At 71.1% G+C, this 56,965-nt stretch carries 55 protein-coding genes (1 of these 55 cut by a window edge); 18 read left to right on the top strand and 37 right to left on the bottom strand.

Translation table 11 applies throughout. The features are described 5' to 3' along the window. Together VFZ39_RS05155 and VFZ39_RS05150 are read left to right on the top strand one after the other, a co-directional pair. Window positions 1-892: the 3' portion of a winged helix-turn-helix domain-containing protein gene (locus VFZ39_RS05155; protein ID WP_330864655.1), read on the top strand. The gene continues 95 nt to the left of window position 1, outside the view; only the last 892 of its 987 coding nucleotides appear in the window; its start codon lies beyond the left edge, outside the window; the stop codon is at window positions 890-892. 54 nt (window positions 893-946) lie between these two features. Beyond that, window positions 947-1,954, top strand: a complete 1,008-nt coding sequence (locus VFZ39_RS05150; RefSeq protein WP_330864654.1) for a hypothetical protein — start codon at window positions 947-949, stop codon at window positions 1,952-1,954. Window positions 1,955-1,973: 19 nt separating this feature from the next. Here the strand turns inward: VFZ39_RS05150 and VFZ39_RS05145 are convergent, their stop codons facing one another. The 7 genes from VFZ39_RS05145 to VFZ39_RS05115 form a co-directional block, all read right to left on the bottom strand. After that, window positions 1,974-2,315 carry a fumarate reductase subunit D gene (locus VFZ39_RS05145; RefSeq protein WP_330864653.1) on the bottom strand — a complete coding sequence of 114 codons (342 nt, stop codon included), beginning with the start codon at window positions 2,313-2,315 and terminating at the stop codon, window positions 1,974-1,976. Continuing rightward, entirely contained in the window at window positions 2,312-2,701 is a 390-nt protein-coding gene (locus tag VFZ39_RS05140; RefSeq protein WP_330864652.1) for a fumarate reductase subunit C, read from the bottom strand. The genes VFZ39_RS05145 and VFZ39_RS05140 overlap by 4 nt, the downstream gene beginning before the upstream one ends. Before the next feature lie 4 nt (window positions 2,702-2,705). Then, window positions 2,706-3,497 (bottom strand): succinate dehydrogenase/fumarate reductase iron-sulfur subunit, encoded by a 792-nt coding sequence (locus tag VFZ39_RS05135; protein WP_330864651.1) that lies wholly within the window; start codon window positions 3,495-3,497, stop codon window positions 2,706-2,708. An 8-nt stretch (window positions 3,498-3,505) separates the two neighbouring features. After that, window positions 3,506-5,260 (bottom strand): fumarate reductase (quinol) flavoprotein subunit, encoded by a 1,755-nt coding sequence (frdA, locus tag VFZ39_RS05130; RefSeq protein ID WP_330864650.1) that lies wholly within the window; start codon window positions 5,258-5,260, stop codon window positions 3,506-3,508. After that, entirely contained in the window at window positions 5,253-5,408 is a 156-nt protein-coding gene (locus tag VFZ39_RS05125) for a hypothetical protein (protein WP_330864649.1), read from the bottom strand. The genes frdA and VFZ39_RS05125 overlap by 8 nt, the downstream gene beginning before the upstream one ends. Before the next feature lie 153 nt (window positions 5,409-5,561). Continuing rightward, on the bottom strand, window positions 5,562-7,304 hold the full coding sequence (gene leuA / locus VFZ39_RS05120) for a 2-isopropylmalate synthase (protein WP_330864648.1): 1,743 nt from the start codon (window positions 7,302-7,304) through the stop codon (window positions 5,562-5,564). A gap of 160 nt (window positions 7,305-7,464) precedes the next feature. After that, on the bottom strand, window positions 7,465-8,274 hold the full coding sequence (locus tag VFZ39_RS05115; protein WP_330864647.1) for a helix-turn-helix domain-containing protein: 810 nt from the start codon (window positions 8,272-8,274) through the stop codon (window positions 7,465-7,467). Between the two features lie 112 nt (window positions 8,275-8,386). Between VFZ39_RS05115 and VFZ39_RS05110 the strand changes: the two genes are divergently transcribed. Then, entirely contained in the window at window positions 8,387-8,764 is a 378-nt protein-coding gene (locus VFZ39_RS05110) for a VOC family protein (RefSeq protein WP_330864646.1), read from the top strand. Between the two features lie 32 nt (window positions 8,765-8,796). On the opposite strand, the gene VFZ39_RS05105 is transcribed toward VFZ39_RS05110, so the two are convergent. After that, on the bottom strand, window positions 8,797-9,300 hold the full coding sequence (locus VFZ39_RS05105; protein WP_330864645.1) for a hypothetical protein: 504 nt from the start codon (window positions 9,298-9,300) through the stop codon (window positions 8,797-8,799). A gap of 138 nt (window positions 9,301-9,438) precedes the next feature. Between VFZ39_RS05105 and VFZ39_RS05100 the strand changes: the two genes are divergently transcribed. From VFZ39_RS05100 to VFZ39_RS05090, 3 genes are read left to right on the top strand one after another with little or no spacing between them, the layout of a single operon-like run. Beyond that, the gene (locus VFZ39_RS05100; RefSeq protein WP_330864644.1) at window positions 9,439-9,924 is read left to right on the top strand and encodes a flavodoxin family protein; all 486 of its coding nucleotides are present in this window, start codon (window positions 9,439-9,441) and stop codon (window positions 9,922-9,924) included. 24 nt (window positions 9,925-9,948) lie between these two features. After that, window positions 9,949-10,743 carry a septum formation family protein gene (locus tag VFZ39_RS05095; RefSeq protein WP_330864661.1) on the top strand — a complete coding sequence of 265 codons (795 nt, stop codon included), beginning with the start codon at window positions 9,949-9,951 and terminating at the stop codon, window positions 10,741-10,743. Between the two features lie 10 nt (window positions 10,744-10,753). Then, window positions 10,754-11,629: a septum formation family protein gene (locus tag VFZ39_RS05090; RefSeq protein WP_330864643.1), complete on the top strand. Its 876-nt coding sequence runs from the start codon at window positions 10,754-10,756 to the stop codon at window positions 11,627-11,629. Window positions 11,630-11,643: 14 nt separating this feature from the next. Here the strand turns inward: VFZ39_RS05090 and era are convergent, their stop codons facing one another. Genes era through VFZ39_RS05070 form a run of 4 tightly spaced genes read right to left on the bottom strand, consistent with a single transcriptional unit; the run spans window position 11,644 to window position 15,997 of the window. Then, window positions 11,644-12,597: a GTPase Era gene (gene era, locus VFZ39_RS05085; protein ID WP_330864642.1), complete on the bottom strand. Its 954-nt coding sequence runs from the start codon at window positions 12,595-12,597 to the stop codon at window positions 11,644-11,646. Beyond that, window positions 12,587-13,354 (bottom strand): siderophore-interacting protein, encoded by a 768-nt coding sequence (locus VFZ39_RS05080; protein ID WP_330864641.1) that lies wholly within the window; start codon window positions 13,352-13,354, stop codon window positions 12,587-12,589. Before VFZ39_RS05080 ends, era begins: the two co-directional genes overlap by 11 nt. A 13-nt stretch (window positions 13,355-13,367) precedes the next feature. Then, entirely contained in the window at window positions 13,368-14,651 is a 1,284-nt protein-coding gene (locus tag VFZ39_RS05075) for a class I SAM-dependent methyltransferase (RefSeq protein WP_330864640.1), read from the bottom strand. Beyond that, complete coding sequence (locus VFZ39_RS05070; protein ID WP_330864639.1) at window positions 14,648-15,997, bottom strand: FAD-binding oxidoreductase; 1,350 nt, start codon at window positions 15,995-15,997, stop codon at window positions 14,648-14,650. The genes VFZ39_RS05075 and VFZ39_RS05070 overlap by 4 nt, the downstream gene beginning before the upstream one ends. A gap of 481 nt (window positions 15,998-16,478) precedes the next feature. On the opposite strand from VFZ39_RS05070, the gene VFZ39_RS05065 reads away from it, so the two are divergent. Further along, window positions 16,479-16,607 (top strand): hypothetical protein, encoded by a 129-nt coding sequence (locus VFZ39_RS05065; protein ID WP_330864638.1) that lies wholly within the window; start codon window positions 16,479-16,481, stop codon window positions 16,605-16,607. Between the two features lie 231 nt (window positions 16,608-16,838). Here VFZ39_RS05065 and VFZ39_RS05060 read toward each other — a convergent pair whose 3' ends face one another. The 8 genes from VFZ39_RS05060 to VFZ39_RS05025 all read right to left on the bottom strand — a co-directional run bounded on the left by VFZ39_RS05060 (window position 16,839) and on the right by VFZ39_RS05025 (window position 24,537). After that, the gene (locus VFZ39_RS05060) at window positions 16,839-18,194 is read right to left on the bottom strand and encodes a helix-turn-helix domain-containing protein (RefSeq protein ID WP_330864637.1); all 1,356 of its coding nucleotides are present in this window, start codon (window positions 18,192-18,194) and stop codon (window positions 16,839-16,841) included. A gap of 246 nt (window positions 18,195-18,440) precedes the next feature. Further along, window positions 18,441-18,779, bottom strand: coding sequence for a cytidine deaminase (locus tag VFZ39_RS05055; RefSeq protein ID WP_330864636.1), 339 nt, complete (start codon window positions 18,777-18,779; stop codon window positions 18,441-18,443). Further along, the gene (locus VFZ39_RS05050) at window positions 18,772-20,067 is read right to left on the bottom strand and encodes a hemolysin family protein (protein ID WP_330864635.1); all 1,296 of its coding nucleotides are present in this window, start codon (window positions 20,065-20,067) and stop codon (window positions 18,772-18,774) included. The genes VFZ39_RS05055 and VFZ39_RS05050 overlap by 8 nt, the downstream gene beginning before the upstream one ends. Next, window positions 20,064-20,513 carry an rRNA maturation RNase YbeY gene (gene ybeY / locus VFZ39_RS05045; protein WP_330864634.1) on the bottom strand — a complete coding sequence of 150 codons (450 nt, stop codon included), beginning with the start codon at window positions 20,511-20,513 and terminating at the stop codon, window positions 20,064-20,066. The genes VFZ39_RS05050 and ybeY overlap by 4 nt, the downstream gene beginning before the upstream one ends. Next, on the bottom strand, window positions 20,510-21,532 hold the full coding sequence (locus tag VFZ39_RS05040; RefSeq protein ID WP_330864633.1) for a PhoH family protein: 1,023 nt from the start codon (window positions 21,530-21,532) through the stop codon (window positions 20,510-20,512). The genes ybeY and VFZ39_RS05040 overlap by 4 nt, the downstream gene beginning before the upstream one ends. Before the next feature lie 73 nt (window positions 21,533-21,605). Beyond that, window positions 21,606-22,841, bottom strand: a complete 1,236-nt coding sequence (locus tag VFZ39_RS05035; RefSeq protein ID WP_330864632.1) for a hypothetical protein — start codon at window positions 22,839-22,841, stop codon at window positions 21,606-21,608. Further along, a complete protein-coding gene (locus VFZ39_RS05030; RefSeq protein ID WP_330864631.1) occupies window positions 22,826-23,182 on the bottom strand; it encodes an HIT domain-containing protein in 357 nt (118 codons plus the stop codon). Before VFZ39_RS05030 ends, VFZ39_RS05035 begins: the two co-directional genes overlap by 16 nt. Beyond that, the gene (locus VFZ39_RS05025) at window positions 23,179-24,537 is read right to left on the bottom strand and encodes a sensor histidine kinase (protein WP_330864630.1); all 1,359 of its coding nucleotides are present in this window, start codon (window positions 24,535-24,537) and stop codon (window positions 23,179-23,181) included. Before VFZ39_RS05025 ends, VFZ39_RS05030 begins: the two co-directional genes overlap by 4 nt. Window positions 24,538-24,763: 226 nt before the next feature. Here VFZ39_RS05025 and VFZ39_RS05020 point away from each other — a divergent pair, with 226 nt between their 5' ends. From VFZ39_RS05020 to VFZ39_RS05010, 3 genes are read left to right on the top strand one after another with little or no spacing between them, the layout of a single operon-like run. After that, the gene (locus tag VFZ39_RS05020) at window positions 24,764-25,306 is read left to right on the top strand and encodes an RNA polymerase sigma factor (RefSeq protein ID WP_330864629.1); all 543 of its coding nucleotides are present in this window, start codon (window positions 24,764-24,766) and stop codon (window positions 25,304-25,306) included. Next, window positions 25,303-26,241 (top strand): Gmad2 immunoglobulin-like domain-containing protein, encoded by a 939-nt coding sequence (locus tag VFZ39_RS05015; RefSeq protein ID WP_330864628.1) that lies wholly within the window; start codon window positions 25,303-25,305, stop codon window positions 26,239-26,241. Before VFZ39_RS05020 ends, VFZ39_RS05015 begins: the two co-directional genes overlap by 4 nt. Before the next feature lie 20 nt (window positions 26,242-26,261). After that, entirely contained in the window at window positions 26,262-27,194 is a 933-nt protein-coding gene (locus VFZ39_RS05010; RefSeq protein WP_330864627.1) for a Gmad2 immunoglobulin-like domain-containing protein, read from the top strand. Between the two features lie 9 nt (window positions 27,195-27,203). Here VFZ39_RS05010 and VFZ39_RS05005 read toward each other — a convergent pair whose 3' ends face one another. From VFZ39_RS05005 to VFZ39_RS04990, 4 genes are read right to left on the bottom strand one after another with little or no spacing between them, the layout of a single operon-like run. Further along, entirely contained in the window at window positions 27,204-27,944 is a 741-nt protein-coding gene (locus VFZ39_RS05005; protein ID WP_330864626.1) for a 16S rRNA (uracil(1498)-N(3))-methyltransferase, read from the bottom strand. Window positions 27,945-27,959: 15 nt separating this feature from the next. Further along, window positions 27,960-29,126, bottom strand: a complete 1,167-nt coding sequence (dnaJ, locus tag VFZ39_RS05000; protein WP_330864625.1) for a molecular chaperone DnaJ — start codon at window positions 29,124-29,126, stop codon at window positions 27,960-27,962. Window positions 29,127-29,167: 41 nt separating this feature from the next. Next, window positions 29,168-30,175: a heat-inducible transcriptional repressor HrcA gene (gene hrcA / locus VFZ39_RS04995; protein WP_330864660.1), complete on the bottom strand. Its 1,008-nt coding sequence runs from the start codon at window positions 30,173-30,175 to the stop codon at window positions 29,168-29,170. 55 nt (window positions 30,176-30,230) lie between these two features. Beyond that, window positions 30,231-31,055 (bottom strand): alpha/beta fold hydrolase, encoded by an 825-nt coding sequence (locus VFZ39_RS04990; protein ID WP_330864624.1) that lies wholly within the window; start codon window positions 31,053-31,055, stop codon window positions 30,231-30,233. 56 nt (window positions 31,056-31,111) lie between these two features. Here VFZ39_RS04990 and VFZ39_RS04985 point away from each other — a divergent pair, with 56 nt between their 5' ends. The 4 genes from VFZ39_RS04985 to VFZ39_RS04970 all read left to right on the top strand — a co-directional run bounded on the left by VFZ39_RS04985 (window position 31,112) and on the right by VFZ39_RS04970 (window position 33,617). Further along, window positions 31,112-31,966 carry an MBL fold metallo-hydrolase gene (locus tag VFZ39_RS04985; RefSeq protein WP_330864623.1) on the top strand — a complete coding sequence of 285 codons (855 nt, stop codon included), beginning with the start codon at window positions 31,112-31,114 and terminating at the stop codon, window positions 31,964-31,966. Window positions 31,967-32,093: 127 nt separating this feature from the next. Then, entirely contained in the window at window positions 32,094-32,288 is a 195-nt protein-coding gene (locus VFZ39_RS04980; protein WP_330864622.1) for a hypothetical protein, read from the top strand. Between the two features lie 22 nt (window positions 32,289-32,310). Beyond that, complete coding sequence (locus tag VFZ39_RS04975; RefSeq protein WP_330864621.1) at window positions 32,311-33,201, top strand: DUF3097 domain-containing protein; 891 nt, start codon at window positions 32,311-32,313, stop codon at window positions 33,199-33,201. Continuing rightward, window positions 33,198-33,617 (top strand): DUF4870 domain-containing protein, encoded by a 420-nt coding sequence (locus tag VFZ39_RS04970; protein ID WP_330864620.1) that lies wholly within the window; start codon window positions 33,198-33,200, stop codon window positions 33,615-33,617. Before VFZ39_RS04975 ends, VFZ39_RS04970 begins: the two co-directional genes overlap by 4 nt. 335 nt (window positions 33,618-33,952) lie before the next feature. Here the strand turns inward: VFZ39_RS04970 and VFZ39_RS04965 are convergent, their stop codons facing one another. The 9 genes from VFZ39_RS04965 to lepA all read right to left on the bottom strand — a co-directional run bounded on the left by VFZ39_RS04965 (window position 33,953) and on the right by lepA (window position 48,385). After that, the gene (locus tag VFZ39_RS04965; protein ID WP_330864619.1) at window positions 33,953-37,477 is read right to left on the bottom strand and encodes an adenylate/guanylate cyclase domain-containing protein; all 3,525 of its coding nucleotides are present in this window, start codon (window positions 37,475-37,477) and stop codon (window positions 33,953-33,955) included. Between the two features lie 4 nt (window positions 37,478-37,481). After that, window positions 37,482-39,098, bottom strand: a complete 1,617-nt coding sequence (locus VFZ39_RS04960) for an MFS transporter (RefSeq protein WP_330864618.1) — start codon at window positions 39,096-39,098, stop codon at window positions 37,482-37,484. A gap of 194 nt (window positions 39,099-39,292) precedes the next feature. Continuing rightward, on the bottom strand, window positions 39,293-40,504 hold the full coding sequence (hemW, locus tag VFZ39_RS04955; protein WP_330864617.1) for a radical SAM family heme chaperone HemW: 1,212 nt from the start codon (window positions 40,502-40,504) through the stop codon (window positions 39,293-39,295). Between the two features lie 59 nt (window positions 40,505-40,563). After that, window positions 40,564-42,381: an AMP-dependent synthetase/ligase gene (locus VFZ39_RS04950; RefSeq protein ID WP_330864616.1), complete on the bottom strand. Its 1,818-nt coding sequence runs from the start codon at window positions 42,379-42,381 to the stop codon at window positions 40,564-40,566. A gap of 138 nt (window positions 42,382-42,519) precedes the next feature. Next, window positions 42,520-43,164, bottom strand: coding sequence for an MOSC domain-containing protein (locus tag VFZ39_RS04945; protein ID WP_330864615.1), 645 nt, complete (start codon window positions 43,162-43,164; stop codon window positions 42,520-42,522). Window positions 43,165-43,198: 34 nt separating this feature from the next. Next, window positions 43,199-44,107: an aminoglycoside phosphotransferase family protein gene (locus VFZ39_RS04940; RefSeq protein WP_330864614.1), complete on the bottom strand. Its 909-nt coding sequence runs from the start codon at window positions 44,105-44,107 to the stop codon at window positions 43,199-43,201. Between the two features lie 318 nt (window positions 44,108-44,425). Continuing rightward, a complete protein-coding gene (locus tag VFZ39_RS04935) occupies window positions 44,426-45,850 on the bottom strand; it encodes an HNH endonuclease signature motif containing protein (RefSeq protein WP_330864613.1) in 1,425 nt (474 codons plus the stop codon). Window positions 45,851-46,178: 328 nt separating this feature from the next. Beyond that, on the bottom strand, window positions 46,179-46,508 hold the full coding sequence (locus VFZ39_RS04930; protein ID WP_330864612.1) for a hypothetical protein: 330 nt from the start codon (window positions 46,506-46,508) through the stop codon (window positions 46,179-46,181). Between the two features lie 2 nt (window positions 46,509-46,510). Then, window positions 46,511-48,385, bottom strand: a complete 1,875-nt coding sequence (gene lepA, locus VFZ39_RS04925; protein ID WP_330864611.1) for a translation elongation factor 4 — start codon at window positions 48,383-48,385, stop codon at window positions 46,511-46,513. A gap of 105 nt (window positions 48,386-48,490) precedes the next feature. Between lepA and VFZ39_RS04920 the strand changes: the two genes are divergently transcribed. Together VFZ39_RS04920 and rpsT are read left to right on the top strand one after the other, a co-directional pair. Then, window positions 48,491-49,459 (top strand): phosphotransferase, encoded by a 969-nt coding sequence (locus tag VFZ39_RS04920; RefSeq protein WP_330864610.1) that lies wholly within the window; start codon window positions 48,491-48,493, stop codon window positions 49,457-49,459. A 133-nt stretch (window positions 49,460-49,592) separates the two neighbouring features. Next, window positions 49,593-49,853, top strand: coding sequence for a 30S ribosomal protein S20 (gene rpsT / locus VFZ39_RS04915; RefSeq protein WP_330864609.1), 261 nt, complete (start codon window positions 49,593-49,595; stop codon window positions 49,851-49,853). Between the two features lie 65 nt (window positions 49,854-49,918). Here rpsT and holA read toward each other — a convergent pair whose 3' ends face one another. Genes holA through VFZ39_RS04900 form a run of 3 tightly spaced genes read right to left on the bottom strand, consistent with a single transcriptional unit; the run spans window position 49,919 to window position 53,998 of the window. Continuing rightward, window positions 49,919-50,902: a DNA polymerase III subunit delta gene (gene holA, locus VFZ39_RS04910; RefSeq protein ID WP_330864608.1), complete on the bottom strand. Its 984-nt coding sequence runs from the start codon at window positions 50,900-50,902 to the stop codon at window positions 49,919-49,921. A 9-nt stretch (window positions 50,903-50,911) separates the two neighbouring features. Beyond that, window positions 50,912-53,122, bottom strand: coding sequence for a ComEC/Rec2 family competence protein (locus VFZ39_RS04905; protein ID WP_330864607.1), 2,211 nt, complete (start codon window positions 53,120-53,122; stop codon window positions 50,912-50,914). 15 nt (window positions 53,123-53,137) lie between these two features. Beyond that, the gene (locus VFZ39_RS04900; RefSeq protein WP_330864606.1) at window positions 53,138-53,998 is read right to left on the bottom strand and encodes a ComEA family DNA-binding protein; all 861 of its coding nucleotides are present in this window, start codon (window positions 53,996-53,998) and stop codon (window positions 53,138-53,140) included. 305 nt (window positions 53,999-54,303) lie between these two features. Here VFZ39_RS04900 and VFZ39_RS04895 point away from each other — a divergent pair, with 305 nt between their 5' ends. Next, on the top strand, window positions 54,304-54,882 hold the full coding sequence (locus VFZ39_RS04895) for a hypothetical protein (protein WP_330864605.1): 579 nt from the start codon (window positions 54,304-54,306) through the stop codon (window positions 54,880-54,882). A 12-nt stretch (window positions 54,883-54,894) separates the two neighbouring features. Here the strand turns inward: VFZ39_RS04895 and VFZ39_RS04890 are convergent, their stop codons facing one another. Continuing rightward, complete coding sequence (locus VFZ39_RS04890; RefSeq protein ID WP_330864604.1) at window positions 54,895-55,755, bottom strand: DegV family protein; 861 nt, start codon at window positions 55,753-55,755, stop codon at window positions 54,895-54,897. A 158-nt stretch (window positions 55,756-55,913) separates the two neighbouring features. Here VFZ39_RS04890 and VFZ39_RS04885 point away from each other — a divergent pair. After that, window positions 55,914-56,965, top strand: a 1,052-nt coding sequence (locus VFZ39_RS04885) for an AAA family ATPase (protein ID WP_330864603.1), incomplete at its 3' end; no start/stop codon positions are given.

Here is a 56,965-nt window from a genome sequence, read left to right as displayed (position 1 = left end):
CCACGGCCGTGAGGCGTACGCGGAGGTCCGTCGGGCCGACCCCGGGCTCGTGCCTGCCGTGCGGCGGTTCGGCCGGTTCGGCTGGATCAACCTGGCCGGGCCGCTCGCGGCGTCGCCGCAGCCGTGGACCCGGCTCCGGCTGCTGAGACTCGTGGCCGGCACCGCGCCGGACGACCTCGTCACTACGCTCGTCGGCGGTCGACGTCAGCAGCTCCTGTCCCGCCTCGACGGGGCGACCGTGCGCTCGGCGGTCGCCGGCGACGCCGCCGCGGTACGCCGGCTCCGCGCGACGGTCGCCGACACGCTTCTGCAGGTCAGCCCGTGGCTGCTGCGGACCGATCCGCGGGAGGTGAAGGACGTCCTCGTGCAGCTGCTCGAGTCGCTGCCGGTGCTGGACTCCCGGGCTCCGTCCACCGCCGACATCGATCGAGCCTTCGACGAGCAGGGCGGCGCCACCCTGCTGGAACGGGTCGCCCCGGGGATCCAGTACGCGCCCGGGTACCTGGAGCGCGTCACACTCGTCACCAGCGTGCGCGCCGCGCCGATCCTCGTGTCGGTGGACGAGGTCGGCCACACCGTGATCCTGCACCCGCCCCTGACCGAGGCGGGCGCGTCCGATGCCTCCGCCCAGCTGCGCGACCTGGGGCGCGCGCTCGGCGACGACACCAGGATCCGGATCCTGCAGGAGCTCCGAACCGACGACCGAACGCTGGCCGAGCTGTGCGCTGCCCTGCGCAGCCCGCGCACGACGTTGCTGCACCACCTGGCCCTGCTCCGTTCCGCCGGACTCGTCGACCTGAGCGTCAAGGCGGGCGACCCGAACGTCTACTCGTTGGACGACCGCGGGTTCGAGACCCTGGCCGCCGCGGCCAAGGGTTTCACAACTCGGTAACGGTGTGTCGAAAAATCTCGACACCTGCGCCTCGGGAGCCCCTAGTCTCCCGTCATGAGGACGTCGCCGCGCGTGCGGTCACTCGCCCTGGCCACCGCGTCCCTGCTCGCACTGTCCGCGTGCAGCGACGAACCGGCCGCGTCACCGTCGCCGGCCGCGACCAGTACGCCGAGCGAGTCCTCGGAGCCCACGGTCGAGCCGGTCGACGCCGAGTACGTCGACGTGGCAGCCGGGCCGGTCGGAGTCGCTGCCGGCGAAGGCTCGGTCTGGGTCGTCAGTACCGGGGACGAGGCCGTGTCGAGGATCCCCGTCGGCGCCCGCCGACCCGACCTCGAAGTCGCCGTGCCCGGCGTGCCCCTGCGCGTCGCGGTCGCGGATGGCGCCGTGTGGGTCACCGCCTTCGAGCAGGGGCAGCTGGTGCGGATCGACGCGACAACCGGGAAAGTCACCGACCGGATCGTCACCGGGGCCGGTCCCGAAGGCGTGACGGCGGGGTTCGGCTCGATCTGGGTGGTGGCGCAGGACGCAGGCAAGCTGCTGCGGGTCGACCCCGCCTCCCGCCGAGTCACAGAATGGATCGACATCGGGGTCGGCGCGCGGCTGGTCGCCACGGGAGCAGGCGCGGTCTGGGTGTCGCACTTCGCGGACAACGCCGTGCTCCGGATCGATCCCCGGTCGGGCGCGGTCACGAGCTCGGGAGAGATCTGCAACGGGCCCCAGGGCCTGGCGGTGGTGGGTGACCTGGTGTGGACCGCCTGCACGTTCTCGGACCAGGTCCTGGGGCTCGACCCGCAGACGCTCGAGGTCACTACCGACATCGCCGTCGAGGGCTACCCCGATCCGCTCTCGGTGACACCGGAGGGCACCCTGCTCGCCGTCGCCGAGGAGGGCCCGGCGCTGGTAGCGATCGACCCAGTGGACGGCGTCGTCCTCGAGGAGCGGGTCCTCGCCGAGCTCGCGGCCCTCGGGGACCGCGCCAACCTCGACGTGGCCGTCATCGACGGCGAGGCCTGGGTCACCTCTCACACCACCGACCGGGTCTACCACCTGCCGGCCCACTGAGGCCTCGGGCGTGCCGGTCCTACGTCGTGAGCACGTCCACCGCGAAGATCATCATCACCAGGGCCGCGCCGTAGCATGTCACCGCGACGAGCAGCCGGGCCTTGATCTGCAGCCCGTCGTACAGGGTGAACCGGAACCGGTGGGCCGCGTGCACGAGCATCGCAGCGAACAGGGCGAGCAGCGCCAGCCGCGTGAGCGGGTGCTCGAAGACGGTGAGCAGGTCGTCGTGGGACGGCGGCCCGACCCAGCCGAGCGGGAACGCGAGGGCGCACAGGAACGCCAGCATCGGCAGGAAGATCGCGGCCGCGACACCACCGCCGCTGAACCCGAGCCACATCAGGGGCTCGACCCGCCGCTTCACCGCGCCACCAGCCAGAACACGAAGCCGGACACGACCACGAGTGCGACGTACTGCGCGCCGAGGATCGCGCCCTTCGGCACCTTCTGGCCGCGGACCCGGAGGTCCATCGCCTGTGGCGTGACTCCGAACCAGGTGACGGTGTGGAGCAGCAGGAATCCGAACGCGAGCACGTTGAGCACGAGCAACGGCCCGGACGAGGCACGGTCGAGGAAGTCGCGGTACGCCTCCTCCCCCTCGAACACCGCGCGCACGAACAGCAGCAGGTACAGCACCAGCCACGCTACGAAGATGCTGCTGAGCTCACGCATCACGAAGAGGAAGTACGAGCGTTTGCGCAGCCACCACCACGTCGAGATCGGCCGCCGGTAGGTGAGGTCCTCGCTCACGGGTTCACCGACCTCCCCGCAGCCGTTTGGGCAGCGCCGGCAGCAGGAACGCCTTGACCGACTCCTGGGCGGCCTTGAGCTTGTACCGCTGGATGGCCCCGGCCGGGTCCACGTGCTTGGGGCACACCCGGGTGCACTCCCCCACGAACGTGCAGCCGTAGACCCCCTCGTGCTCGATCAGCACGTCGAGCCGCTCTCGGGCTCCCTGGTCGCGGGAGTCGAGGTCGTAGCGCTCGGCGAGGGCGATCGCAGCGGGTCCGACGAAGTCGGGGTCCAGCCCGTACACCGGGCAGGCCGCGTAGCACAGCATGCAGTTGATGCACATGCTGAACTGCTTGTAGGCGTCGAGCTCCTCCGGCGTCTGGAGATACTCGCCGTCGATCTCCCCGTCCTGATCGGGCAGGGCGTCGTCGTCGCGGATGATCCACGGCTTGACCGTCGGGAGCTTCTCCATGAAGTCGGTGAGGTCGACGACCAGGTCACGCACCACCGGGAAGTTCGCCAGTGGCTCCACCCGCACCGGGCCGGGTGCGTAGTCGGAGAGGAACGTCGCGCACGTCAGCCGCGGCTCGCCGTTGACGTTCATGCCACAGCTGCCGCAGATGCCCATCCGGCACGACCACCGGAATGCAAGGGTCGTGTCCACCTTGTCCTTGAGGTGGTTCAGGCCGTCGAGCACCGTCCACTCCTCGCGCAGCGGGACGTCGTACTCCTGCCAGCCGGGCTCTCGGTCCTTGTCGGGTCGGTAGCGGGCCACGCGCAGCTCGATCCGCGCCTCGGTCGTCTTCTGCGTCATCTCGTCGCTCACCTCCCGTAGATCCGTTCGCCCGGCGGCAGAGCGGTGATCTTCACGGGCACCTGGTCGACGGTCGGTGCGCCGTCGTCACCGCGTCGCACCAGCTGGTGCACCAGGAACCGCTCGTCGTCCCGCTGGGGGTGGTCGGTGCGCTGGTGGGCGCCGCGCGACTCCTCGCGGCGCAGCGCGGCCGCCAGGATGCACTCCGCCACGTCCATCATGTTGGCCAGCTCCAGGGTCGCCGTGAGCTCGGTGTTGAAGGCGCGTGCGGTGTCTCGGACGCCGACCGTGGCGACCTTCTCCTGCAGCGCGCGCAGCACGTCGATCCCGTCGCTCATGTCCTGCTCGTCGCGATAGATGCCGGCCGCCTCCTCCATCGTCACCTGCATCTCCGTCCGGATCGCCGACAGCTCGTCCGCTGCCCGAGTCGTGTGACCCATCACGTCCTGCTCGAGCCGTCGGACCTCGTCGGCGGCCTGGGCCGCGACGACCGGCGGTGGGTCGGTCGCGTCGGCGGCGTACTCGGCGGCGGCGCGCCCCGCCCTGGCACCGAACACCAGGCACTCCGGAAGCGAGTTCGAGCCGAGCCGGTTGGCACCGTTGATGCTGACGCAGGCCGTCTCGCCGGCGGCGTACAGCCCGGCGAGCGGGGTGGCGCCGTCGTTGTCGGTGCTGACGCCACCCATCATGTAGTGGATCACCGGCCGGACCGGGATCAGCTCGTGCACCGGGTCGATCCGTTCGTACTTCTGGCACAGCTCACGCACGAACGGGAGCTTGGTGTCGATCAGCTCCTCGCCCAGGTGCCGGAGGTCGAGGTGGACGACGTGGCCGTACGGCGTCTCGACGGCCCGGTCGCGTTCGATCTCGTGGAAGATCGCCTGTGAGATCCGGTCGCGGGGTCCCAGCTCCATGCTGCGCAGTTCCGGGGTCGGCGAGGGCGTGCCGAGGTCGTAGTCCTGCAGGAAGCGGTAGCCGTCCTTGTTGAGCAGCCAGCCGCCCTCTGCCCGGGCGGCCTCGGTGATCAGGATGCCGGTGAACGGCAGCCCGGTCGGGTGGTACTGGACGAACTCCATGTCCTTGAGGGGGGCACCCGCCCGGTAGGCGAGCGCCATGCCGTCACCGGTGTTGATGTTGGCGTTGGTCGTGAACGGGAAGACCTTGCCGCAGCCCCCGGTCGCCAGCACTACCGCCTTCGCGGTGATCGCGCGGATCCGGCCCGTGGCGAGCTCGACCGCCACCACCCCGTGCACCCGCCCGTCGTCGACCAGCAGCCGGGTCACGAACCACTCGTCGTACCGGTGCACCGCGCGGTACTTCAGGGAGGTCTGGAACAGCGCGTGCAGCATGTGGAACCCGGTCTTGTCCGCGGCGAACCAGGTGCGCATCCGCTGCATCCCGCCGAACGCGCGCACGGCGACCCGCCCGTCGGGTCGCCGGCTCCAGGGGCACCCCCAGTGCTCAAGCTGGAGCAGCTCCTGGGGCGCCTCGTCGACGAACAGCTCGACAGCGTCCTGGTCGGCGAGCCAGTCACTGCCCGAGATCGTGTCGTAGACGTGCTCGGTGGCGGTGTCGTCCTCCGCGATCACCCCCGCAGCGCCACCCTCGGCCGAGACCGTGTGGCTGCGCATCGGGTAGACCTTGGACACGATTGCCACGTCGAGGTCCGGGTTCGTCTCGGCGATGGCGATCGTGGCACGCAGGCCAGCAGCACCCCCGCCGATCAGGAGCACGTCGTGCGGTCCGAGCGCCTCCTCACTCACCCCGGAACTCCTCGTCGACCAGCACGTGGCCGCGATGATCCCTGACGAGGTGGTGCAGGCTGCCGTCGTGGAACTCCTCGCGATGCGTGTTGCAGCCGCACGTGAAGAGCACGTCCTCGGTGACGAGGCCCTGCTGGTCCTCGGTCACTGTCCGTTCGCCGCCGCGCTGACTACCGCACGGCGCCGGGCCCGCGTCGAAACCGGCTGACGGTCACGCTCACGAGGTCACCTCCTGGCAGTCGGTCCGGAGACCCACGTTCCCGCATCCGCCGCCCGATGTGAAGGGGTCGGACGTGACGGCTCAGCCGGCGCGGTTCACCGCGCTGATCACGGCCTTGAGGCTGGCGGTCACGATGTTCGCGTCGATCCCGACGCCCCAGAACACCTGGTCGCCGACCAGGCACTCGACGTACGCCGCCGCGACCGCGTCGCCACCAGCCGACAGCGCGTGCTCGGCGTAGTCGAGCACTCGCACGTCCCAGCTGTCGCCGGAGTCGGTCCGAGGCAGCCGGTTGAGGGCGTCGACGAACGCGGCGATCGGTCCGTTGCCGGTCCCCTCCAGCGTCTGCAGCTCGCCGTCGACGTACACGTTGACGCTGAGGGCGTCCCGTTCGCCAGCCGCGCTCGAGGTGTGCACGGAGTCGAGCCGCAGCGGCGTCTCCCGATCGAGGTACTCGCGCGAGAAGGCCTCCCAGATCTGCTCGGCCGTCATCTCGCCGCCGTCGGTGTCGGTGCGCTCCTGCACCACCCTGCTGAACTCGATCTGCGCGCGTCGGGGCAGGTCGAGCTTGTGCTCGGCCTTGAGGATGTAGGCGATGCCGCCCTTCCCGGACTGGCTGTTGACGCGGATGACGGCCTCGTAGGTCCGGCCCACGTCCTTCGGGTCGATCGGCAGGTACGGCGCCTCCCAGGCGACCTCCTCGACGGGCACGCCCCGGTCGGCCGCCTGCCGCTCGAGGTCCTCCAGTCCCTTCTTGATCGCGTCCTGGTGTGACCCGGAGAAGGCTGTGTAGACCAGGTCGCCCGCGTACGGATGGCGCGGATGGACCGGCAGCTGGGTGCAGTACTCCACGGTGCGCCGGATCTCGTCGATGTCGGAGAAGTCGATCTGCGGGTCGATGCCCTGGCTGAACAGGTTCATGCCGAGCGTGACCAGGCAGACGTTCCCGGTCCGCTCGCCGTGCCCGAACAGGCAACCCTCGACCCGGTCGGCGCCGGCCATCATCGCCAGCTCCGTCGCGGCCACAGCGGTCCCCCGGTCGTTGTGCGGGTGCAGGCTGATGGTCGTGAACTCACGACGGGTCAGCTGTCGCGAGAACCACTCGATCTGGTCGGCGTACACGTTGGGCGTGGACATCTCGACCGTCGCCGGCAGGTTGAGGATGATCTCGCGCCCGTCGTCGGGCTGCCACACCTCGGAGACCGCCTCGCAGACCTCCACGCTGAACGGCAGCTCGGTGCCGGTGAAGATCTCCGGGCTGTACTCGTAGCCGATCACGGTCTTGTCGAGGATGTTCTCGCTGTGCTTCATGACCAGCTCGGTGCCGCGGACGGCGATGTCCTTGATCTCGTCGTTGCTGGCCCGGAACACCACGCGCCGGAACAGCGGAGCCAGTGCGTTGTAGAGGTGGATGTTGGCGTGGTGCACTCCCACGAGGCTCTGGACCGACCGCTCGATCAGGTCCTCGCGAGCCTGGGTGAGGACCGAGATCGTCACGTCCTCGGGGACCCGGTCCTGCTCGATCAGCTGGCGCACGAAGTCGAAGTCGGTCTGGCTCGCCGCCGGGAACCCGACCTCGATCTCCTTGTAGCCCATCCGGACGAGCAGCTCGAACATCTTCATCTTGCGAGCCGGCGTCATGGGGTCGATGAGCGCCTGGTTGCCGTCCCGGAGATCGGTGGAGAGCCAGCGGGGTGCCCGGGTCACCTGGGCGTCCGGCCAGGTGCGGTCGGGCAGGTCGACCGGTTCGAACGCGCGGTAGCGGTGGATCGGCATGCCCGAGGCACGCTGGGTGTGGGTGAAACCTTCGAACTGGAGAGTCATGGATCAGCCTTCGCTGCGGTGCGGGAGCCGGGCAGCACAAGCACTCCGCGGCGAGGGATCCGGCGGACTCAGCCCTCGCGGCGGCAGCAAAGAAGGAGGCTGCGGCTCGTCATGACGGACTCAGCATAGCCATCCGGGACGGTGACCGGGACCAGCACGCTCACATGCCGGATCGGGAGCGTGCCGCGTACGACCCGGGCGACTGGCCGACCAGCCGCCGGAAGTCCCGGGTGAAGTGGGCCTGGTCGTACCAGCCGTGCTCTGCGGCGAGGTCGGCCAACGACCCGTCGTACCCCTCGTCGAGCCGGGAGACCGCGTCGTGCATCCGGTACCGCGCGAGGACCCACTTCGGGGTGGCGCCGACGTACCGCGCGAACAGCCGCTGGAGACGGCGAGCCGTGATGCCGTGGCGCTCCTCGACCTGGGCCACTGCGAGCAGGGTGCGGTCGGCGAGCATGTCGGCGACCACGTCGAGGAGCTGTTGGTACGCCGGGTCCGGCGCGTCGGGCACCAGCGGCTCGAGGGCCGCGTCGAGCACGGCGCGGCACCGGTCGACAGGCACGGCCGGCCCCAGCGCCCGCAGCGGCTCGACGACGGCAGCGGGCAGCAGGTCGGCGGCGGGGAGCGTCCGGTCGCGCCACTCCCGCGCCGTACCGCCGGTGAGTGCGGCGAGCCCGCCTGGTCGGAACTTGGCCGCGAACACCCATCCGGAGTCGCGGACGTCGACGTCGAACCGCTTCGTGACGACCCCGGTGACGACGACCGGGTCGTCACCGACGTCGGGCCGAAGGGCGCCCCGCTCGACGCTCAGCGTGCACGCCGGGTGGGGCAACGTGGAGCTCCGGTGTGCGACCCCGTCCGGCAGCTGCCAGCGCAGCGACCAGAAGTTCTCCACGTAGTCGTTCAGCTCCGGCGCGCAGGGGATGCGCTCGAGCCGGATCAGCCGGGCGAAGTCCTCGGGCCGCAGCACTCCGGCGGAGGTACTGGTTCGCCGGCGGGTCGCGTTTGTCCTAGCCGCCACCGTCGCCTCCGAGCGAACGTGGCGTGGTCAGCACCCGAGACCCTTCGAGAGAGGACGCTTGATGACGGAGACCGCAGTCGCGCACCTGGCCATGATCACCCTCGACTGTCGAGACGCTGAGGCGTCGAGCCGGTTCTGGTCCGCCGTGCTCGGCTGGGAGGTCACCGCCTCGGGCGACGGCTACGCGATGCTGAAGGGCCCCTCGCACGCGCTCGGGTTCGGCTCCGTGCCCGACCACGAGCCACCGGAGTGGCCCAACGAGCACGGCACGAAGCAGTTCCACTTCGACCTCGCCGTCGACGACCTGGCGGAAGCCGAGCGCCGGTGCGTCGAGCTGGGTGCGAGCATCCCCGAGGAGCAGCCCGGCGAGACGTGGCGGGTGCTGGTCGACCCGGGCGGCCACCCGTTCTGCCTCACGAAGGCGGAGAACTGGGGCTGACCGCTCGAGCCGATCGCGCAAAGAAGCTGGCGTCAGCCGCCCATGCCGGCTGTCACACACTCCTGCACCGCCGTGCTGAGCTCCTCCGCCTCAGGTGAGTTCTCGTCGCCACTGAACGTGGCTGTGAGGAAGGCCTTGAGACGCTCGTCGGTGAGCTCGTCCTCGAGGCAGGTCCGCGCCTCCTCGGGCATCCCCTCCATCATGCCGGTGAAGGCCTCCCGGAAGTCGGCGCACTCGAGCACCACGTCGGCAGCCGACCCGGCGTCGCCCTCCGACATCTTGACGTTGTCGACACCCTCGTTGACCGTGAGGTCCTCGTTGAGGACCTTGTACTCGACCAGCTGGTCGGCGCCGATCTCCGCCACGAAGCCGTCGCCGATGCAGTCGGCCTGCTTCTGGGTGAGCGCCATGTCCTGCGTGCCGCTGTCGCGGATCGCCTTCGAGATGGACTCCGATGCCTTCGCGTCGTCTCCCCCGCCGCACGCGGTGAGCGCCAGGGCGAGGACGCCGATGGCGCCGATGGTGCGGAACTTCATGGGTGGACCTCCGTTGCTGGGGCGAGTCCTCTGACCCTAGCCCCGGCACCGGAGTTCGCGGTGATCGAGCCCTACGCCGCTCTCGGACCTGAGATGCCGATCGCCGGGTGGGCGGGAGGGCCGGACTAGCCTGACCCAGTGGCCCGGCTGCTGATCGTCCACCACTCCCCTACGCGAACCCTGCAGCGGATCACCGACCAGGTGGTGGCCGGTGCCCGCGACGACGCGATCTCGGGCGTCGAGGTGGAGGTCGCCGAGGCCCTGACGGTCGAGCTTGCAAGCATCGAGACCGCGGACGGGTTCCTGCTCGGGACGAGCGCCAACTTCGGGTACATGTCGGGAGCACTGAAGCACTGCTTCGACCGGCACTTCCTCGCCATGGGAGGCGAGCTCTCCGCCGACGGTTCCGGAGCGCCGGTGACCGGCGGGAAGCGGCCGTTCGGACTGTGGGTCCACGGCCGGTACGACACCACGGGCGCGGTCCGCTCGGTGCTCTCGATCACCGGCGCCCTGCCGTGGCGGCAGGCAGCGGAGGTGCTGACCGTGCTCGGCGACCCGACCGAGGAGCAGCTCGCGGCGGCGTACGACCTGGGCGGTACCATCGCGGCACTGTTGGGCGACTGACCCGACGATCGACCCGTGAGGAGGATGGACGTGCGCACGCTGGCCGTCCTCCTGACCACGCTCCTGCTGCTCACCGGGTGCACCGAGAAGCAGGGCACGAACGTCGATCCCGACCAGGTCGACGCCGTGGCCGCCCCCGGCAACGGGGTCTGCCGGGTTCTGACGCCGGCCGACCTGGAGATGCCGAGCAACGCCACGCGCACGGTGGCGTGCTCCGAGCCGCACACCGCGCAGACCTTCGCGGTCGGCGAGCTGCCCGAGGACTTCACCGACACGTCGTACGACGACCCGGAGCTGGGTGCCTTCGCCTACCGGACCTGTGGGACGCGGTTCCAGGAGTACCTCGGCGGTGACGAGAGCCTGGTGATGCGCAGCATCGCGAGCTGGGCCTGGTTCCGGCCCTCGGAGAAGGCCTGGGACGACGGTGCCCGCTGGTACAGGTGCGATGTCGTCGGGGGCGGTGCGGACAGCGAGGAGCTCCGCGATCTCCCGACCGACGCGGAGGGCCTGCTCACCGGCCGGCTCGACGACGACTGGATGGTGTGCGCTGACGGCCCGACGGTGGCCGGGGCACAGCGAGTGGCCTGTTCGGAGCCGCACACGTGGCGCGCGGTGACGACCATCAAGCTGGGCGAGCCGGAGGATCCCTATCCCGGCGACCGGCAGGTCGAGGTCCGCAGCCGTGACTTCTGCGACAAGTCCGTCGCAGCGGTGCTGGACTACCCCGTGACCTATGACTTCGCCTACACCTGGTTCCACGAGGCAGAGTGGGAGGTCGGGAACCGGCGGTCGATCTGCTGGGCGAAGACCCGACGGTGAGGATCGAGCGATGACCGGGCTCCTGACGACGGCGACCCGCAACCCGCTCGCGTGCCTCGTGACGGCGCTGCTGGTGACGACCACCGTCCTGGCTGCGTGCACGGCGGAGGGCGGCGGCCCCGATCCGGCACCCTCCCCGAGCCCGCCGGAGACCAGCAGCGCGGGGCCCAGCGAGGGCGGCCTACCCGCGCCCGCTCCGGAGGTCGGCGACTGCCACCAGCTGTCCTATGACGCGGCCGTGGCGCCGACCGCGCGCAACCGGTCCGTCGCCTGCGACCGGACCCACACCGCCGAGACGTTCCACGTCGGTCGGTTCGACAACGTGGTCGACGGCCGCCTGCTCGCCGTGGACTCCGACCGGGTGCAGCGGCAGATCGCCACCGCCTGCCCGCCGCGGCTCGCAGCCTTCGTCGGCGGGACCGAGGAGCAGCGCCGGCTGAGCATGCTGCGCGCGGTGTGGTTCACGCCGACCGTCGCCCAGTCGGACGCGGGTGCGCTGTGGTTCCGCTGCGACGCGGTCGCGCTCGCGGAGGATTCCCGGCTGCTCGCGTTCGAGGGCTCGTTGGCGGGTGTCCTGGAGACCGCGCCGGGTCGGCAGCGGTTCGGCCTCTGCGCGACCGCGGAGCCGGGCACCTCGGGTTTCCGCCGAGTCGCCTGCGGGGAGCCGCACCGGTGGCGGGCGCTGCGGACGGTCGCCCTCGAGGGGCGCGACTACCCCGGGGAGCAGGCGGTCGCACGGACCGGCGAGACACCGTGCCGGGACGCCGCGCTGGCTCAGGCGGCCGACCCGCTCGACTTCCAGTGGGGTTACGAGTGGCCGACGGCGGAGCAGTGGGAGGCCGGTCAGACCTGGGGCGTCTGCTGGGTCCCGGCCCCGGCCACCTGACCGGGCACGTCCGGTCAGAAGCCGAGCTTGCGCAGCTGCCGCGGATCGCGCTGCCAGTCCTTGGCGATCTTGACGTGCAGGTCGAGGTAGACCGGGGTCCCGAGGAACGCCTCGATCTGCTGGCGCGCGCGCTGGCCCACGTCACGCAGCCGCTGCCCCCGGTGTCCGATCACGATCCCCTTCTGGGAGGAGCGCTCGACGTACAGGTTGGCGTGGACGTCGAGCAGCGGCTTGTCGTCCGGCCGACCCTCGCGCAGGCCCATCTCCTCGACCACCACGGCGATCGAGTGGGGCAGCTCGTCGCGGACGCCGTCGAGGGCGGCCTCGCGGATCAGCTCCGCGACGATCTGTTCCTCCGGCGCGTCGGTGAGGTCGCCGTCCGGGTAGAGAGGTGGACCCTCGGGCAGCAGCCCGACGAGCAGGTCGGCGAGCAGTGACATCTGGTCGCCCGACTGCGCCGACACCGGCACGACCTCCGCCCACTCGGTGCCGGTCTCCCGCCCGAGCTCGGCGATGTCGACCAGGTGCTCGGCGATCCGGTCGGGAGAGGCCACATCGGTCTTGGTGGCGATCGCGACCTTCGTCGTACGGCGCGCCTTGGCCAGCTCGCCGACGAGGAACCGGTCGCCGGGACCGATCTTCTCGTTGCTCGGGAAGCAGACGCCCACGACGTCCACCTCGGCCCAGGTCGTCTTCACCAGGTCGTTGAGCCGCTCGCCGAGCAGCGTCCGCGGCCGGTGCAGGCCGGGGGTGTCGACCAGGATCAGTTGGGCGTCGGGGCGGTGCACGATGCCGCGGACCACGGTGCGCGTGGTCTGCGGCTTGTCAGAGGTGATCACGACCTTGTGACCGACCAGCGCGTTGGTCAGCGTGGACTTGCCGACGTTCGGGCGCCCGACGAAGCAGGCGAACCCGCTGCGGTAGTCGCTGGGATAGCTCGGGAACCCGCTCCCCGGGTCACTGTGCATCGTGCGCCCTGTCGTAGTCGGCCCAGATCTCCTCGTCGGACTTGCCCGCCGCCTTGCCCGCGCGCCAGATCGGGCCGGGTTCGACCGCCCTCGGCTGCCGCTCCCGGACACCGCGCCAGTAGCCCATGACGTCGTACGCGCGGCTCGGCAGCCGGATCTCACGCATCAGGTGCTTGCGGATCGCCCGCATCTGCGCCGACTCGCCTGCCATCCAGAAGTACCCCTCTCCCGCCGGCCACTCCAGACCCTCGACCACGTCGGCGAGCCGGCTGCGACCCTCGGCCGGCGGCTCCAGCCACGTCACGTCGGCCCGGGCCGGGAGGTAGCCGGTGAGATCGTCGGGCACCTCCGCCCAGATCCGGGTCGGCAGCCCGGTCTCCTCGGCGATCCGGGCCATGGCGGGCATGGCGGTGAGGTCGCCGACGAGCATCAACCAGCCGGCGTCCACCGGCGGCGACCAGGAGCCCTTCGGCTCGGTGATCGTGACCCGGTCGCCGACGCAACCGCCGACCACCCACTCCGTGACCAGCCCGACCTCGTGCACGACGACGTCCAGCACCAGCCCGCCCGGCGGGCAGGCGCGCACCGTGTAGTAGCGCGACTGGTACTGACCCGGGACGACCAAGCCCACCCACTCGTCCGGTATCCCGGTCGACGTGAACCCCTCGAGCCCGGACAGCGTGAGCCGGACCAGGTGCGGCGAGATCTGCTCGCGCGCGGCGACGACGGCGTCGTACGTCTGCGCGCGGGAGGTCACGAGCCGAGCGTAGTCACCAGCTCGGGCGCAACGGGAATCCGTCCTCGCCGTCGACGGTCCTGGCCGCGAGCACGTGGTGGAGCTGGATCTCGTTGCGCTCGAAGGCCAGCCGGGACCCGGCCATGTAGAGCCCCCACACCCGGGCAGTGCCCTCGCCGACCTCCTCGACGCACTCGTCCCAGTGCGCGCGCAGGTTGCGACACCAGCCCGCCAGGGTCAGGGCGTAGTGACGGCGGAAGTTCTCCTCGTGCATGACCTCGAGCCCGACGTCCTGCGCCTCGCTGATGATCCGACCGGAGCCGGTGAGCTCCCCGTCGGGGAACACGTACCGGTCGAGGAACGCGCCGATCTGCTGCCGCCGGTTGTGCTGCCGGGTGATGCAGTGGTTGAGCAACCGGCCCTCGGGGCGCAGCCGGTCGCGCAGGTGTGAGAAGTACGCCGGGTAGTTGCGGATCCCGACGTGCTCGGTGAGCCCGATCGAGCTCACGGCGTCGAACCCGGACTCCATGACGTCGCGGTAGTCGAGGTGCCGGACCTCGGCCAGGTCCCCCAGACCGTCGCGGTCGATCGCCTCCTTCGCCCACGAGGCCTGCTGCATGGACAGGGTGACCCCGAGCGCGCGCACGCCGTACTCGCGGGCGGCGTGGCGGACCATCCCACCCCAGCCGCACCCGACGTCCAGAAGCCGCTGACCCGGCTTGAGGTCGAGCTTGCGGCACACCAGGTCGTACTTCTCCGCCTGCGCCTCCTCGAGCGTCGCGTCCGCAGTCGGGAAGACGGCGCAGGTGTAGGTCATCGACGGCCCGAGCACGAGCTCGTAGAACCGGTTGGACACGTCGTAGTGGTGCGAGATCGCCTCGGCGTCCCGGCTCTTGCTGTGCCGCAGCCCCTCCACGGTTCGGCGCCACCTCGGGAGGGTCTCCTGCGGCGGCGGCTCGGGCATCCGGAGCGACGCCAGGCCCAGGGACCGGAGGATCGTCACCGCCTCCGACGGCGACGGCGCCCGGAACCGCAGATGGTTCTGGAGGTAGACCAGAGCGTCGTACGGGTCACCGGGGTGGACGCCGTGCAGGACCAGGTCACCGGCGATGTAGGCCCGGGCCATGCCGAGGTCGCCGGGGGCGGTGACCAGGTAGGAGAGGCCGCGCGGACTGGTCAGCTCCAGACCGAGGTCGGCGTCGGCAGGACCGCTCGCGCTGCCGTCGTACGCCGTGAATCGAACCGGCATCCCGTCCTGGAGAAGCGAGTCGACCGCCTCCGCGATCGACATCCGGCCCTTCGTCGTGCCAGTCGTCATCGTCGTCCCACCGCCTTGTCGTAGAGGCCCGTCAGCCGGTCGTCAGGGTCGTACTGCTTCTTCACGCGCGCAAGCCCCGGACCGTCGTACAGGGCGTCGAAGGTGGCGCGGTCGTAGAACGCCTCCGAGTAGAGGCTCTTGTGGCCGCCGAGGCCGTGCACGATGTCCTCGATCGCCCGATTCCGCGGCGCGTCGGCCGCCTCCGGGCCGACGTGGACGGTGCCCCAGAAGCCGACGTTGACGTAGACGCGCCCGGGGTCGAGGGGGTAGGTCGGCCAGGCCCGGGTCGCGACCAGCGGGCACAGCCACACCGGCCGCATGCCGACCTCGGCATCGAACCAGGCCAGGAACTCCGCGAGCCGCTCGACCGGGATCTCGACGTCCTGGATGACCCGCTCGCGCTCCGGCCGCCCGGCGCGGCGGTCGAGCCGGTCGGCGATGTCGAACCGGCGGTCGAGGCCGAGCAGCCGCATGTACACGTCGGACCGACGCCACCGGCGAGGCCACAGCCGGCGGAGGACCGGGTGCTGGGCGCCGAAGGCGCGCGAGCACCAGAACCAGTCGGTGTCCCACCGCCAGAGGTAGTCATGGATCGTCAGCCGGTCGGTGCTGCGCTGCTGGAGCGAGCGGTAGTAGATCTGGGCGCCCGTGTAGTCCGAGGTGGGTCCGGGCTCGTCGGTCCAGGTCGCGAGCGTGAGGTAGGACTCGCCCGGCTCGAAGGCGACCCCGTCGAGGCCGTCGACGAGGCTGCCGTCATGGCTGCGCGTCGCGACGATGTCGGCGATGGCGGCCGCGAGCTGCTCCTGGTCCTCGAACCGAAGGTGCCGCACCGCGACGTAGGCCGGCACCTTCTCGAGCCGGATCCTGAGCCGGGTGGCGTAGCCGAGCGACCCGTAGGAGTTCGGGAAGGTGTCGAACAGGTCGTCGCCCGGCCGCGTGGTCACGACCTCCCCACCACCGGTGAAGATGTCCGTCTCCACGACCGACTCGTGCGGTAGCCCGCTGCGGAAGCTGGTCGACTCGATCCCTAGGCCGCTGACTGCCCCGCCCAACGTGATCGTGCGCAGCTGCGGGACGACGTAGGGCATCAGGCCGTGGGGCAGCGTCGCTGCCACCAGGTCCTCATAGGTGCACATGCCCTGCACGTCCGCGGTCGAGGCGTCAGGGTCGACCGAGATGACACCCGTCAGGCCCGAGACGTCGAGACCGGGCACCGAGACGTGCTGGCGTGGGCGGAAGAGGTTGGTGGTCGGCTTGGCGAGGCGCACCGGCTGGTCGGGACCCAGGGCCGCGTACGACGCGCGCAACCGATCCACCGCGGCCTCGTGCTGAAACGTGCTCACCACGGCCTTAACGTACTGCGACCGACACCGCCGGGTCATTCCGGATATCGCACTGAGGACACCCGATCCACGCGCGGCCGCCGTACCGACCTGTGACCTCGGTAACAAGCCGCATTTGCCAGGGCCTCTGCCACTGCCGGCACCCGGACGCACCGTCAGCGGGAGAGCCCCCAGAACGTGACAGGCCCCCCGCACCCGATGCGGGGGGCCCACGGTGTCCGGGGACTGGACACGGAACTCGCTCTGTCCGGGGGGCGGACGTCACGCGAGCTTATGGCTGGCGGCTCAGAGGGGGGACTTTGCCACCGTGTTGTGACTGTAGTTTACACACTCTCCGCACTGGGGGAACCTTTTCGAGAAAGAGGACTTTGTAGGGGGATCGTTCCAGATTCGAGACTTCTTCCTCTTCCGAATTTGCCCACTTATCCCCCATGCTTGGGCCGTTCGGCCCAACCACATTCTCACCCCTGGAGAAGAAGACCCAATGAACCGTTCCGTCAAGGTCACCCTCGCCACCATCGCTACCGCCCTCGTCGCCAGCCTCGGCATCGCCGGCATGGCACCGTCGGTCGACGCGGCCCCCCAGTTCAAGGACCGCAGCTGGTGCTGCTGACCCCTCCGGGGTCTGCGGTGGCCCCTGAGCCGTCTCGTCCTCCGAGACGTAGCCCGACGGCTCCGGGGCACCCACACATCTGAAGTCAGTCTGGTCAGGCGGCCACGACGCAGTCGCGTCGTGTGTCGCCTCTTGGTCGTGGTCGCGGGTGGGTAGGCGCCCGACGGAGCGCACGACGTCCTCGGCCGGCTCAGGAGAGCCGGCCGCCCCGGGGCGGGGAGTCCCGGCGGGTCAGACGCGGGCGGTGCGGACGACCAGGGAACGGTCCCGCAGGCCGGTCGAGGCCGCGGCGCTGCGGTAGGCATCACGCGCCGCGTCGAGCTCGTCGACGGACTCGAGCAGCCCGGCCAGCTCGAACCACAGCTGTGCAGCGTTGCGGTCGGAGCCGACGCCGGTGAGGACCAGGACGGCCTCCCGGTAGCACTGGGCGGCCTTGTCGATCGCCCCGGCCGCCGCCCACGCCTGGCCCTCCACGGACTTGGCGTCGGCCGCCATGATCGGGGCACGTTCACTGGCGGCGGCGTACACGGTGGCGGCGAGCGCGCCGGCTCCCCCGACGTCGCCGTTGAGCAGCTGCGCCCGGGCACGGGTGAGGTCGACACGGGCCAGGTCGATGGCACCGGCGCTGGACTGGCGCAGCTCCTGGTCGGCCTGGTCGAGGTGGTCGGTGGCGGCCATGACCTCAGGCGGGTCGAGCCGCAGCTGCATGCTGGCGAGCTCCATCCGCAGCCGGGCAAGGTTGCGGCCGTCCTGTCCATCGCTCAGCAGCGCGAGAGCACGCTCGGCGAGCGCGATCGCATCGCGGACGGCCCCCCGCTCGGCCTCGAGCATGCTGGCGTTCCAGTACGCCGCGGCGCGGGCTTGGGGAGACGCGATCCGCTCGGCCTTGTCGATCGCCTTGCGGCAGGTGCGCACGGCCTGCCCCGTGTCGCCGCGCTCGTAGTAGGCCGCCGCGAGCGTGACGGCGAGCTGGACGGCCTCGTCGGCACCGTCGAGCGGGGTGTCGGCGACCTCCCGGAGCACCACCTCGGCGATGTCGATCGCCTTGGTCAGGTCGCCGGACTCACGCAGGCAGCGGCTCAGCGCGATCGCAGCCTTGACCCGGAGGATCCCGCCCTCGCGGTCGTCGACGAGCGGCTCGAGCTCCAGGATCGCGTCGTCGATGCTCCCCTGGACCTCCAGGGCGCGCGCCACCAGGAAGGAAGCGCGGGGCACGAGGTCGTGGAACGCACGGTCGACGGCCTGGTCACGGGCGGCGCGCGACCGGGCCTCCGCCTCCAGGAAGTCACCGCTCTCGAGTGCGAGCTCGGCGAAGTCGATCGCCAGCTTCGTCTCGTCGTGCTCGCGGGCGGACTCGCCGCGCAGCAGCTGGTCGACCGGGATGTCGAGGCGCGCGGCGAGCCCGGCCAGAACCGTGCTGTTGGGTCGGCGCTGCCCGGACTCCAGCCTCGAGATGTAGCCGACGGAGACCAGGTCACCGGCCAGGTCGGTCTGGGTCCACCCCTTCGCCAGTCGGGCGGCGCGCAGCCTCCGCCCCAGCTCGGTGGGGTGGATCTCGTACAGCAGCCCTGCGTCTCCCGCGTCCATGATGCAGATTGTGACTGACGAACGAGCAATTTCGTCAAGGTATTCGACAAGTCGTCTCAACGATGGCGCTCATATTCCCCGGCTCCTAGAATCGTGCGTGTCCGGGGGACGGTCGTCACGCGCAGCGTCCGGAGATGCGCGCGTGACGCTCCCCGGTCCACAATCTCCTGCAGCCAGCGCCGTCGGCGGGCTGGCGTAGCCCGCTCGCGGCGCAGCAAACTTGGCCTCTGACCTGGGCTTTCGTCCTCAGGTAGTGGTGGTGTCGACGACCGTGCCGCGGTGGTCACCCACGTGAACGGGAACACCGTTCCCGGCGAAGTCGCGCACCGCCGCGAGGCCGGCGGCCCCGCCGAGGGCCTGCGTCAGGACCACCGCAGCCTCCAGTCCACGCGAACCAGAAGAAATTGCCATCGCCACGCACACCTCGAGCGCCGTGAGCCGCAGCGAGGGCAGCTCCACGGTCGCGGCGGCGTACGTACGACCGTTCTCGTCACGGACGGCCGCGCCCTCGGGGGCACCGACCCGGGCCCGCGTGGCGCGGGCGAGCGTCACGAGCTTGGCGTCCTCGGCGGACAGCTCAGTCATCGGGGTCCTCCTCCGAGGTGTCGGTCAGCTTCCGGATCAGCACCGTACCGATCTTGTTGCGTCGACCGGCGGTCTCCTCCGCCTCGAACCGCAGTCCGTGCGCCTCCACCCAGGACCCGGGGATGGGGACCCGTCCGAGGTGCTTGGCCATCAGCCCTCCCACGCTGTCGACGTCCTCCTCCTCCACGTCGAAGCCGACGAGCTCGTCGAGATCGTCGATCGGGTAGCGGGAAGAGACGCGGGTGGCGCCGTCGTCGAGCCGCTCGATCTCGATCTCCTCCTCGTCGTACTCGTCGGTGATCTCCCCGACGATCTCCTCGAGCAGGTCCTCGATCGTGATCAGGCCTGCGGTGCCGCCGTACTCGTCCACGACCACGGCGATGTGCTGGCGCATCGTCTGCATCTCCGACAGCAGGGCGTCGACCGGCTTCGACTCCGGCACGAAGGTCGCCGGCCGCATCACCTCCTCGACGCGCTGGGTGAACTCGACGTCCGGGGCCTCGAAGTCGCGGCGCACCAGGTCCTTGAGGTAGGCGAACCCGAGCACCTCGTCGAGGTTCTCGCCGATCACCGGGACCCGGGAGAAGCCGCTGCGGAGGAAGAGCGACATCGTCTGCCTGAGGTTCTTGTGGCGTTCGATGTAGACGACGTCGTTGCGCGGGACCATGACCTCGCGCACGGTGGTGTCGCCGAGCTCGAAGACGGAGTGGATCATCTTCCGCTCCCCCGACTCGATCACCGCCGACGCCTCGGCGAGGTCCACCAGCTCGCGCAGCTCGGTCTCGGTGGAGAACGGGCCCTCGCGGAAGCCGCGGCCGGGTGTGATCGCGTTGCCGACCAGGATCAGCAGTCTGGGGATGGGGCCCAGGATCGAGGTGATCGCGGCGAGTGGAGCAGCGGACAGCAGTGCGACCCGCTCGTTGTGCTGCCGGCCCAGGGTGCGCGGCGCGACGCCGATCACGACGAACGAGACGACCAGCATCACGCCGATCGAGGTGGCGGCGGCCTGCCAGAACTTCCCGTCCCACGCCTCACGCACCAGCTGCGTGACGAGCACGATCGCGGCGATCTCGCACAGCAGGCGCAGCAGGAGCGCCGTGTTGAGGTAGCGGGGGGCGTCATCGAGCAGCGCCACCAACTGCTTCGCCCCCGCCCGGCCCTCGCCCGCGAGCTCCTCGGCGCGCGCCCGCGAGTACGACGAGAGGGCGGCATCGGCCGCGGAGAAGAGTCCCGCGAGGATGACCAGGGCGGCGGCTGCGGTGAGCAGCCACACGTCGGTGGAGGTCACGGGGTGCGCCAGGCGGCGAGCAGCTCGTCCTGGAGGCCGAACATCACCCGGTGCTCCTCCGGCTCCGCGTGGTCGTAGCCGAGCAGGTGCAAGATCCCGTGCACCGTCAGCAGCTCGAGCTCGGCCACCGTGCCGTGGCCGGCCGCCGCTCCCTGCCGCTCGGCCACCGCGGGGCACAGCACCAGGTCACCCAGCACCCCCTCGGTGGGCTCCTCGCCGAGCGTGCCCGGCCGCAGCTCGTCCATCGGGAAGGCGAGCACGTCGGTCGGACCGTCCTTCTCCATCCACTGCTCGTTCAGCTGTGCCATCGTCGGCTCGTCGACCGCCTTGATGCACAGCTCGGCCAGCGGGTGGACCCGCATCCGGTCCATCACGAACCTGGAGAGGGCGGCGAGCTGCTTGACGTCGAGGTCCTGCTCGGACTCGTTGAGGATCTCGATGCTCATGCCCGCGGGCGCCCTTGGCCCGGCAGCTCCCCCCGCGCGTCGTACTCGTCGTACGCCGCCACGATCCGGCCCACCAGCTGGTGGCGGACCACGTCGTGGCTGGTGAGGCGGTTGAAGGCGACGTCCTCGACGCCGGTGAGGATGTCCTCGACCACCTTGAGACCGGACCTGCTGCCGGAGGGGAGGTCGATCTGCGTGACGTCACCGGTGACGACGATCTTGGACCCGAAGCCGAGCCGCGTCAGGAACATCTTCATCTGCTCCGGGGTCGTGTTCTGCGCCTCGTCGAGGATGATGAACGAGTCGTTGAGCGACCGACCGCGGAGGAACGCCAGGGGGGCCACCTCGATGGTGCCGGCCGCCAACAGCTTCGGGATCGACTCGGGGTCGACCATGTCGTGCAGGGCGTCGTACAGCGGCCGCAGGTAGGGGTCGATCTTCTCGGTGAGCGTCCCGGGCAGGAACCCGAGCTTCTCCCCGGCCTCCACCGCGGGCCGGCTCAGGATGATCCGGTTCACGTTCTTCGACTGCAGCGACTGCACGGCCTTGGCCATCGCGAGGTAGGTCTTGCCCGTGCCGGCAGGACCGATGCTGAACGTGATCGTGTGCTTGTCGATGGAGTCGACGTAGCGCTTCTGGTTGAGGGTCTTCGGACGGATGGAGCGGCCGCGGCTGCTCAGGATGTTGAGCGAGAGCACGTCGGCGGGCCGCTCGGTGGTCTCCGCACGCAGCATCGAGAGGACCCGCTCGACCGTCTCGGAGCTGAGCCCCTGGCCGGTGCGGAGCAGCGTCACCAGCTCCTCGAGGAGCCGCTCGGCGAGCGCGATCTCGGCGGGGTCGCCCTGGAGGGTGATCCGGTTGCCGCGGACGTGCAGCTCTGCGTCGAAGGCGCGCTCGAGGACCGCGAGGTGCTCGTCGCCCGGTCCGAGCAGGCTGACCATGTCGATGCTGGCGGGGACGACGACGGTGTGCCGGGTGCTGGGGGTGCCGCGTGAGGCGCGGGAGTCCGTGTCAGTCATGGAGGTCCCATGCTACGCAGACGAGCGCGGCGGGACCCAACCGTTATGCACTCGTCACCAGCGGCACGGACGATCAGGGATGGGTCAGCTGAAGCAGTCCGAGGCACATCTCGTCGGTCGTCCCCTCACCCCAGACGACGTACCGCTCCTCCTGCCCCTCGAACGACGGCAGCTCGTCACGCAGCCACTGCACATGCCGGCAGGTGACCGTCACCTGGTCGCCCGCGGCGAGCCGGACCGGTTCGATCGGGGTGGCGCCCTGGTTGTCGAAGTTCCAGACCGGGATGTCGAGGACGGTCCGCGCCTGGGGTGTGCCCGCGTTGACCTCGACCGTGATCGAGCGGCCGAGCAGGTGCATGTGGCCCGCGACGCCGTGGATGGTCGCCGGTGCCATCAGGGTCCGGGTGCACGACTGGCTGTTGCCGGGCGTGGGGGCGCCGCCGCACAGGAAGTACAGGATGTCGGCCGTCGAGCCGGCTCGGTCGCCGAACCGCGCCTTCACGTCCGCCAGCGCGGTCGCCCGGTCGCAGAGCGGCGAGTCGTCGTGCCCGCGGCGGCACGGCAGCTCCACGGGCGCAGGGAGCAGCATGGTGTGGAGGGCCGCCAGCTCCGCACCACGCGGAGCCAGCCGTAGCTGGGTGGCGGACACGTCCGGTTCGTCGCCGGCCAACAGGTTGTAGTGGACCTGCATCACGATCTGGGCACCCTTGTCCAGCGGGACCCCGAGCCCGCGCCGGAGCACCGACTCCCGGCCTCCCGGCGCCCACGCGCCGAGCCACTCGGCGTCGTCCACGTCGGTGAAGTCGTCGAGACCAGTGCCGCCGAAGCAGGTCCAGCCCGGGCCGGCCTCGGCCGCGTCGGCCTGCCGCGCTTCCGCCACCTGTTCCGGGGGGACCCGGAAGAGGATCACGTGGTGCACGACGTCGGGGTTGCCGGGCAGCACATGGGTGCCGGTGAGGAACGCGTCCTCGCGCAGCTGCGGGTCGAGCAGGAAGCAGCGGTAGTCGTCGGTGCCGACACCGGTCGGAGCACTGGGGGTGTACGGCTCCTGCATGGTCAAGGTGGTGCGGGTCTCGCCCCGACGCAGCGGCTTGGACCTGACCGCGGCGGCGGGGGTGTCATGGTGCCCGGACCCACCTGCCTGCTCGGGGTCACTGGCCGCGGTCTGGCGATCGCTCCCGGGGGCCGCCGGCGCCGCGCCTCGTTGCTCGTCGGACCCGCAGGCGGCCAGCAGCGTGCCGGCCACGATCAGTGCGAGCAGCGTGGCGACCAGCCGGACGATCACCTGGGAGGTCAACCGGGAGGCCACGCCATCGTCCGTCCCCCGAGGACGTGGAGGTGGGTGTGGAACACCGACTGGCCGGCGTCGGCCCCGGTGTTGAGGACCAGCCGGTAGTCCGTCAGTCCCTCGCCTCTCGCCACCTCGGCCGCGGCGCTCACCAGGGCTGCCGCGAGCGCGGGGTCGTCCGTCACGGTCGCCGCGGCGTCGGGGGCGTGCCGGCGCGGGACGACGAGCACGTGCGTCGGTGCGACCGGGTTCACGTCACGGAACGCCACGACGTCGCCGTTGCTCAGGACGACGTCACCGGGGATCTCCCCCGCCACGATCTTGCAGAACAGACAGTCCTCGGACGCGATCGTCGTGCTCATGCACTCATGCTAGGTGGTGCGACAGCGAGGCCGGCCGTGATCGAGGACGGCAGCCGGACCGGAAGCTCGATGATGAACGTCGAGCCGCGTCCGAGCTCGCTGTCGAACGTCACCGAGCCGCCGTGAGCCACGACCGACGCACGGACGATCGCCAGGCCCAGACCCGAGCCAGGGGCCTGCTGGACCTCCGGCTGGTGACTGCGGAAGAACCGGTCGAACAGCTGCTCCTGGTCGGTCTGGGCGATGCCGAGACCGGTGTCGCTGACCACGATCCGGCTGGTCTTGCCGTTGGTGCGCAGCGACACCACGACCCGCCCGCCGTCAGGCGTGAACTTGGCGGCGTTGGCCAACAGGTGGGACACCGCGTCCGCGACCAGCCGGGGGTCGGCCTGGTGCACCACGGACTCGGGCGGCAGCCGCAGGGAGAGGTCGAGCTGCCGGTCGGCGAGGCCGGCCTTGAGGTCGTCGTACGCCGAGGAGACGAGTGCCCGCAGGTCCACCTCCTCCGGCTGCAGCTGGAGGTCGGCGGCCTCGACCCGGGTCAGGGTGAGCAGGTTCTGGATCAGCGTCAGCATCCGGTTGCCGTTGCGGTCGATCCGCTCGACGAAGTCACGCAGGGCGGCGCTCTCGGGCTGGTCGGCCAGCTCCTCCTGCAGCATCTCGGCGTACCCGAGGATGCTCGCCATGGGTGTGCGCAGCTCGTGGCTCACGCTCGCCACGAACTGGTCGGTGCCGAGGTCGATGCCTCGCGCCTGGTCGGTCACGTCGCGCCCGGCGATCAGGAAGCCCGTGACGTCCCCGTGCTCGTCACCGAACTCCGAGATCGTCATCGACAGCAGCCGTCGCTCACCGTCCGGTCGGAGGTAGGGCCAGTCGAGGGGTTGCTGCTGCTCGTTGGCCACCAGCCCATGGGCGACGGCGGCGAAGGTGGGCTCGATCCGCATCGCCAGTGCCCAGGTCGCGAGCTCGGCCTCGTCGAGGAACACCTCGGGTGTCGAGCCGACGAGCGCGCGCTCGGGGCGACCCAGCACCGTCTCCGCGCCCACGTTCACGCGCGTGATCGCCCCGGCGACGTCGGTGGTGAGGAGGACCGTCGCGGTCTCGAACGAGAACACGTCGGCCAGCAGCCGTGACTGCGACGAGACGACGTCGTCGACCTCGCGCCGACCGGCCAGCACCGACCCGACCGACAGCCCGGCCAGCAGGCTCGCGAGCACCAGGAGCACGACCGCCACCACCAGCAGGGCGACCAGCGCCCGGTCGGCCGGGCGCGCAACGGCGACCCCGCCCAGCACCACGATGGCGAGACCCACGAGGAGGGCGGGCGCCAGCAGCAGCCGAGGCCACGTGGTCATGAACCAGCCTCCTTTCGGACGGGGGGATCCGGGCGGGCTCGAGGCCAACGGTAGGCGCGATGTGCCCCCCGCGTCCCTCGAATCCGTCGACAACCTGTTGCCATTCCGTGGCAGTTCCGTCACCAATCCGGCAAGAATCCCGTTCGAGCCGTGTCAACCGGCTGGCAGGCCCTCGCGTCCCACTAACGTGCACAGCCATGCGACCGCAGCTCCCGCGCCGATCGTCGTGACCGACGAACCGGCGACCTGGGACGCCGACACTGCTCTCGAGCAGCTGTACGCCGCCCACTGGCGCTCCCTGGTCCGGCTCGGCGTGCTGGTGACCGGCGACCTCGCCCAGGCCGAGGAGATCACGCAGGACGCATTCGTGGCGCTGCACGCCCGGTGGCGCCGGCTGCGAGACCCCGACAAGGCCCTGCCCTACCTGCGGCAGACCGTCGTCAACCGCTCCCGCTCGGCGCTGCGACACCGGGTGGTGGTCGACCGGCACGCCCAGGCCACCGGGCCTGCCGCGACCTCGGGCGCGGACCTGCCCGGGTCCGACGAGGCCGCGGTGGCCGCCGAGCGCCGGTCCCGGGTGCTGGCTGCGCTGCAGCAGCTCCCCGAGCGCCAGCGCGAGGTGATGGCGCTGCGGTACTACGCGGGACTGTCCGAGGCCGAGATCGCCGACGCTCTCGGCATCAGCCGTGGCGCCGTCAAGAGTCACGCGTCGCGCGGCGCTGCGTCCCTTCGTGCCGCGCTCACCGACTACCTGGAGGACCGGTCATGAACCGCCCCGACACCGACTTCGACCCGCAGCTGGCGGACCTGCTGCACGACGCGGTCGCGGACGTCGAGCCGGACGACCAGCTGGCCGACATCCGCGCCCGGATCCCCCGGCGGAGCACCGCGCGCCGGTGGGGACTCCTCGCCGGCGGCGGTGCGCTCGCCGTGGCAGCCACGGTCACGGCGATCGCCCTCGCGAGTGGTCCCTCGTCGGTGACGACGGACCCCGACGTGGCCGAGGACCCGCCGAGCTCGGGCGACACGACTGCGGTCGCGGCGTACTTCGTGGGCGAGACGCCTACCGGCGACCGGCTCTTCCGCGAGTTCCAGCCGGTCGAGGACGCGACCGCGGGGTTGTCCGGCCTGGCGTTGCTCGAGTCCGGACCGACCGATCCCGACTACACCTCGCTCTGGCCCGAGGGGTCGTTCGAGGACCGGCTCTCCGACCCTGAGGCCGGGGTGGTGCACGTGTACCTCACCGATGCCGCTCCCGAGGAGCCCTCCGAGCTGGCCCTGCAGCAGGTGGTCTACACCGTCCGTGCTGGCCTGCAGGAGCAGGTCCAGGTCGCCTTCCACAGCGGCGAGACCCTGGTGGCCACGGTCGCGGCGGCACCGCAGCTGGACACTCTGTCCCTGGTCAACCTGTCCGACCCGGCCGAGGGCCAGGCCGTCGGCGACTCGCTGCACGTCTCGGGCGTCGCCAACTCGTTCGAGGCGACCGTGCCCTGGCGGATCCAGCAGGGCTCCACCGCGGTGGACGGGGGGTTCTTCACGGCCGAGGGCTCGATGGGAACCCGGCTCTTCCCGTTCTCGGGCGAGATCGACGTGTCGTCCCTCGATCCGGGCTCCTACACCCTCATCGTGGAGACCAGCGACCCGTCCGGGGGCAGCGAAGGCCCGGGCGCGTACTCCGACTCCCGCAGCTTCGTCATCGAGTGACCAGAGTGAAAGGCACCACCATGCGATCGATCGCTCGCCTCCGACCAGGCCGGGTGGCGCCCGTCGCGATGCTCGCGCTGGTGCTCGCCCTCGTGCTCGCCGGTTGCTCCGATGCCGACCCGGTGGCGTCCGACCCCGCCGACGAGCCGTCGAGCTCGGAGAGCGAGGACCCGGCGACCGAGCCCAGCGAGGATCCCGACCCGAGCGAGGACGAGTCCTCCGAGGAACCGGGCACCACCACGGCCGCCTACTTCATCGGCGACACCGAGCGGGCCGGGCCGCGCCTCTTCCGCGAGTTCCAGCGTGCGAGCGGCGAACCGCTGGACGCCGCCGTCGAGGTGCTCACAGCCGGGCCGCTCGACCCCGACTACCGGACCGCCTGGGAGGGTGGACAGCTCGCCTCAGCGACGTACGACGGCGACGTGATCTCGGTGGTGGTCGACCCCTCCGCGCGGACCCGCCCCGGCGCCATGTCGAGGGCCGAGGCGCGCGCGGCGGTCGAGCAGGTCATCTACTCGGTGCAGGCCGCGGTGCAGGAGCGCGCCCCGGTGCAGTTCCGGACCACGGACAACCCGATCGACATGGTCTTCGGCGTCCCCACGTCGGAGCCGCTCGCGAACGGACCGATGCTCGACGTGCTGTCGCACGTCAGCCTGACCACCCCCGAGCAGGGCGCGGTGGTCGCCGGTGACACGCTCTCGGTGACCGGTGTGGGCAACAGCTTCGAGGCCAACGTCGGCTGGGCCATCCGGCAGGGCGACGCGGTCGTGAACGACGGCTACGCCACCATGGCGGGCTGGATGGAGCCGAAGCTGTTCCCGTTCGAGGTCGAGGTCGACGTATCGAAGCTGCAGCCGGGCGACTACACGTTCTGGGTGACCACCGACGACCCGACCGGCGGCACGGAGGGCATCGGCGCGATGACCGACGACAAGGAGTTCACGATCGAGTAGGTCGGGCCTTCAGCCCCACCGAGCGGTGCGAGCCAGGAGCGCCGCCGCAGCAGCCACGCCGGCCGTGGACGTCCGCAGCACCTCCGCCCCCAGACGGACCGTCCACGCGCCGGCGGCCGCGAACGCCGACACCTCGTCGTCCGTGAGGCCGCCCTCGGGTCCGACCACGACGACCACCGTCCCCTCCGCCGGTACGACGAGATCCGCGAGCGGGGTGTCGGCGGCCTCGTGCAGCACGACGGCCAGGTCGGCCTCGGCGACGAGGTTCACAACGTCCTCGGTGCCGGCCAGGTCCACGACCTCCGCAGCCCACACGCGACGAGCCTGCTTGCCCGCCTCACGTGCGGTAGTCCGCCACCGGGCCAGCGACCGGGCCGCACGCTCCCCCTTCCACACCGCCACGCTGCGGGCGGCGGACCACGGGACGATCCGTGCCACGCCGATCTCGGTGAGGACCTCCACCGCGAGCTCGCCGCGATCGCCCTTGGGGATCGCCTGCACCACCACGAGGCCGGGCGCGGGCCGCTCCTCACGCCGTACGTCGGAGAGGCGGACCGTGAACCGCCGCTTGCCGGTCTCCTCGACCGTGCCGACACCGGCGGTGCCGGCGCCGTCGGTGAGCACCACCTGTTCCCCCGCGCGCAGCCGCCGCACGGCCACGGCGTGGTGCGCCTCGTCGCCGGTCACCTCGACGAGCGACCCTGCCCCGACGTCGGCGAGGGAGGCGGTCAGGTGGACCGGCAGGCTCATCGGTGACCGTGCGGCTCAGTGCTGGTTGAAGGCGTCGCGGAGCCGACCGAAGACGGACTTCTGCGACGCCTTGACCTGGCCGGTGGGCTGCTCCTCGCCGCGGATCGCGGCCAGCTCCTGCAGCAGCTCCTCCTGCCGGGGGTCCAGCCGGGTCGGGGTCTCGACGACGATGTGCGCCACCAGGTCGCCCCGACCGCCGCGCAGGCCGGGGACCCCACGACCGCGCAGCACGTGCTCGGCACCTGACTGCGTGCCGGGCTTCACCTCGAGCTCGAAGCTCGTCTCCACCCCGGAGTCCTGCCCCGAGACGACGTCGGCCTCCAGCGTCGGCAGGCTCAGGGTGGTGCCCAACGCAGCCGCCGTCATGGGCACGGTCACGGTGCAGTGCAGGTCGTCCCCGCGACGGCTGAAGGTGTCGTGCGGGAGCACGTTGATCTCGACGTACAGGTCGCCGGCGGGCCCGCCGCCGGGCCCGACCTCGCCCTGGTCGGCCAGCTGGACGCGGGTCCCGGTGTCGACACCGGCCGGGATCTTGACCGTCAGGGTGCGCCGCGACCGCACGCGGCCGTCGCCCGAGCACTCCCGGCACGGGTCGGGGATGATCGTGCCGAACCCGCGGCAGGCGGCGCACGGGCGCAGCGTCCGCACCTCGCCGAGGAACGAACGCTGCACGTGCGCGACCTCGCCCACACCGTGGCACGTCTCGCACGTCACCGGCTGCGTGCCGGGCGAGGCGCCACTGCCCGCACAGGTGCCGCACACGACGGCCGTGTCGACCTTCAGCTCGCGCGTGACACCGAAGGCCGCCTCGGCGAGCTCGACGTCGATCCGGATCAGTGCGTCCTGGCCGCGACGCACCCGCGACCGGGGACCGCGACCGCTCTGCGCGGCCGCCCCGCCCCCGAAGAACGCGTCCATGATGTCGGTGAAGGAGAACCCGGCACCCTGGCCGAAGCCGGCCGCCCCCGCGAAGGGGTCGCCGCCGCGGTCGTACGCCGCCCGCTTCTGCGGGTCGGAGAGGACCTCGTAGGCGCGCGAGACCTCCTTGAACCTCTCCTGGGAGGCGGGGTCGGGATTGACGTCGGGGTGGTACTGCCGCGCCAGCTTGCGGTAGGCCTTCTTGATGGTGTCGGTGTCCGCGTCACGGTCGACACCCAGGAGGTCGTACGGGTCCTGGCTCAAGGGGTTCCTTCGTCTGTTGCTCGTGGTCGGTCGGTGAGGGGTCAGCCCTCGTCGAGGATTCTGGACACGTAGCGGGCCACGGCCCGCACCGCAGCCATGGTGCCCGGGTAGTCCATACGGGTCGGGCCGACGATGCCAAGTGTGGCAAGTGCCTCGTCACCCGGGCCGTAGCCGGTGGCGACGACGGACGTCGACGAGAGCTCCTGGTAGGGGCCCTCGTGGCCGATCCGGACGGTCAGCGTGTCGCCGGCCGATGCCTCCCCGAGCAGCTTGAGCAGCACGACGTGCTCCTCGAGCGCTTCCAGGAGCGGCCGCACGTCGACCTCGAAGCTGGCACCGAACCGAGCGAGGTTGGCGGTGCCGCCGACCGCGACGCGCTCGTCGGAGCGGTGGTCGCTCATCGCCTCGACCAGCGTCTCCGCCACCGTGGCGGTCTCCGGCTGCTCGTCGGCCAGGGCCCGCAGCTCGCGGACCGCGTCTGCGATCAACGCTCCGGCAGCCGCACCGTTGACCTGGGCGCGCAGCCGGGCCAGCGAGTCGTCGTCGACAGGCTCGGCCGGCTCCACCAGCCGTTGCTCGACCCGGCCGGTGGACAAGATGAGCACCAGCAGCAACCGGTTCGGCGTCAACGCCACGACCTCGACGTGGCGGACCGTGCTCCGGCTGAGGGTGGGGTACTGCACGACCGCCACCTGCCGGGTCAGCTGTGCGAGCAGCCGGACCGACCGATGCACCACGTCGTCGAGGTCGACGGCACCGTCGAGGATGGTGGCGATCGCTCGGCGCTCGGCCGCCGACATCGGCTTGATCGTGGTCAGCCGGTCGACGAAGAGCCGGTAGCCCTTGTCGGTGGGCACCCGACCGGCGCTGGTGTGGGGTTGGGTGATGAACCCCTCCTCCTCCAGCGCCGCCATGTCGTTGCGGACCGTGGCCGGCGAGACGCCGAGGCCGTGCCGCTCGACGAGGGCCTTGGAACCCACGGGCTCCTCGGTCGCGACGTAGTCCTCGACGATCGCCCGGAGGACGGCGAGCCTGCGATCGTCCTGCACGGCGGCCACCTCCTCGGTCCACTCTGGCACTCGCATCGAATGAGTGCCAATGGTACTAGGGGATGCTCGCGTGCCGGTCGATCCACTCCTCGACGAGGGCGGCCACGTCGTCGGGTCGCTCGAGCGAGGGAAGGTGGGCCACGTCGGGCCAGTCGATCCGCTCCGCCCCGGGGATGCCCGCCGTGACCGTGTCGGCGGCCAGGCGGATCGCCTCGAGGTCGAGCGCGCCCTGCACGACGAGGGTCGGCGCCGCCACCTCCCCCAACCGGTCCAGTGCCGGCGGGTCGAGCTCGGCCTCGTCGACGTCGGGCCAGTCGGCATCGATCTCGAAGGCACGACGCTGCATGGTGTGGACGAGGCGACGTACGTCCTCCGGAACCGCGTCCGGGTCGCGTCCGGGACCGACCAGCCAGGTGTCGACGTTGGCCTGGGCAGCGGCGTCGAGGTCGTCGCGCTCAAGGGCGTCGTCCTCGGCCGCGATGAAGGCACGCAGGTCGTCGGTCCGGGCCGGCATCAGCGCCCCGCCGGGCGCCAGCAGCACCAACGACGCCACAGCGGACGGGCGCACCAGCGCGGTCTCCACGGCCACCCCGGCACCGAAGGAGGCGGCCACGACGTGGACCCGGTCGATCCCGAGCGCGTCCAGCGTCGCCAGCACGTCGGCGGAGCTGGACCACCCGGCCTCGGGCGGTGTCGTGGACTCGCCGAACCCCCGGAGGTCCAGCCGGACGGTGTCGTACGAGGCAGTCAGCCGGTCCCACGCCGGGTCCCACATCCGGCGGTCGGCGACCCCGGCATGGAGCAGGAGGAGGGCGGGTGCACCGGCGGGGCCGGAACGGTCGTGGGCGAGCGGGGCGGGCTGGTTCGGGTCAGGAGTCATTTGCTGTGAACCCAACCGCCGCCGAACGCTCGAGGGCAACCCAATATCGTGGCGGCGTGCCCGATTTCGAGGAGCTGGCCGACCGGGTCTGGGTCTCCCACCACGACTGGTTCGACCTCAACATCACCCTGATCGGGGGCGAGCGCGGTCTGGTCGTGGTCGACACCCACGGGTCCGGGGCCGCCGGTCGCGGCGTGATCGACGACATCCGCCGACTCGGCGCCGGGGCGGTGGTCGACGTGGTCAACACGCACTGGCACTTCGACCACACGTTCGGCAACCAGGCCTTCAGGGACGAGTACGGCACCGCCGTACCGATCACGTCCCACGAGGCGGCTGCGGTCGAGCTGGCCGAACGCGGCGAGGAGATCAGGCAGCGGTACGCCGACGACCCCGACGACCCGATGCGAGACGACGTTCTGGCCACCGAGATCGTGGTTCCCGACCGGACCTTCTCGTCGACCCGGGTGCTGGACCTCGGCGACCGGGTCGTCGAGCTGGTGCACCCGGGCCGCGGTCATACGGCCGGGGACCTGGTCGTCCGCGTGCCCGATGCGGACGTCCTGCTCGCGGGCGATCTCGTGGAGGAGTCCGCTCCCCCCGCTCTCGGCGACGACTCGTGGCCGATGGAGTGGCCGCTGACGCTCGACCTCGTGCTCGGCCTCCTCACCCCGTCGTCGGTCGTGGTGCCCGGTCACGGCGCTCCGGTCGACCGCGGGTTCGTGGAGCGCCAGCGGGACGACCTGGGGGTCGTGGCCGAGACGATCCGCGACCTGGCCGAGCGTGGGGTCCCGGTCGCCGAGGCGCTCGTCGCCGGCGACTGGCCGTGGGAGCCGTCCGTGCTCGAGCGTGCTGTGCGTCGGGCGTACGAGCAGCTACCCCGCAGCCAGAAGCGCCTGCCGCTGATCTAGCGGGCCTGGGCCCCAGCCGGATGCGGTTGCTTGACGTCAAGCAATCGCCGGCGAGCACACCCGGCGTGAGCAGGTTCCCCACCTGCGGGTGAGGTCGGCCGGCTCGGCGGCGGCTAGGTTCGGGCCCATGAGCGAATCGGGGCCGGAGACCGGGGAGATCCGGGACGAGGACCTGCCCGAGGACCTCCAACCGGGCGAGGAGAACCCCCTGGCGGAGCCGCTGGACGAGGACGTCGATCGCGACGAGCTCGACGTGCGGGGCGGCAAGGCGCCCGAGGAGTCGCAGGATCGCGACGACGGCGCGTCGGGCAGCGACGGCTGAGCCGTCCGCCTAGCGTGGTGCGGTGACCGCATCGCACCCAGCCCGCCACGACCGTTACGGCACTGATGTCCTCGCCACCGACTGGCGCGCGCCGCAGCGGGGCCGCGCCGTCGAGACGCCGGCCGTGAAGGGCGAGGTGGTCGAGGAGGTGACCACCGACTTCTGCGGCGAGATCGTCCAGGTGGACCGTGACCTCCACACCGTGACCCTGGAGGACCGGCGACGCGCGCGGCGGACGTTCCCGCTCGGTCCCGGCTTCCTCCTGGACGGCAGGCCGGTGATCCTGGTCGCGCCGCCGCGAGCGGGCACTCCGACGGGTCCCGTCCGAACCGCCTCGGGCTCGATCGCGGTGCGGGGGGCGAAGGCACGCGTGGCGCGGCAGAGCCGGATCTACGTGGAGGGGCGCCACGACGCCGAGCTGGTCGAGCGCGTCTGGGGCGACGACCTCCGCCTGGAGGGCGTGGTCGTGGAGTACCTCGGCGGGGTCGACGACCTGGCCGGGCAGCTGGGCGACTTCGGCCCCGGCCCCGGCCGCCGCGTCGGCGTCCTCGTGGACCACCTCGTGCCCGGCTCCAAGGAGAGCCGGATCGCCGAGGCGGTGGAGCACTCGCCCGTGGGCGCGCACGTCCGGATCACCGGCCACCCGTTCGTCGACATCTGGCAGGCCGTCAAGCCCGCCCGGCTCGGGTTCGCGGCCTGGCCCGACGTGCCGCGCGCTGAGGACTGGAAGCACGGCACCTGCGAGCGGCTCGGCTGGCCGCACCGCGACCAGGCTGACATCGCCCGCGCGTGGAAGCACGTGCTCGGGGCGGTGCGGTCGTACGCCGACCTCGAGCCGGCCCTGCTCGGGCGGGTCGAGGAGCTGATCGACTTCGTCACCACGGAGGGCGAGACCGCTAGGTTGGACGCATGAGCGACTCCTACGGTCCGCCGCCGGACCAGCCCTACGGCAGCCCTCACGGGGCCCTCACGCAGGAGGAGAAGACGTGGGCGCTCGCCGCCCACGTCGGCTCACTGGTCTCCGCCTGGTTCGCGTTCGGGTTCTTGGCGCCGCTGCTGATCCTGCTGCTCAAGAACGACTCGCCCTTCGTGCGCCGACACGCTGTCGAGTCCCTCAACTTCCAGATCTCGCTGCTGATCTACGGCCTCGTCGGAACGATCGTGGCCTTCGTGCTGGCGGTCGTCACCTTCGGTCTCGGGCTGCTCGTGATCATCCCGGTGATCGTCGTGCTCGGACTGCTGGCGCTGATCGTGATCATCGTGGCCACGGTCAAGGCCAGCAACGGCGAGGACTACCGCTACCCGCTCACGCTGCGCCTCGTCAGCTGAAGCGTGCGACACGGCCCGGTCCTCCCGGACCGGGCCGCGCACCTCCCCCATCCGTAGCGTGGAGCGTCAGAAGCGCTCGCCCGGGAAATACTCGACGGTCCTGTTCTTCATGGTTGTCTCACTCTGTGTGGACCTGCTCCGGATGCTTCGGATGACCTGATCATGCAGTGCCGGCCGCTCGGGTTCTGTCGGGTCGCTGACACAACGCGCATCATCCTGGCGATGGAGCGGCGTTGTCGCAGAGCGCCTGCAGCACCGACCTCACCTGGAACGGGGGTGAGGCTCGGGTGCCGGCTGATCTCCGTCGCGCCTGCGCCGTCCGCCGAGGCGCGCCGTCACGCGCGGACCCCGGCCAGCGAGGCCTCCAGCTGCTCCGACCACCGGGTCGCGCCCAGCCGTTCGAAGGTCTCGCGGGCGGCCCGGAGCGGCCCCGCTGCATCCTCCTCGCGTCCGGCGCGGGACAGCCAGACCCCGAGGTCGGCGTTGGCCCGTGCCACCCACGGCTCCGAGTGCCAGCCTTGGGCGTCGGCGAGCGCCGTGTGGAAGTCGGCCTCGACCTGCTCGGGATCTGCCCCGTTGCGGGACCCGAGCAGCGCCCGAGCCCAGTGGTACCCGAAGCGGGCAGCGTCCGGGGGCCGGGTGCGCGGTCGCTGGTCGACCAGGTCGATCAGCTCGGCGAGCGCCTCCGTGTCATCGAGCTCCGTCGCCAGGTCCACGCCCAGCACCAGGAGGACGCCGAAGTCGTCGAAGAGCCCGCCGTACTCGACCATCTGGCGCGCAGCGGTCACGGCCTGTCGGGCCGCGTCGCGCTGGCCCGCGTCGCCGTGCTCGATCGCGACGATCAGGCTCCGGACCGCGGAGCTCGCCTCGTCCTGCTCCTCGCCCTGCCGGAGGTATCCGGGGCCAGGCGTCCACGCCAGGCCCCGAGACCGAAGGACGTGGAGGCGCACGAGCTCGAGATAGGGGGCGTCCAAGTCGCTGACCTGATCGGGGTCCTCCGCGAGGGCGAGTGCCTCGTCCCACCTCCCGCGTAGAGCCATCGCCAGCAGGAGGTTGATGACCGAGACGCTGATCCACACCCGGTCGCCGACGGACCGCGCGGCCGTCACCGCCTCCTCGCCGTACTCCTGGGCCATCACCGTGTTCTCGCAGTTGAAGTCCGCGTTGAGGTTGCACAGAACCCGCGCCAGGGCGACGTTGTCGTGATCGGCGCGGGCCGAGTCCGCCTCCGCGTCGAGCAGCAGCCGGCCGAGGCTCCGGGCGCCGGTGCGCTGGAAGTAGACGGAGAGCATGCCGAAGCTCATGGTGATCATCGACCGGTCGCCGAGGAACTCCGCCAGCCGCGCGAGCTCCATGCCGGGCCGGAGCAGGTCCTCGCCCAGTCGCAGCTTGGCCGCGACGATCACCCGCAGCAACGCGAGCTCGACCTCCGGCAGACCGCCGATCGCACGCACCGCCTCGAGCCGCGCCCCGCACACCTGTGTTGCCTGGTCATAGCGTCCCAGGGAGAGCAGGGCCCGGCCCCACACGGCACTCGCGAGCCCGGCCTCACCCGCGTCTCCGAGCGTGTCGAACGTCGCCGTCGCGTGCTCCGCGTGGCGCACGCTGTCCTCCCCGCTGCCGGCCTGGTCGAGCACGTCGGCGAGGTTGCGTTCGATGACGGCCCCGGTCGCCGGGTCCGAGGATCGCGACAGGGCCTCTTCGAGATGACCCGCGGCCTCCCTCGGCGCCCCGAGTGCGCCGGCTCGAACTGCCGCCTCCTGCAACGCCTCGATCGCCCGGGCGGTCAGCCGCCCCTGGTCCTCGGCGTCGGGGACCGCGTCCAAGGCCTCCAACAGGTGCTGGGCGATGATCGGTGCCAGCTCGCCCGCCGGGGTCCCCTCGGGCTGCAGCACGTCGACCACGGCAAGATGCCCCAGCTTGCGGTCGTGCCGCGACAGCGTGCCGTAGGCGACCTGCCGGACCGCACCTTGCATGAACTGGTACTGACCGTGCTCGGTGGTGAAGCGGCTCGACTCCCGCCGGAGCAGCTGCAGCCGCACCAGTCCGGCCAGCACCTGCTCGACATCGCGGACCTCGGGGCACAACCGCTCGATCTGGTCCTGGTCGAAGGCGTCGCCGATGACGCTGGCGCGGTCGACGAGCCGCCGCTGGTCGGGGTCCAGGGTGTCCAGCCGGGCCGAGAGCAGCGCCTGCAGCGACGCCGGGGCACCGACGGCGTCGAGATCGAGCCGGTCGGGATCCTCGAGCACGTACTGCCCGCCTCGCGGCACCACCAGGTCACGGTCGATCAGCGAGCGCACCGTCTCGACGGCGAACAGCGGCACGCCGTCGGAGCGCTCGATGAGGGACGCGCGGACGGTCTCGGGCAGTCCCGCGACCAACCCGTCCAGCAGCCTGCCCACGTCGGGCTCCGACAGCGCCTCGAGGTGGAGCACGGTTGCCCGCCGGTTCGTGGCCAGCGCCGGGTTCTCCTCCAGCAGCCCGGGTCGGGTGAGGAGCAGCACCAAGCAGCCGAACGCCCCGACCGACAGCAGGTACTCCAAGAACTGGAGCAGGCTGTCGTCAGCGTGCTGGGCGTCGTCGATCACGAGTACCACCGGGTGCTCGTCCTCGCCGGTACGCCGCAGGAACGTCGTCCAGGCCGAGAACAGGTCCTCCCGCGGGTGGCTGCCGACGGCACCGATCCCGAGCAGAGCGCCGAGCCTCGGGGCCAACCACTCGCGCTCTGCGGGGTCATTCACGTACCGGTCCAGCCCCAGCTCCAGCAGGACGGTCTGGTCCTCGGTGCCGTCCTCCTCGGGGGCGAGCCCCTGCAACCGTGCGCGGATCGCCTCGGCAAGGGCGTAGTAGGCCACCCCCTCGCCATAGGCCAGGCAGCGGCCGGCGTGCCAACGTGCCACAGAGTTGAGGCCGTCGACGTACTTCTCGAACTCCCAGCCGAGCCGGGTCTTGCCCACACCTGCCTCCCCGTCGACCACGAGCAGAGCCGGGCGCCGGCTGTCCTCGATGCCGTGGAAGATCTCCTTGACCAGCCGCAGCTCCCGGTCGCGGCCCACCAACGGCGCCTCGAGCCCGTCGGCGCGCTGGGAGCCCCCGACGCCCGCGACCACCGCGCGCACCGCCCACAACGGGATCGGTTCCACCTTGCCCCTCAGGGTGTGGCTACCGACGTCGACGTACGAGATCGCGGAGGACGTCAGCAGCCTGGTCGTCTCGTCGACCCAGATCTGGCCGGGTGCGGCCGCCGACTGCACCCGGGACGCGGTGTTCACGGCGTCCCCGGCCACCATCCCCTGGGCCTCGGCGCCGATCGTGACCGCCACCTCGCCGGTGACGATCCCCACTCGCATCGCGAGGTCGGACACGCCCACGTCGGCGCCCATCGCCTCGACGGCGCTCACGAGCTCGAGACCCGCCCGGACCGCGCGCTCCGCGTCGTCCTCGTGAGAGGTGGGAACGCCCCACACGGCCATCACGGCGTCACCGATGAACTTCTCCACCGTGCCGCCGTAGCGGCCGATGATCTGGCGGCACTCCTCGAAGTACGCCGAGAGCAGCTCGCGCACGTCCTCCTGGTCACGTGACTCGGAGAGGCTCGTGAACCCGACCAGGTCGCCGAACAGGACGCTCGTGACGCGCCGCGCTACCAGGGGAGTCGCCGGGCCGGATGCGGCGCCCGCAGCCGGCGCCGGATGCGCCCCCGGTTGCGGCGTACCGCACTCGAGGCAGAACCGGGCACCAGCCGGGAGCTGGACGCCGCAGCTGACGCAGCCGGGCGCGACCTGGCCCGCGCCGCAGGCCAGGCAGAACCGCGAGCCGTCGGGCAGCTCGGTGGCGCACGCGTGGCAGGTGCTCATCGGATCACGTCGCCAGCCGTCGACGGATGGTGGCCTCGGCGGCCAGCCCGGACTCACGGTGGCCGGACACGGCCCGGAGGAAGTCGTCGCGAGCCAGGGTCAGCACGACGGTCTCCTCGAGCGCGGTGATCGTCGCGGTGCGCGGAACGTCGCGGAGCAGCCCGATCTCGCCGAAGTACTCGCCGGCGCCCTCCGTCCGCAGCACCCGCTCGCCGAGCGCATCGGTCTGCGTGACCCGCACGAGGCCCGACTCGACCACGAAGAACCGGTCGGACTCCTCGCCCTCCCGGACCAGCACGTCCCCCGCGGCGAACCGGACCTCGGTGAGGGAGCCGGCGAGCTGCTCGGTCGTGGCCGGGTCGAGCGGCGCGAACAGGTCGAGGCTGCGCAGCAGCTCCAACCCGCGCGGTGCCGTCAGGGTCGCGTCGAGCCGGATCATGGCGGGCAGGCCGATCAGGGCCAGCGCCGCGACCGGAACGGCCAGCACCGCCAGCGCAGCCTGGAGGGACATCAGCTCGAGGAGCAACGGCATGGCCAGGGCACCGATCGCCATCGTCGCGATGGCGCACGACTCGAGGGCACCGAAGACCCGTCCGAGCAGCTCGTCAGGCGTGAGCCGTTGCATGATCGTGTCGATGTTGACGTCGACCAACGGGTTCGCCAGGCCGAGCAGGGCCGCCGCGGCGAAACAGGCGGCCGGGGTTGGCCACGCCGTCACCAGCAGCAGCGGTAGCGACCACAGGACTACGCCGACCGTCATGTCGCGACCCAGCGTGCCGCGCCGGGCTCGGGAGATCGCCAGCATGCCGCCGAGGATCGAGCCGACGCCGATCACGGCGTTGAGGTAGCCGAGCCCCGCGTCGGGAGAGTCGAGGATCTCGTCGGCCATCACGACCAGGCACACAGTCATGGCTCCGGCGATCACCGTCTGGAGGCTGACCTGCACGGTGGTGAGCAGCAGCACGCGATCGCGGCCGATGATCCGGAAGCCCGCCAGGGTCTCGGCGAGAAAGGTCTCCTCGGGACCGCTGGCACCGTCCTGGCTCTCGTCGGACTCGTCGGCGCCCGATTCCCGAGGCCCCTCGGCGCGCGGCACGACGACCCGGCTCACCAGCGCCAACGACCAGAGGAACGTCAGGACGTTGACGACCAGCACGACGGGTACGTCGGTGGCGACCAGCAGACCCGCGGCCAGGGCCGGTCCCGCGAAGAACGCCAGGCTGTCGATCGTGCTGTGCAGCCCGTTGGCGGCGGCGAGCTCAGCCGGGGTCCGCGACAGGCCCGGCAGGAGCGCCCGCTGCGCGATCAGGAAGGGCGAGGCCAGCAGTGAGGTGAGCGTGGCGAGGACGAAGACCATCGGCGCCGCGAGATCCACGGCGATCAACACCGCAGCCCCTGCCACGGCCACCGCCCGTAGCGCGTCGGTGAGCATCATCAGTCCGCGCCGCGACCACCGATCGGCATACACGGCGCCGATCGGGGCGGTCAGCGCGCCCAGCACGAACCGGATGCCGAGCCAGATCCCGACCGCCCGTGCTCCGCCGGCGTCGTAGGCCCACACGACGATGGCCGTCGCGTAGGCCCAGTCGCCTACCGCCGACCCGAGAAAGGCGACCTGCACGCGACGCAGGTTCGGATTGCCGAGAACGGCACGAAGCGCCCCGCGATCCGGCGCGGGCGACTGCGCCTCCCCAGGCACAGTCTCCGTCTCGTCCGCCATTCCCGGTTCCCCCTGAACTCCCGAGAGTGACGATGCTGGACCGAATGTAGACCGCTCGAGCCGCCCGTGTCTCGTACTCCGAACGCGTTCCTACTTCACGGCAGCAGGTCGCGGACCACGGCGTCGGCCAGCAGCCGACCGGCGAGCGTCAGTCTCAGCACCGGCGCGTCCGCGACCAGCAGGCCTCTTTTCACCAGGTCCGGGACCGCCGCGCGGCCCGCGCCGTCGAGGACGTCGCGGTCCAGACCGGTCGCCATCCGAAGCTCCAGCAGCACCCGCTCGGTGCGCCGGTCCTCGGCGGTCAGCACCTCTCGCGCGTGCGCCGGGCTGCGCCCCTCGCGCAACCGCTCGGCGTACGCCGCGGGGTGCTTGACGTTCCACCAGCGGACTCCGCCGACGTGGGAGTGGGCACCCGGGCCGATGCCCCACCAGTGGTCGCCGTTCCAGTACCCGACGTTGTGCCGGCAGCGAGCCGTCTCGGTGCGTGCCCAGTTCGACACCTCGTACCAGTGCAGGCCGGCGCTCCCGAGCCGGTCCTCGGTCGCGACGTACTTGTCGGCGAGGTCGTCGTCGTCAGGAGCGGGCAGCTCACCGCGGCGCACCGCACGGGCGAGGGCGGTGCCGTCCTCGACGATCAGGGCGTACGCCGAGAGGTGGTCGGGCGCGCAGCCCAGCGCGCCGTCCAGCGACGTCTCCCAGTCCTCGAGCGACTCCCCCGGCGTCCCGTAGATGAGATCGAGGCTGACCTGCTCGAAGCCGGCGGCGCGCGCCCACTCGACCGCCGCCGGCACGCGCAGCGGGTCGTGCGTGCGGTCGAGTGTCGCCAGCACGTGCGGCACTGCCGACTGCATCCCGAACGAGATCCGGTTGAACCCAACGCCCCTCAGCTGGTCGAGGTCCCACGCAGCGACCGAGTCCGGGTTGGACTCGGTGGTGATCTCGGGATCGCGGGCGAAGCCGAACTCCCCGGCGATCGATGCCAGGACGACGCCCAGCTCAGCGGGCGGGAGCAGCGTCGGCGTACCCCCGCCGAAGAAGACCGTCGACACCTTCAGGTCGACGTCGCCCAGGACCTCGCGAGCCTGACGCACCTCCGAGATCGCCGACTCCGCCCACGTGGCCTGCGAGGCGCCCGGACCCAGCTCGGCGGCCGTGTAGGTGTTGAAGTCGCAGTAGCCGCACCGCACCCGGCAGTACGGCACGTGCACGTACATCCCGAAGGGTCGCGTGCCGAGCTCGGCAAGGGCGGGGGCGGGCAGCCGGCCGTCCTCGGGCGCCGGCTCCCCCGGCGGCAGCGCGGAGGGCACGCGCCCATCCAATCACGCCCTGACCTGCGCTTTCACACCTGCAGGGCAAGGAACGGCGGTCAGCTGTAGAACGACTCGATCAGCTCGTGGTGGTTCTCCTCGACCACGTTCCGCTTGACCTTCATCGAGGGGGTCATCTCCCCCGACTCGACCGTCAGGTCGTGGTCGAGCAGCTGCCACTTCTTGATTGTCTCCCAGCGGTTGAGGTTGCTGTTGAGCTCGTCGACGTACTCGCTGACCATCGCCTGGCACTCGGGCGAGGAGACGATGGCGGTGTAGTCGCCGCTGATGTCGTTCTCCGCCGCCCAGCCGGCGATCGCGTCGGGGTCGAGCGTGATCAGCGCGACGCAGAAGTTGCGCTCGGCGCCGAACACCACGAACTGGCTGGCGTAGGGGCAGATCGCCTTGAACTTCGACTCGATCGCGGGCGGTGCGATGTACTTGCCGCCGGACGTCTTGAAGAGCTCCTTGATCCTGCCGGTGATCTTGAGGAAGCCGTCCTCGTCGATGGAGCCCTTGTCACCGGTGTGCAGCCAGCCGTCGTCGGTCAGCGCCTTCGCGGTCTCCTCGGGCAGGTTGTGGTAGCCGTCCATGACGCCCGGGCCCTTGATCAGGACCTCGTCGCCCTCGCCCAGCTTCACCTCCGAGCCCGGGAAGACCGGGCCGACGGTGCCGAACTTGTACTGGTCGGGGTGGTTCACGAAGGAGCCGGCCGCGCTCTCCGTGAGGCCGTAGCCCTCGAGGATCAAGATGCCAGCGGCGTGGAACCACTCGGCGATGTCACGGTTGAGCGCCGCGGCGCCGGAGATGAAGAACCGCACCCGACCGCCGAACCGTTCGCGCACCTTGCTGAAGACCAGCTTGTCGAACAGCCCGTGCTGCAGCTTGAGCGGCAGCGGGATCGACTTGCCCTCGCGCTTGAGCTGGTCGACCTGCAGCCCGACCTTGAACGCCTGCTTGAAGATCTTCTCCTTGGCACCGCCCTCGGCGGCAGTCATGGTGACGATCCGGCCGTGCGCCTTCTCGAAGATGCGGGGCGCCGCGCCCATGAACGTGGGCTTCACCACCCCGAGGTTGTCGACGATCTTGTCGACCCGACCGTCGATGGCGGTCGGGAAGCCGCAGGCCAGCTGGACCGAGAGCAGCACCTTGCCGAAGGAGTGCGCCATGGGGAGCCAGAGGAACTGCAGGTCGTCCTCGGACAGGATGTGCAGGTTCTCGATCGCGGACCCTTCGTAGACCCAGGACGAGTGGCGCAACCGCACCCCCTTCGGGCGGCCGGTCGTGCCGGACGTGTAGATCAGCGTGGCGAGCTGGTCTGCAGGGATCTTCTCGACGGTCTCCGCGATGACGCCCGGGTGCTCGGCCAGGTAGGAGTCCCCCAGGGCCGCCAGGGCCTCGAGGTCGATCACCCAGTCGCCGTCGGCGGTGCCCGCGAACGTCACGACCTTGCCGACGTGCGGCAGCTCGGACTTGCGGTTCCTCAGCTTGGCGATCTGGTCGTCGTCCTCGGCGAAGACGACCTTGCACTCGGAGTCGGCCAGGATGTAGGCCGTGTCGTCCTCGTTGGTGGTCGGGTAGACCGTGGTCGTGGCTGCGCCCGCGCACATGATCGCGAGGTCGGCGAGGATCCACTCGTAGCGCGTGGCCGATGCGATCCCGACCCGCTGCTCGGGCTGCAGCCCGAGCGAGAGGAGTCCGGCCGCGAGCCGCGACACCTCGTCGCCGGCCTGCTGCCACGACATCGACTCCCAGGACTCGCCCACCGGGAAGCGGAACGCCTCCCGGTCAGGGGACTTCTTCACCCGCTCCAGGAACTGCTGCGCCACGCTGGCCGGCATGGTGTCGACGAAGGACGTGTCGTGAACGATGGGCACGGGGAACTCCTGGGCTGTTCGGACTGGGGTCAGGTCGCCGGGGGCGAGTCTCGTTGCGGAGTAACCTAGATCACCGGGTTACGCAGCGGTAGCACTACCGCCGACTGGCGGGCTGTTTGTGGCGTTACGGGGCCCGAATCAGGTCGCGACGTACCGCTCGGCCTTCTCGCGGGCCTCCTCGACCAGGTCGTCCACGAGGAGCAGCTGCGGCAGCAGGCCGTGCTGAGTGGTGAGGGCGCGGAACATGGTCGACACGGTCACGCCATGGCCAGGGCGGTGGACGACGTCCACGGTGTCGCCGGCCTGCAGCACACCTTCCTCGACGACCCGGAGGTAGGGGCCGGGGCGGCCGACCTCGGAGAACCGCTTCACCCAGGCCGCGTTGTCGAACCCGTTCTCCCCCATCCACCCCTTGAAGTCGTTGCAGGGGATCCGGATGCTCGCGACCTCGAGCACGGTCGAGCCGACCCGCCAGCGCTCCCCGATCTCCGCCTCGTTGACGTCGTAGCCCACGGTCGTGAGGTTCTCGCCGAACAGTCCGTCGCGGATCGGCTGGCCGAGCGCCTCGACCCAGGCATCGAGGTCCTCGCGCGCGAAGGCGTAAACGGCCTGGTCGACCCCGCCGTGGTGGGCGACGTCCGACACTTGGTCGCCCTCGAGTCCGAGCTTGTCGACCCGCACCGGTCCCGACACCGGGAGCTTCTCGATAGAGGTGTAGCCGATGCCGGCCCACTCCCAGTCACGGGGCATGCCGGTGTTGACGGAGCGGATCGTGAAGGTCACGGGTGGCATCCTCACATCCGGTCTCCATGCCGGCTCACTTCTGGACGGCCTTGGCGATTGTCACGGCGGTCGTGACCGCCTCGGCGTCGCCGTCGGAGGCGGCCCAGGCGGCGTTCAGCACCTCGCGGACGACCACCCAGCCGCGGGCGCGGTCCTCGTCGAGGCCACCGGCGTCAACGAGCGTCTCGAATCGTCTCAGGAGTCCCGCCCGCACGCTCTGCCCACCGGGACGGGCCGCGAGCTCCTCGAACCGGTTCCACAACATCGGCGCGACCTCGTAGTGGCGGTCGCCGTTCATCGGCTTGGGATCGATCGCGAGCCAGTCGGCCCGGTCGGCGGCGAGCACGTTGAAGTAGTGGAGGTCGCCGTGGATCACGGTGTCCGAGGCCTCGTCGTCGGCGAGGAGGTCGCGCGCGTGGGAGGTCGCCTGCTGCACCAGCCGCCTCGGGACCGGCCCGTTCGCGGGCAGGGTCGCGAGATCGGCGACCCAGCGCTCGACGTACGACGCGAGCGAGCGGAGCTGGGGCATCGCGGGCACGTGCAGGTCCCGCCACAGGCCGGCCACGATCTCGCAGGCCTCGAGGTCCCACACATTGCGCAGGTCGGTCGAGTGGAGCCGCTCGAGCAGGAGCGCGCGGCGACTGGGATCCGCCCGCAGCATCCGCACCGCCCCGCGACCGTCCCACCGGCCCAGGACCAGGCCCTCGTGCTCGGACTCGTCGTCGCCGTCGAACGTCACCTTCAGCACCAGCGGCTGATCGGCCTCGTCCCGGACCGGCACCACCAGCGAGGTGTAGCCGTGCATCGACCAGCCGTCCTCGCGCAACCCCCACTCGTCGAGCAGTCCCTCGACGCGGGCTGGGAGGGCCGATACCCAGTCGGCCCAGACGTCGTCTCGGTCCGCCATCCCGAGGACACCGGCGGGGAGGCGGATGCGGGGCACGCCGCCATCGTGTCAGGGCGCTGCCCGTCGCCGTCCTTGTCACTCGGCTGGGCTGCAACAGCGGAGTCACGGGCGAGGTCAACGAGCCCAACATCGAGATCACTGAGGACGAGGTCGTCATCACGTCCCTGAAGCCCCGGCCGGACTCTCGGTCGCGGGCCGATGGTTGAGGAGCGAGCTAAGGGAGCCTCGAAACCCCCGGCCTCGCACTGCCGTCGCAACGGACTGTTCACGCGGCGACCGAATCTGGCTTTGTCAGGGGTTGTGACGAGCTCTGGACATGCCGATGACCCGCCGGCGGCGGGGTGTGGGGCGGAGTCAATCTCGTGGGTGATGCCGGCAGCCGGCACAGTGACGCTCGGTCGTCACGTCGAGGGTGCCTTCGTGATCACGGAGGTATTGGTAGCCGTGCGGGCTGGACCACAGGTAGGTGCCGGGTTCGACGATCGTGTAGGTCCAGGCGGAGTGGGTCTTCAACCGGTGATGTCGCCGGCACAGGGGTGCGAGCCTGCAGGCACACGTCTGACCGGGCGGCCCACCCGGTTCGTAGGGAGTCACGTGGTCGCAGTCGCAGCCATGCCCATCAGGGTCCAGGTTCCGGGCGGGCCGGGTGCACCAGGGGAACACGCACGTCAGGTCCCGCAGCGCCACGCGTTGGGCGATCCGGTCGGGGACTTCGTAGGCGTCCACGTGCACGTGCCCCTCCAGATCCATCACCGGCTGGACGACCAGGTCGGTGTCCGGGCGGCCACACCAGGCCCGGATCTGCTCGACGGTGACCGGTTGGCGGGTGTTCTCCACCCGCCCCACCAGCTCCCTGCCCTCCAGTGCGGCCTCGGACAGGTGCAGGTGCAGCACAGTCCGCGACCGCTTCGCCTTCTTCGCCTGCTTGGGCTCGGGCTGCGGCTCGCGGTCGGGCTCAGCGTCGGGCCCGATGGGGAGGGTGGGCGCGAGTTGGCGGCGGGCGAGCTCACCCAACGCGATCGCACGGCGCACATCCAGGCTCTCGGTGGAGCCGAGGTCGGCGAGCTGGGCGGCCAGGTCGCGGATCGCGTCGTCGAGGTCGAGTGCGTCGGCCAGGTCGAGCTCGCCGGAGATCTGGGAGGTGCCTTGGAAGGAGATCTGCGAATGGTCGATGTTCAGGTGGCGGCCGTCGGCGGCCTCCCGCCGCCGGCGTTCGGCGTGCTCGGGCATGAACCGGCCGATCGCCTCCTCGATCACCCGGGTCAGTTGGCTGGGGCGGATCTTGTGCGCCACCGGCGCCACATGCGCATCCACGAACCGGGCGGCCACTGGGGTGAGGGCGGCGGAGATGGTCTCGTTGGCGACCCGACGCGCCTTCCACGCCGCCAGATCACCCGAGACAACGCGTGCCCAGCACTTGGGGAGGCGGTAGCGCAGCTCCAGGGCGTGGCCGAGGTAGTACTTGCCGGTCTCGGTGCCCACCCCGATCGCGGCAGCGAACTCCGCCACCGAGAACTCCTTGACGAGTGGCGCCCCCGGTCCGGCCAGGGTCACCGGCTGCTCATCGACTCCGGCCAGGTGAACCCGGGTGGCGTAGCCCTCGGCGTCATCGAGGGTCTCGGCCGGGTGGATCACCGCCCACTGCACCGCTAAGGCCAGCAGGTCGGCCTCGGCCCGGTCCGCCGCAGCGCGCCGTTCCCGGGCGGCGGCCAGCACGCCGGCCGCGTCATCTGGCACCTGGAAGGTGCCGGCAACGGAGTCGGGTGGGGTTGTGGTCATGGCTCTACCCAACCATCGACCACTGACAACCGATGTGCCGGAATCCCCTTATTCCACAGGGGTTTCCGCCTTCTTCGCGGACGATTCCTGATGGCTGGGTTGGCGTGCAGGGCCCGGGGGTTTCGAGGCTCAGGCGCCAGGGCGCCTTCGCACCTCAACCACCGGGCGGCAAGCACATCGACCACCGGGCCGGCCGTCCCGACGCACCCAACGTTGCGCCCTCCCCTTTGCTGCCTCCTCGCAGCTACACCACTGGCCAAGGCGAGCTCCACACGTGTAGGCACCTCAACCTCCGGTCGACACCTCAACTTCGGCCCCCGGAAGGCAATCAGGAGCGGACGCCGCGGCGGGCACGCCAGGAGTCGGTCAGGAGCTCGGTCAGCTCCTCGACGTCGAGCTGGTCGAGCCACGCCCAGATGGACACCTTGACCTTGAAGGTGTCGATCCGGCAGAAGACGTGCGGCCGGTCAGCCAGGGCGAGCGCGGAGTCCAGCTCCAGGGACCAGAACTGCAGGATCTCCCGGCCGTCGTCGTCCCAGCGGAGCCGGGCGAAGGGGTGCCGGCCGACGTCGAACGTGGGCGATCCCTCGTGGGCGACTCCCGGGCGGGCGCCCTCGAGTGAGGGGGCGATGCGCTCGACGTCGCGCCAGGTGGCCACGGCTACTTCTTGCCGGCCTTCTCAGCAGGTTGCGTGGTGGACAGGGCGGCGATGAAGGCTTCCTGGGGGACCTCGACGCGGCCGACCATCTTCATCCGCTTCTTGCCCTCCTTCTGCTTCTCGAGCAGCTTGCGCTTCCGAGTGATGTCACCGCCATAGCACTTCGCGAGCACGTCCTTGCGGATGGCGCGGATCGTCTCTCGGGCGATCACGCGCGAGCCGATCGCGGCCTGGATCGGGACCTCGAACTGCTGGCGCGGGATCAGGTCCTTGAGCTTGCTCGCGAGCATCACGCCGTACGCGTAGGCGGCGTCCTTGTGGACGATCGCGGAGAACGCGTCGACGGGGTCGCCGTGAAGCAGGACGTCGACCTTCACCAGGTCGGCCGTCTGGTCGCCGGTCGGTTCGTAGTCGAGCGAGGCGTAGCCCTTGGTGCGCGACTTGAGCTGGTCGAAGAAGTCGAAGACGATTTCGGCGAGCGGGAGCGTGTAGCGCATCTCGACGCGGTCCGCGGACAGGTAGTCCATCCCCAAGAGGCTGCCTCGCTTGTTCTGACACAGCTCCATGACGGTGCCGATGTAGTCGGACGGCGTCAGGATCGTCGCTCGTACGACGGGCTCGCGGACCTCGGCGATCTTGCCGTCGGGGTACTCGCTGGGATTGGTGACCTCGTACTGCGTCCCGTCCTCCATCGTGACCTCGTACACCACGTTGGGAGCGGTCGAGATCAGGTCGAGACCGAACTCGCGCTCGAGCCGGTCGCGCGTGATCTCCATGTGCAGCAGCCCGAGGAACCCGCACCGGAAGCCGAACCCGAGCGCACCGGACGTCTCGGGCTCGTAGGCGAGCGCCGCGTCGTTGAGCTGCAGCTTGTCCAGTGCCTCGCGCAGGTCGGGGTAGTCGTCGCCGTCGATCGGGTAGAGCCCGGCGAACACCATCGGGTTCGGGTGCTTGTAGCCGCCGAGGGCCTCGGTCGCGCCGTGGTGCTGGAGTGTCACCGTGTCGCCGACCCGCGACTGGCGGACGTCCTTCACGCCGGTGATCAGGTACCCGACCTCACCCACCCCGAGGTCGCCTGCCTTGACCGGCTCGGGGCTGATCACGCCCACCTCGAGCATCTCGTGCACGGCGTTGGTGGACATCATCTTGATCCGGTCGCGGTGGCTCAGCTTGCCGTCGAACACCCGGACGTAGGTGACCACGCCCCGGTAGGTGTCGTACACCGAGTCGAAGATCAGCGCCCGCGCAGGAGCGTCCGCGTCGCCGATCGGTGGCGGGGTCTGCTTGACGATCTCGTTGAGCACGCTCGCCACGCCCTCGCCGGTCTTGGCGCTCACCCGCAGCACGTCGGAGGTGTCGCACCCGATGATGTGGGCGAGCTCCGCGGCGTACTTGTCGGGGTCGGCCGAGGGCAGGTCGATCTTGTTGAGGACCGGGATGACGTGGAGATCGGCGCCGAGGGCGAGGTAGAGGTTGGCGAGCGTCTGGGCCTCGATCCCCTGCGCAGCGTCGACCAGCAGCACGGCGGCCTCGCACGCCTCCAGCGACCGGGACACCTCGTAGGTGAAGTCCACGTGGCCCGGGGTGTCGATCATGTTCAGCACGTAGGTGCCCGGCTCGGCGTCCTCGTCGTTGTCGGCCGGCACCGTCCAGGGCATCCGGACCGCCTGGCTCTTGATCGTGATGCCGCGCTCACGCTCGATGTCCATCCGGTCGAGGTACTGCGCGCGCGCCGAGCGCTCGTCGACCACGCCGGTCAGCTGCAGCATCCGGTCGGCCAGGGTCGACTTGCCGTGGTCGATGTGGGCGATGATGCAGAAGTTTCGGATGATCGCCGGGTCGGTCTGGCCGGGCTTCGGCGCGGAAGGGACGGGCACGGACTGCTCTCGGGTCTCGGTTGTGCGGTGGACAGGCGGGTTGCCGATTGTCCCACGGCTGCGGTGGTAGGGCTGAAACGGCGCCGATCGGTGATGATGCTCCTCATGTCGTCCCCCCGGCCATCGTCCCGGCCGTCGTTCCAGCCGGTGCCCGGCACCGCCGACACGGCGCGCCGGCTGGAGTGGCGGTTCCTCCCGCCCACGCTCCGCGCCGGCATCGAGCAGCAGCTCGGGTCACCCGTGGTCTCGGCGGAGTCGCGCAACCGCGGGTTCACGCCCGGGTTCGCCTCGGTGCTCACCTGCGAGGACGGCACGAGGCACTTCGTCAAGGCCGCCTCCACGAACGCCCAACCACTGTTCGCGCGGGCGTACCGCGAGGAGGCCCGCAAGCTGGCGGGACTTCCCGACACCGTCCCAGCGCCTCGGCTGCAGTGGGTGCTCGACGACGAGTGGCTGGCGATCGGGATCGAGTACGTCGACGGCCGGCACCCCGCTCGCCCGTGGCGGGCCGAGGAGCTCGACGCGTGTCTGGACGCGCTGGAGATCGTGGCCGACCAGCTGACCCCACCCTCGCCCGAGCTGGACCTCGGGACCGCCGCCGCCGAGCTCGGCCCGTTCTTCGAGTGCTGGGAGGGCGTCCGCGAGCTGCACCCCGAGCTCGCCCACGTGGACGAGGCCGAGCAACTCGCTGCACGGTACGCCGAGGTGGTGGCCGGTGAGACCGTGGTCCACACCGACGTGCGCGACGACAACGCCCTGATCGACCGCGACGGCAAGGTCTGGTTCTGCGACTGGAACTGGCCGGTCGTCGGTGCCCCGTGGCTCGACTCGCTGTTCATGCTGATCGGGCCGCGCGGCGACGGGGTGGACGTCGACGCCGTGATCAAGGGCCGGCCACTGCTGCGCGACGTCCCGGCCGAGGACGTCGACTCGGTGATCGCGCTGGTCACGGCGTACTTCCTCAAGTCGGCGGCCGGTCCGGTGCCTCCCACCTCGCCGTACCTCCGCGACTTCCAGCGGTGGCAGGGTGAGGTGTGCTGGGCCTGGCTGTGCGAGCGCCGGGGCTGGACGTGACGCCTGGTGATTTGGGCGCGCGTGAGCAGCGCTGTTAATCTTGCTCGTCGCTCGCGACACCTGTCGCGGCGCCCAGAACTCAGTAGCACCCACAGCATTCAGCTCCGTCCACCACCAACCGAAGGCTTCATCAGTGGCGAACATCAAGTCCCAGATCAAGCGGAACAAGCAGAACGAGAAGCGTCACGAGCGCAACAAGGCCGTCAAGTCCGGCCTGAAGACCTCCGTGCGCAAGTTCCGCGAGGCCGCCGAGGCCGGTGACAAGGACGCGGCGATCGAGGCCGGGCGCGCAGCGGCCCGCCAGCTGGACAAGGCCGCCTCCAAGGGCGTCATCCACAAGAACCAGGCGGCGAACCGCAAGTCGGCCATCGCCAAGCGCGCTGCCTCTCTCTGAGGCTCCGCACCCCGAAGGACCCGTTACGGCGGGTCCTTTGTCGTCTCCGGGTCTCGAGCCCCGGACTACTTCTGCTCCCGCAGGCCGGTGACCGTCAGCACCAGCCGCTCCAACGTGTACGAGGCGTCGCTGGCCGCACCCTTGATGTCGGCGTCGGCCTGAGCGACCGCGCGGATCACGCGGGCGATGGCCGGCTCGGACCAGGCCCGGGACTGGTCGCGAACGGTCTTCACCTTCCAGGGCGGTACGCCGAGCTCGCGGGCCAGGTCGCCCTCGCGCTGCCCGCGTGGGGCGGCGAGATAGCGCGCCACGCTGCGGGCGCTGCCCGCGAAGGCCGAGGTGACCAGGACCGGCGGGGTCCCGGCGTCCAGTGCCCAGCGGAGCTCCTCGAGGGCCGAGGACCGTCGGCCCCAGAACGCGGCATCGGCCACCGCGAACGACTTCGCCTCGGCACGTCCGCCGAAGTACTGCTTCACCTCGGGAACGCCGAGGGTGCGGTCGGGGAAGTCGGAGACCAGCTGGGTGGCGGCCGCCGCCAGGGACCGCAGGTCCTGACCGACCGACTGCACGAGTGCGACCGCTGCTTCCTGGTCGATCCTGCCGCCGGCAGTGCGGACCTCCGTCGCCACGAATCCGGGGTACTCCGACGCGCGGAGCTCGGCGGACTTCACCTCGGTGACCGTCGGCAGCTTGCGCAGCTTGGTCAGTACGCCGCTGCCCTTCTGTCCACCGCCGTGGACGAGCACGAGGGCGACGTCCTCGACGGGAGCGGCGACGTAGTCGAGCAGACCTGCCACGGACTCCTCGGGCAGGTCCTCGAGCGCGCGGACCACCACGCACCGCGTCGAGGAGAACAACGACGGGGCCGCCAGCTCGCCCAGCGACGCCCCTCCGAGATCGGCGCCGCGCGTCTCTGACTCCTCGGCCTCGGGGTCGTGGCGACGGACCGCCGCGCGCACCTGCTGCACGGCCCGCTCGCCGAGGAACTCCTCCTTGCCGGTCACCAGCGTGACCCGGCCCAGGACGTCGGACGCGCGCGGACCAACCATGCCCGGACCTTATCGGGAGCGTGCGACACCGAGCTGACCGTCGTCCACCGTGACCGCCGCATCGCCGTCGACGTCGGTCCGCAGCACCTCCAGTCCGGCGTCGGCGAGCGGCTCCAGGGTGTCAGGCGCCGGGTGGCCGTAGTCGTTGTCGGCACCCACGGAGACGACCGCGACGTCGGCTCCCAGGCCCAGCAACCAGTCGAGATCCTGGAACCTGCTGCCGTGGTGGGGCACCTTGAGCACGTCGACGGCCAGGTCGGGCCACATCCGCGCCAGAGCCGCCTGGCTGGGCGGCTCGATGTCGCCCGTGAGCAGCATCAGGACGCCGTGCACCTCGGCCAGCAGCACGACGCTCACGTCGTTCGCGTTGACGCTGTCGAGCCCAGCCGGCGGCCAGAGGACCTGCAGCGTCACGGCGCCGACCTGGTAGGTCTCCCCCGGCGTCGCGGTCGCGCTGGTGAGCCGGTCGCCCACCGACCTGCCGTCGACGACTCCGTCGACGCCATCGACGTGGTCGGCGTGCGGGTGGGTGAGGACGAGCAGCGGCACGCGATCGACGCCCAGTCGGTCCAGGCAGCGGTCGACCGGGCGCGGGTCCGGGCCGGTGTCGACGACGACCGCGCTGGCCGGCCCCGCAGGGAGCACCAGGGCGTCGCCCTGGCCGACGTCACAGGCGACCAGCACCATGTCCGGTAGCGGCCAGCCGGGTGACGGCGGCCGAACCAGCACGGCCACGACCAGGACGCCGCAGCACGCGAGGCTCCCGGCCGGTCCGCGGAGCAGGTGCGGGAGCCAGAGCGCCAGCGCGACCACGAGCACCGACAGTGCCGCGAGGGAGACAGCGCTGGTCCCCCAATCGATCGCCGCCGTGGGCAGCGAGGCACCCCGAGCTGCCACGGCAGCCAGCCAGGCCACACACCAGCCGGCGAGCGTCCCGCACACCCGACCCGCTCCCTCCCACACGAGTCCGAGGACGCCACCCGCGAGCCCGAGCACCGTGGCCGGCCCGATCACCGGCGCGACGATCAGGTTCGCTCCGACCGCGACCAGGCTGACCTGGCCGGAGATGGCGGCCACCAGCGGAGTGCAGGCCAGCTGGGCGGCCGTCGGCACGGCCACGGCCTCCGCGCACCACCGAGGGAGCCATCGACCCAGCGCGTCCCGGAAACCGGGTGCGAGCAGCAGGATGCCGGCAGTGGCCACCACCGACAGTGCGAAGCCGATCGACACGGCCAGCCCGGGGTCGAGGAGGAGCAGCGCCACGACGGCCACGCCCAGGGCTCGGGGGCCCCGGTCCCGCCCGTCCACCCCCAGACCGATGAGTGCCACCGTGCCCATCGCGGCCGCCCGGACGACGCTCGGCTCGGTGCGCGCGACCAGCACGAACCCGGCGATCCCGACCGCCGCGACGACGTAGCGCCCTCGGCCACGTACGCCACACCAACGCCCGACCACCATCAGGAAGCCCACGACCAGGGTGAGGTTCGTGCCCGACACCGCGAGCAGGTGGGTGAGGCCGGTGGCCCGGAACTCCTCGGAGAGCTCCTCGTCGATCGCCGCGTCGTCGCCCACGACCAGGGCCGGCACCAGGGCTCGCGGGTCGCGGGGCAGCGGGGCGACCGACCTCCGCAGCGACTCGCGGACGGCGTCAGCCGCTCGCCACCACACGCCCGCGCCTCCGACGACCTCGGGGTCGCCGGAAGCGAAGATCACGCCGGACAGGCCGTCGGAGCCCGCACCGTCCCGGGGTGGGGCGAGCCGACCGGTGAGCTCGACGGTCGACCCGAGGGGGACGTCCGCCCACCCGGGTCCGGCCAGCACGAGGACGGGCGCTCGCACCTGATACCTCGCACCCCGGCCGGTCACCCGCCGCACCGACCCGCGCAGCATCACGCCGTCGCCGAAACCGCCGGTGACCGGACGAGGGTCGGAGGTGACGACCAGGGTCGCGTGGACCGCTGCCCGATCGACCGCCAGCACCGCCACCGGGTCGGACGCGACCCGCTCGTGGCGCAGCGCGGCGGCGGCCCCGACGGCCGTGAACACGAGCACCAGCGCCACGACCAGTCGACTACCCCGCCGTACCGAGGCCACCAGGCTGGGGGCGGAGACGCCGGCAATCGCGGCGAGCGCTCCGGTCGTCGGCAGCAGCGACGCAACCAATGCTCCTGCCCACGCCGCCAGAGCCAAGGTCGGCATCCGCAGGTCAGGACGGGACACCGTCTGGACCGGGTGTCAGACGGTCACGAACGGCGCGATCGTGGCGAGCGTCGCGTCGCCGATGCCGTCGACCTCGAGCAGCTCGGAGACGGCGGTGAACCCGCCGTTCTGGTCCCGCCACGCGACGATCGCCTGCGCCGTCACCGGCCCGACCTCCGGCAGGCCCTCGAGCTCGACCGTGGTCGCCGTGTTCAGGTCAACGAGCGGCGCCGCTGGGGTCGCGCCCCCCACCGGTGCGGCCGGAGCCGTCGTGGAGGCAGCCGGCAGGCCGACCACGATCTGCTCGCCGTCCACCAGCACCCGGGCCAGGTTGAGCCCGGTCAGGTCGACTCCTGGCCTGGCACCGCCCGCCGCGCGTAGAGCGTCGACGACGCGGGCACCGGCATCGAGCACGGCGATGCCCGGCCGTCGCACCTTGCCCGCCACGTCGACGGTGACGCTGCCTCCCGGGGTCGCGGCCCCCTCCGCGGCGCCATCGGCCGCAGCCGCCGTCGTGGGCGTGGCCGGCGACGCCAGGGCGGGGGCCGGCCGTGGTTCGACGGGAGCGACCACGCTCGGCTCGGTACGGACGATCCACCACGCGGTCACGCCGAGACCCACCGCGACCACGACCGCGACGACCGTGAGCGTGCCGGGACCGAGCGCGATCCGCCCGCGCATCGACTCGGGAAGCAGTCCCGCCGCGCGACCGGGCCGGCGCGACGCGTGGCGCCCGGGTCTCGGCAACGCCAGTGGCACCGGCACCGGGACGACCTCGGATGGCTCGATGTCGCGCGTGGGCGGTTCGGGTGCGCCGTACGCAGCTACCTCGTCTCGCAGCGATGTGAGCCGACGCTCCAGCGCCGCCTCGTGGTCGGCTCGTCGGATGCGGGTCATGCGCGGAACGCTATGGACGGCACCCGACCCCAGGGCAGGTAGCCGCGGGCGCCTGTGGACCAGCGTGCACCGAACAACGCTGTGGAAAGTCACCGGCTCGTGGTCGGACCACTGGCGCTCGTGTCGGGCGCGACGGCCACCAGCCGGTCCAGACCAATCGGATCCCACCCAACCGACCGGTGCGCGGCGGCGTTTGTGGACTGAACGCTGGTCCGAACGTCGTACGAGAGGAGAGGCGGACTTCCACGCTTCGCCGCTCGGCGACCACGAGTCCGCATCGGAGCTCACACACCTGGAGGTTTCTCATGTCCCGCATTCGTCCGGCGACGCTCGGCCTGACCGCCACCATCACCCTGTCGACCATGCTCGCCCTACCCGCGAACCCGGCCGGGGCGGCCGAACCTCCGACGAAGGCGTTCGTCGTCTCGGACGTTGGCACCCACGTCGAGGACTGTCCGGACGTCCCGTTCCCCGTTCGACACGACGCGGACGTCCACGCGGTCTTCCAGGAGCGCCTGCAGCACGGTGAGGTGCACGTCAGCGTCCGCTTCTGGAACCGGAACACGTTCACGAACGAAGACACCGGCGCGACGATGTACGGCATGTCCCACGGCCACGAGGTGGATCGCAGGGTCACCGAGAACGCCGACGGCACACTCACGATCACCGTGGAGCTCTACGGTCGGGACAGCTATCGGACCAAGCCCGGGGGGTTGGTCGGCATCGTGACGACCACCCAGCACCTCCAGCTCATCGTCGACCCGATGGGCACGACCGACATCGAGGACGACGTGGTGCTCTCGGAGGAGCTCTCAGAACCGGAGATCCGCATTGTCGGCGACGGCGGCGACCTGTGCGACATCGCAGCGGAGTACCTCTCCTGAACAGCGACGAGATCAGGCGGGCGTCGGTGAGACGCACACCGCCAGCATCCCCGGTCCGACGTGGGCTCCGAGCACGGCGCCGACCTCACCGCAGAGGATGTCGCGCCCCTCGAGGTTGTCGACCAGTCTCGCGCCGAGCCGCTCTGCCAGCTGGGCGGCGCGCTCGTCGGCGGCCAGGTGGGCGACGCCCACGTCCACCGGCCGCTCGCCCGCTGCGGCCACGGCCAGCTCCTCGAGCCGCGCCAGAGCCCGGCCGGCCGTCCGGACCTTCTCCAGGGAGGCCACCCGCCCCTCGCTGATGGTCAGTAACGGCTTGACCGCCAGCGCCCCGCCGAGCAGCGCGGCCGCGGCACCGATCCGACCCCCGCGGCGCAGGTACTCCAAGGTGTCGACGTAGAAGAGCGACGTCGTGCCAGCGGCTCGGGCGCGTGCGGCGTCGGCGGCCTCCGCGGCACCGCCCCCAGCGTCGAGCACGTCTGCGGCGGCCAGCACCGCGAAGCCGGCGGCGATGCCGACCTGGCGCGTGTCGACCGTGTGGACCGGCACCGGCGCGTCGCGTGCGGCCAGCTGCGCGGACTCGAAGGTGCCGCTCATGTCGCCGGAGAGGTGCACCGACACGATCTCCGTGGCGCCGCCGGCGGCCACCTGCTCGTAGACCGCGCGCACCACCTCCGGCGCCGGCCGCGAGGTCGACACCGGGCGGAACTCACGCAGCGCCTCGGCCACGAGCGCTGGCGTCGCGCCGCCGACGCCCTCGTCGTACGACGTCGCGCCGATCACGACCTGGAGCGGCACCACCACGATGCCGCGCGCCTCGGTCACCTCGGGCGGCAGCGAGGCCGTCGAGTCGGTGACGAGCACAGTCCGAGACATGAGTCCGCACGCTACCGGTCATCCCCACGTTGATTCGTTGACGCGCGGCCGTTGAGTCGCGCGCCTGCGGCCGTTGGTTCGTGGACGCGCGGCCGTCGAGTCGTGCGTCCGCGGCGGAACCTCCGGCTCGTCCTGGACCTCGCCCCTACCCTGTGCTCATGGACCAGCCCGAGCCCGGCCTCTACTTCGGCAGTGCCAGCATGAGAGCCGGCAACGGCGTGGGTGCGGCATCGGAGCGCGGGCCCGAGCTCGCCGACGTCCGTCGGTACGGGCGCCGGCTGGTCAACCGGTGGGTGCAGCAGGCCCGCGAGGCGGAACGGCCGCGGTTCCGTCCGATCATCGGGGACTACCTCGGAGTCCCCACCGAGCACCTGCCGATCACGGAGGAGCAGTGGCCGGCGTACGAGCACGTGAACGTACAGGCTGCCCTCGACGCCTGGGTCGCCGTGCGCGAGCACCAGGTCGTCGGAGTCACCGGCTACCGGCACCGCGGCCCCTTCGGGATGGCCGAGCTCGTCGGTGCAGCCGACCCCGACGGCTTCAACACGCCGCGGCCGGGAAACGTGGCGAGGGTGACCCTGCCGGCCGGGCCCGACGGCCTGACCCGCGAGTGCTACCGCGCGGTCGTCGTGCTTGCACAGGACGGCGACTCACGGGTGGCCGTGCTGTTCCGTGGCTCGGATGCGGACGACGAGCAGCGCAACGTGTCCGTCGAGATCGTCGCCGACCGGCCCGACGCGGGCGCGCGCGTGGCGGAGGAGCTCCGCGCCCTGGCCCTGCGCCACAACGTCTACCGCGGCCAGGTGGTGTCGTTCGGGCACTCGATGTTCGGCGAGCGCGGCTCGGTGCTGCGCTTCCACGCACGCCAGCCCATCCCCCGCGAGTCGCTGATCCTGCCCGAGCACACCTTCGACGACGTACGACGCCAGGTGATCGGGGTCGCTCGCAACCGCGACCGGCTGCGCGACGCCGGTCAGCACCTCAAGCGAGGCCTGCTGCTCTACGGACCGCCGGGGGTGGGCAAGACCCACACGGTGCGGTACCTGGTCGGCGAGCTCACCGGCACGACCGTCGTCGAGCTCACCGGCGACACGTTGCACCTGGTCAAGCAGGCGTGCTCCATCGCACGAACGCTCCAGCCCGCGATGATCGTGATCGAGGACGTGGACCTGATCGCCGAGCAGCGCGACCACTACCACGGTGAGACACC

Origin of the sequence: Nocardioides sp. (assembly GCF_036374615.1) — a bacterium.
Lineage (GTDB): Bacteria > Actinomycetota > Actinomycetes > Propionibacteriales > Nocardioidaceae > Nocardioides.
This window is presented reverse-complemented; position numbering and strand designations above follow the sequence as displayed.

Coding starts and splice junctions, on each gene's coding strand:
- VFZ39_RS05150 (WP_330864654.1), top strand. CDS start 947: ATGAGGACGTCGCCGCGCGTGCGGTCACTCGCCCTGGCCACCGCGTCC.
- VFZ39_RS05135 (WP_330864651.1), bottom strand. CDS start 3,497: ATGACGCAGAAGACGACCGAGGCGCGGATCGAGCTGCGCGTGGCCCGC.
- leuA (WP_330864648.1), bottom strand. CDS start 7,304: ATGACTCTCCAGTTCGAAGGTTTCACCCACACCCAGCGTGCCTCGGGC.
- VFZ39_RS05110 (WP_330864646.1), top strand. CDS start 8,387: ATGACGGAGACCGCAGTCGCGCACCTGGCCATGATCACCCTCGACTGT.
- VFZ39_RS05105 (WP_330864645.1), bottom strand. CDS start 9,300: ATGAAGTTCCGCACCATCGGCGCCATCGGCGTCCTCGCCCTGGCGCTC.
- VFZ39_RS05095 (WP_330864661.1), top strand. CDS start 9,949: ATGGACGTGCGCACGCTGGCCGTCCTCCTGACCACGCTCCTGCTGCTC.
- VFZ39_RS05090 (WP_330864643.1), top strand. CDS start 10,754: ATGACCGGGCTCCTGACGACGGCGACCCGCAACCCGCTCGCGTGCCTC.
- era (WP_330864642.1), bottom strand. CDS start 12,597: ATGCACAGTGACCCGGGGAGCGGGTTCCCGAGCTATCCCAGCGACTAC.
- VFZ39_RS05075 (WP_330864640.1), bottom strand. CDS start 14,651: ATGACGACTGGCACGACGAAGGGCCGGATGTCGATCGCGGAGGCGGTC.
- VFZ39_RS05065 (WP_330864638.1), top strand. CDS start 16,479: ATGAACCGTTCCGTCAAGGTCACCCTCGCCACCATCGCTACCGCCCTC.
- VFZ39_RS05060 (WP_330864637.1), bottom strand. CDS start 18,194: ATGGACGCGGGAGACGCAGGGCTGCTGTACGAGATCCACCCCACCGAG.
- VFZ39_RS05055 (WP_330864636.1), bottom strand. CDS start 18,779: ATGACTGAGCTGTCCGCCGAGGACGCCAAGCTCGTGACGCTCGCCCGC.
- ybeY (WP_330864634.1), bottom strand. CDS start 20,513: ATGAGCATCGAGATCCTCAACGAGTCCGAGCAGGACCTCGACGTCAAG.
- VFZ39_RS05040 (WP_330864633.1), bottom strand. CDS start 21,532: ATGACTGACACGGACTCCCGCGCCTCACGCGGCACCCCCAGCACCCGG.
- VFZ39_RS05030 (WP_330864631.1), bottom strand. CDS start 23,182: ATGAGCACGACGATCGCGTCCGAGGACTGTCTGTTCTGCAAGATCGTG.
- VFZ39_RS05025 (WP_330864630.1), bottom strand. CDS start 24,537: ATGACCACGTGGCCTCGGCTGCTGCTGGCGCCCGCCCTCCTCGTGGGT.
- VFZ39_RS05015 (WP_330864628.1), top strand. CDS start 25,303: ATGAACCGCCCCGACACCGACTTCGACCCGCAGCTGGCGGACCTGCTG.
- VFZ39_RS05010 (WP_330864627.1), top strand. CDS start 26,262: ATGCGATCGATCGCTCGCCTCCGACCAGGCCGGGTGGCGCCCGTCGCG.
- VFZ39_RS05005 (WP_330864626.1), bottom strand. CDS start 27,944: ATGAGCCTGCCGGTCCACCTGACCGCCTCCCTCGCCGACGTCGGGGCA.
- VFZ39_RS04990 (WP_330864624.1), bottom strand. CDS start 31,055: ATGACTCCTGACCCGAACCAGCCCGCCCCGCTCGCCCACGACCGTTCC.
- VFZ39_RS04980 (WP_330864622.1), top strand. CDS start 32,094: ATGAGCGAATCGGGGCCGGAGACCGGGGAGATCCGGGACGAGGACCTG.
- VFZ39_RS04970 (WP_330864620.1), top strand. CDS start 33,198: ATGAGCGACTCCTACGGTCCGCCGCCGGACCAGCCCTACGGCAGCCCT.
- VFZ39_RS04965 (WP_330864619.1), bottom strand. CDS start 37,477: ATGAGCACCTGCCACGCGTGCGCCACCGAGCTGCCCGACGGCTCGCGG.
- VFZ39_RS04935 (WP_330864613.1), bottom strand. CDS start 45,850: ATGACCACAACCCCACCCGACTCCGTTGCCGGCACCTTCCAGGTGCCA.
- VFZ39_RS04920 (WP_330864610.1), top strand. CDS start 48,491: ATGTCGTCCCCCCGGCCATCGTCCCGGCCGTCGTTCCAGCCGGTGCCC.
- holA (WP_330864608.1), bottom strand. CDS start 50,902: ATGGTTGGTCCGCGCGCGTCCGACGTCCTGGGCCGGGTCACGCTGGTG.
- VFZ39_RS04900 (WP_330864606.1), bottom strand. CDS start 53,998: ATGACCCGCATCCGACGAGCCGACCACGAGGCGGCGCTGGAGCGTCGG.
- VFZ39_RS04895 (WP_330864605.1), top strand. CDS start 54,304: ATGTCCCGCATTCGTCCGGCGACGCTCGGCCTGACCGCCACCATCACC.
- VFZ39_RS04890 (WP_330864604.1), bottom strand. CDS start 55,755: ATGTCTCGGACTGTGCTCGTCACCGACTCGACGGCCTCGCTGCCGCCC.